37 protein-coding genes and 1 pseudogene are annotated in these 46669 nt (G+C 41.6%); 25 read left to right on the forward strand and 13 right to left on the reverse strand.

Translation table 11 applies throughout. The features are described from left to right. Positions 1–68 precede the first annotated feature (68 nt). The 3 genes from HWQ44_RS06960 to HWQ44_RS06970 form a co-directional block, all read right to left on the reverse strand. Entirely contained in the window at positions 69–1124 is a 1056-nt protein-coding gene (locus tag HWQ44_RS06960; protein ID WP_292716717.1) for a 3-deoxy-7-phosphoheptulonate synthase, read from the reverse strand. Positions 1125–1321: 197 nt separating this feature from the next. Beyond that, the gene (locus HWQ44_RS06965) at positions 1322–2980 is read right to left on the reverse strand and encodes an alpha-amylase family glycosyl hydrolase (protein WP_292716720.1); all 1659 of its coding nucleotides are present in this window, start codon (positions 2978–2980) and stop codon (positions 1322–1324) included. A gap of 357 nt (positions 2981–3337) precedes the next feature. Continuing rightward, positions 3338–3715, reverse strand: a complete 378-nt coding sequence (locus HWQ44_RS06970) for a DUF1823 family protein (protein ID WP_292716724.1) — start codon at positions 3713–3715, stop codon at positions 3338–3340. 418 nt (positions 3716–4133) lie between these two features. Here HWQ44_RS06970 and HWQ44_RS06975 point away from each other — a divergent pair, with 418 nt between their 5' ends. The 4 genes from HWQ44_RS06975 (at position 4134) to HWQ44_RS06990 (ending at position 7984) form a co-directional block, all read left to right on the forward strand. Next, positions 4134–4436, forward strand: coding sequence for an acylphosphatase (locus tag HWQ44_RS06975; RefSeq protein ID WP_292716726.1), 303 nt, complete (start codon positions 4134–4136; stop codon positions 4434–4436). A gap of 268 nt (positions 4437–4704) precedes the next feature. Then, positions 4705–5748, forward strand: a complete 1044-nt coding sequence (speB, locus tag HWQ44_RS06980; protein WP_292716729.1) for an agmatinase SpeB — start codon at positions 4705–4707, stop codon at positions 5746–5748. Positions 5749–5965: 217 nt separating this feature from the next. Beyond that, a complete protein-coding gene (locus tag HWQ44_RS06985; protein ID WP_292716732.1) occupies positions 5966–6907 on the forward strand; it encodes a M48 family peptidase in 942 nt (313 codons plus the stop codon). Between the two features lie 870 nt (positions 6908–7777). After that, a complete protein-coding gene (locus tag HWQ44_RS06990; protein ID WP_292716735.1) occupies positions 7778–7984 on the forward strand; it encodes a hypothetical protein in 207 nt (68 codons plus the stop codon). 499 nt (positions 7985–8483) lie between these two features. On the opposite strand, the gene HWQ44_RS06995 is transcribed toward HWQ44_RS06990, so the two are convergent. Then, positions 8484–8633: a hypothetical protein gene (locus tag HWQ44_RS06995; protein WP_292716738.1), complete on the reverse strand. Its 150-nt coding sequence runs from the start codon at positions 8631–8633 to the stop codon at positions 8484–8486. A 152-nt stretch (positions 8634–8785) separates the two neighbouring features. Between HWQ44_RS06995 and HWQ44_RS07000 the strand changes: the two genes are divergently transcribed. From HWQ44_RS07000 to HWQ44_RS07020, 6 genes are all read left to right on the forward strand, one after another. Then, on the forward strand, positions 8786–10105 hold the full coding sequence (locus tag HWQ44_RS07000; protein ID WP_292716740.1) for an MFS transporter: 1320 nt from the start codon (positions 8786–8788) through the stop codon (positions 10103–10105). A 612-nt stretch (positions 10106–10717) separates the two neighbouring features. Beyond that, on the forward strand, positions 10718–12559 hold the full coding sequence (locus HWQ44_RS07005) for a vanadium-dependent haloperoxidase (RefSeq protein ID WP_292716743.1): 1842 nt from the start codon (positions 10718–10720) through the stop codon (positions 12557–12559). A 106-nt stretch (positions 12560–12665) separates the two neighbouring features. After that, a complete protein-coding gene (locus HWQ44_RS07010; RefSeq protein WP_292716745.1) occupies positions 12666–13706 on the forward strand; it encodes a hypothetical protein in 1041 nt (346 codons plus the stop codon). A gap of 104 nt (positions 13707–13810) precedes the next feature. Then, positions 13811–14146 (forward strand): hypothetical protein, encoded by a 336-nt coding sequence (locus tag HWQ44_RS33505; protein WP_366931368.1) that lies wholly within the window; start codon positions 13811–13813, stop codon positions 14144–14146. 84 nt (positions 14147–14230) lie between these two features. After that, positions 14231–15187 (forward strand): tetratricopeptide repeat protein, encoded by a 957-nt coding sequence (locus tag HWQ44_RS07015; RefSeq protein ID WP_366931369.1) that lies wholly within the window; start codon positions 14231–14233, stop codon positions 15185–15187. 19 nt (positions 15188–15206) lie between these two features. Next, a complete protein-coding gene (locus HWQ44_RS07020; protein ID WP_292716748.1) occupies positions 15207–16187 on the forward strand; it encodes an aldo/keto reductase in 981 nt (326 codons plus the stop codon). A 148-nt stretch (positions 16188–16335) separates the two neighbouring features. Here the strand turns inward: HWQ44_RS07020 and HWQ44_RS07025 are convergent, their stop codons facing one another. From HWQ44_RS07025 to HWQ44_RS07035, 3 genes are all read right to left on the reverse strand, one after another. After that, positions 16336–19929 (reverse strand): DUF4912 domain-containing protein, encoded by a 3594-nt coding sequence (locus tag HWQ44_RS07025; protein ID WP_292716751.1) that lies wholly within the window; start codon positions 19927–19929, stop codon positions 16336–16338. Then, complete coding sequence (locus HWQ44_RS07030) at positions 19877–19999, reverse strand: hypothetical protein (protein WP_292716754.1); 123 nt, start codon at positions 19997–19999, stop codon at positions 19877–19879. Before HWQ44_RS07030 ends, HWQ44_RS07025 begins: the two co-directional genes overlap by 53 nt. 454 nt (positions 20000–20453) lie before the next feature. Then, positions 20454–21560 (reverse strand): precorrin-8X methylmutase, encoded by a 1107-nt coding sequence (locus HWQ44_RS07035; protein ID WP_292716756.1) that lies wholly within the window; start codon positions 21558–21560, stop codon positions 20454–20456. Positions 21561–22239: 679 nt separating this feature from the next. Between HWQ44_RS07035 and HWQ44_RS07040 the strand changes: the two genes are divergently transcribed. The 11 genes and pseudogenes from HWQ44_RS07040 to HWQ44_RS07090 all read left to right on the forward strand — a co-directional run bounded on the left by HWQ44_RS07040 (position 22240) and on the right by HWQ44_RS07090 (position 35847). After that, on the forward strand, positions 22240–22428 hold the full coding sequence (locus HWQ44_RS07040) for a hypothetical protein (RefSeq protein ID WP_292716759.1): 189 nt from the start codon (positions 22240–22242) through the stop codon (positions 22426–22428). Positions 22429–23164: 736 nt separating this feature from the next. Then, positions 23165–23452, forward strand: coding sequence for a hypothetical protein (locus HWQ44_RS07045; RefSeq protein ID WP_292716761.1), 288 nt, complete (start codon positions 23165–23167; stop codon positions 23450–23452). 511 nt (positions 23453–23963) lie between these two features. Then, on the forward strand, positions 23964–24230 hold the full coding sequence (locus HWQ44_RS07050; RefSeq protein ID WP_292716763.1) for a hypothetical protein: 267 nt from the start codon (positions 23964–23966) through the stop codon (positions 24228–24230). A gap of 61 nt (positions 24231–24291) precedes the next feature. Further along, the gene (locus HWQ44_RS07055) at positions 24292–24561 is read left to right on the forward strand and encodes a hypothetical protein (RefSeq protein WP_292716765.1); all 270 of its coding nucleotides are present in this window, start codon (positions 24292–24294) and stop codon (positions 24559–24561) included. Between the two features lie 58 nt (positions 24562–24619). Further along, a complete protein-coding gene (locus tag HWQ44_RS07060) occupies positions 24620–24892 on the forward strand; it encodes a hypothetical protein (RefSeq protein WP_292716768.1) in 273 nt (90 codons plus the stop codon). 510 nt (positions 24893–25402) lie between these two features. Next, the gene (locus HWQ44_RS07065; protein ID WP_292716769.1) at positions 25403–25645 is read left to right on the forward strand and encodes a hypothetical protein; all 243 of its coding nucleotides are present in this window, start codon (positions 25403–25405) and stop codon (positions 25643–25645) included. A 521-nt stretch (positions 25646–26166) separates the two neighbouring features. Next, positions 26167–27606: an NHLP bacteriocin system secretion protein gene (locus HWQ44_RS07070; RefSeq protein WP_292716772.1), complete on the forward strand. Its 1440-nt coding sequence runs from the start codon at positions 26167–26169 to the stop codon at positions 27604–27606. A gap of 155 nt (positions 27607–27761) precedes the next feature. Further along, positions 27762–28115, forward strand: coding sequence for a hypothetical protein (locus HWQ44_RS07075; RefSeq protein ID WP_292716775.1), 354 nt, complete (start codon positions 27762–27764; stop codon positions 28113–28115). A 142-nt stretch (positions 28116–28257) separates the two neighbouring features. Beyond that, positions 28258–30519, forward strand: a pseudogene (locus tag HWQ44_RS07080) (NHLP family bacteriocin export ABC transporter peptidase/permease/ATPase subunit); the annotation flags it as partial. A gap of 114 nt (positions 30520–30633) precedes the next feature. Then, complete coding sequence (locus tag HWQ44_RS07085; RefSeq protein WP_292716803.1) at positions 30634–33567, forward strand: NHLP bacteriocin export ABC transporter permease/ATPase subunit; 2934 nt, start codon at positions 30634–30636, stop codon at positions 33565–33567. 372 nt (positions 33568–33939) lie between these two features. Continuing rightward, on the forward strand, positions 33940–35847 hold the full coding sequence (locus HWQ44_RS07090; protein WP_292716777.1) for a heavy metal translocating P-type ATPase: 1908 nt from the start codon (positions 33940–33942) through the stop codon (positions 35845–35847). A 91-nt stretch (positions 35848–35938) separates the two neighbouring features. Here HWQ44_RS07090 and HWQ44_RS07095 read toward each other — a convergent pair whose 3' ends face one another. Continuing rightward, positions 35939–36505, reverse strand: a complete 567-nt coding sequence (locus HWQ44_RS07095) for a PadR family transcriptional regulator (RefSeq protein ID WP_292716780.1) — start codon at positions 36503–36505, stop codon at positions 35939–35941. A 268-nt stretch (positions 36506–36773) separates the two neighbouring features. Between HWQ44_RS07095 and HWQ44_RS07100 the strand changes: the two genes are divergently transcribed. The 3 genes from HWQ44_RS07100 (at position 36774) to HWQ44_RS07110 (ending at position 39835) form a co-directional block, all read left to right on the forward strand. Continuing rightward, positions 36774–37187 carry a hypothetical protein gene (locus HWQ44_RS07100; RefSeq protein ID WP_292716783.1) on the forward strand — a complete coding sequence of 138 codons (414 nt, stop codon included), beginning with the start codon at positions 36774–36776 and terminating at the stop codon, positions 37185–37187. Positions 37188–37401: 214 nt separating this feature from the next. Then, positions 37402–38376 carry a DNA polymerase III subunit delta' gene (locus HWQ44_RS07105; protein ID WP_292716786.1) on the forward strand — a complete coding sequence of 325 codons (975 nt, stop codon included), beginning with the start codon at positions 37402–37404 and terminating at the stop codon, positions 38374–38376. A gap of 265 nt (positions 38377–38641) precedes the next feature. Beyond that, the gene (locus tag HWQ44_RS07110) at positions 38642–39835 is read left to right on the forward strand and encodes a Coenzyme F420 hydrogenase/dehydrogenase, beta subunit C-terminal domain (protein ID WP_292716789.1); all 1194 of its coding nucleotides are present in this window, start codon (positions 38642–38644) and stop codon (positions 39833–39835) included. A 347-nt stretch (positions 39836–40182) separates the two neighbouring features. Here the strand turns inward: HWQ44_RS07110 and HWQ44_RS07115 are convergent, their stop codons facing one another. Both HWQ44_RS07115 and HWQ44_RS07120 read right to left on the reverse strand, forming a co-directional pair. Beyond that, complete coding sequence (locus tag HWQ44_RS07115) at positions 40183–40581, reverse strand: TIGR02588 family protein (protein WP_292716791.1); 399 nt, start codon at positions 40579–40581, stop codon at positions 40183–40185. Next, complete coding sequence (locus tag HWQ44_RS07120) at positions 40578–41465, reverse strand: TIGR02587 family membrane protein (protein WP_292716793.1); 888 nt, start codon at positions 41463–41465, stop codon at positions 40578–40580. The genes HWQ44_RS07115 and HWQ44_RS07120 overlap by 4 nt, the downstream gene beginning before the upstream one ends. Positions 41466–41769: 304 nt before the next feature. Here HWQ44_RS07120 and HWQ44_RS07125 point away from each other — a divergent pair, with 304 nt between their 5' ends. Continuing rightward, entirely contained in the window at positions 41770–41952 is a 183-nt protein-coding gene (locus HWQ44_RS07125) for a CsbD family protein (RefSeq protein WP_292716795.1), read from the forward strand. Between the two features lie 180 nt (positions 41953–42132). On the opposite strand, the gene HWQ44_RS07130 is transcribed toward HWQ44_RS07125, so the two are convergent. From HWQ44_RS07130 to HWQ44_RS07140, 3 genes are all read right to left on the reverse strand, one after another. Continuing rightward, positions 42133–42405 carry a GlsB/YeaQ/YmgE family stress response membrane protein gene (locus HWQ44_RS07130; RefSeq protein WP_292716806.1) on the reverse strand — a complete coding sequence of 91 codons (273 nt, stop codon included), beginning with the start codon at positions 42403–42405 and terminating at the stop codon, positions 42133–42135. Between the two features lie 365 nt (positions 42406–42770). Further along, positions 42771–44507, reverse strand: coding sequence for a DNA mismatch repair endonuclease MutL (mutL, locus tag HWQ44_RS07135; protein WP_292716797.1), 1737 nt, complete (start codon positions 44505–44507; stop codon positions 42771–42773). Positions 44508–45365: 858 nt separating this feature from the next. Next, positions 45366–46415, reverse strand: coding sequence for an adenosine deaminase (locus HWQ44_RS07140; RefSeq protein WP_292716800.1), 1050 nt, complete (start codon positions 46413–46415; stop codon positions 45366–45368). Between the last annotated feature and the right edge of the window lie 254 nt (positions 46416–46669).

Below are 46669 nucleotides of genomic sequence, written 5' to 3' on the forward strand. Positions count from 1 at the left end.
ATTGCTATATCAGGCAAGTCCTATTGTCAATAGGCTTTGAGACGCGCTAACCCTGTATCACTTAGTCTTTATTTAAGTTTTTCGTGAGCAGCCAAAATAATTTTTTCGGTTTCTTCCCAACCAATACATTTATCAGTTACAGAAATACCATATTTTAATTCTTCTCTACCAGTAATTGGCTGACTACCTTCGTGCAAATGTGATTCCAGCATCATGCCAACTATTGATGTATTACCATCCACTATTTGCTGAATAATATTTTCTAAGACAGCACCTTGTAATTTGTAATCTTTATTAGTATTGCCGTGGCTACAGTCGATAACAATTCTGGGTGGTAAATTTGCCTGTTTTAATTTCTCTTCTACCAGTTTGACATTTGCTAGATCAAAATTGGGTTGACTACCACCCCTTAAAATTACGTGACCGTAACCATTACCTTTAGTTTTAAATACGCTGACCTGTCCATTTTGATTAATTCCCAGAAAATTATGCGGGTTTCCAGCTGATTGGAGAGCATTCAAAGCTACTTGAATATTGCCGTCAGTACCATTTTTAAAACCCACAGGCATCGAAAGTCCACTTGCCATTTCGCGGTGAGTTTGTGATTCGGTTGTGCGCGCTCCAATGGCAGACCATGTAATCAGTTCACTAATGTATTGAGGGATGATTGGATCTAGTGCTTCTGTACCAGCAGGTAATCCCAACTCTGTAATTTTTAATAATAGATCCCGTGCAATTAATAACCCATTCTCTACATGAAAAGAATCATCCATATCTGGATCGTTAATTAACCCTTTCCAGCCTACGGTTGTCCTTGGTTTTTCAAAGTACACTCGCATAATTAGTAGCAAGTTATCCTGGACTCGCTCGGCCAATATTTTCAATCTCTCAGAATATTCGAGCGCTGCTTTTGGGTCGTGGATTGAGCATGGGCCAACTACTATAAATTTTCTGCGATCTTGAAAATCCAGGATATGTTCTATTTCTTGCCTATATGCTAAAACTCTTTGTTCCGCTAATTGTGTTAAAGGTAATTTTGATTTGACTTCATTGGGAGTTAATAAAATGCGATCGTTCTCAATGTTAGCGTTGTCGATATTACTATTAAATAATGTGTTGTGCATGGGATGGTCTGACAATTTTCTATACGCACTTCAACTCAAAAGTGTAACACAAACCCATGAGATTTTAAAATAGCTTATTTTTTACTTGACAAATTTCTAATGAAACTGTACATGAGTAAGATAATAACTGAAAAAGGGGAAATATCTTCCCCCTTTTCTTTGCTATTGGACTACTGAATGAGTCGTAGTGTATATGATTACTGCCATACAAACACTTTGGCTTCGTATGGCCCCAAGTCAGTTATAATGCCATCCTCACCAGCTTCGACATCATAATTGCCTGTCCACTCGTGCCATGTACCAGCGCTAGGAAAGTTAGGAACATGATATTCAGCTAGGAAGTTTTCTGAGAAATTTGCAATTACGACTACACGAGAACCTTCATCATTCCAACGAGTATAAGCTAATACTTTTGCCTCTGCATTTTCGTGGATAAAATCAATATTTTCTGTATAGAGGGCATGATTGCTTTTACGCAGGTTGGTTAAGCCTTTGTATGAATCAAATAAACTACGATTTAAATCATTCCCTAACAGCGTCCAATCGATTTTGGATGATTCAGGTTGTTTAGGCTTATACTCGCCAAATTCTTCTCCCATCCAAATCAAAGGTACGCCAACAGCAGTCATTAGGATGGCTACTCCTAATTTGGCCCGCCTAAAGGCTTCTTCATCAAAAATCTCACGGTTCCCCAATTCAACCATGACATGGTTATGGTCGTGGTTAGTGAGGTAATTTACCACATTGGTTGCACCCATAAAGCCTTGGCGCTTGCAGTCAATCACATCTTTGAGACGCTCTAAATCAAATGTATCACCACAGATATGTTCTAAAATGCAGTGATAAAAACTGTCATGCCAGCAACCATCCATTGGCCCATCTACATTGGTAATACTAGTAGTTTCAGGAATGTGTTCTGCAACATTATAAAAAGGCTTCATGCTAGCAGTTTTTTTAGCTTCCTGAACAATCCAATGCATGAAATCGTAGTTGGCAATTTGCCGCGCTGCATCATAGCGAATACCGTCAAGGTGATATTCCCCAATCCAAAAACGAATTGCCTCACTAATAAATTTCCACGCTGGCTTAATATCTAATTTTTCGTCATAATGTTCGTAATTAAATTCAGGCCCCCAGTTATTATCAGGGTCACGAGGTTCGTGATGATACCAATAATCGTGGTCAATTTGTGTTAAGGGAGCGGATGCTTCTGAGTGGTTATAAATACCATCAAGAATTACGCGAATCCCTTTAGCATGACACTCATCAATCAAATTTTTCAACTCAGTAGTCGAACCATAACTTGATTCTGTTGCAAAGAAGTGGCGGGGATTATAACCCCAGCTATAATCACCAGGATATTCTTTAAGTGGCATCAACTCAATAGCATTGATTCCTAGTTCACACAAATAGTCTAACTTTTCAATGACGTGTTTGTACTTACCTCGTGCATAAGGATCGTCCTCACCACCAGAAAAGTCACCAACGTGCAATTCATAAATTACTAATTCGTGGTCAGCAGGTAAAGGTTTATCATCATGTTGCCAAACATAAGTATCGGTAATCTTTTTCCCATCTTTGACTCGGATAATACCATCATCTTTTCCACTTTGTTCATCTATGTCAGTTGCATAAGGATCTGTAACATCAACCCATTGTTCTGGTTCAAAAAACCATGAATTTGACTGAACGCGGAATTTATATTTATAAACGCCATCTTCTAGTTCAACACTTGTGCGGAAATAACCATCATCACCTCTTTCCATTGGAATTTCTTGCCAATCAGAAAAAGAACCAATTAATGCGGCTCCTTTGTTGTAAGGTGCAAATAAATTAAATTCAATTGGCTTTGCCATAGAAGTTTTTGTAATATTATAGGTTGATAGAGATATTCTCTAATGCTCAATTGAATTTGCAAATAGCTCTAGAGAAATAATTAGATCGTGAATGCTTCTATCTTCAGGAATAATTGATAAACATTTTATTAATTAAAACTATAATTTTTTGAGTATTAGCTTTTTATAGCATTTGTTAACTGACGAAAATACAGATTAAATGTAATGCAAAACATCAGAATAAATTTAATGATTTCAAAAAAAATCTGCATATAGCTACAAAAGTCAAGAAGAGAAGCAAATAGTTTTTTATTAACTTTAATACAGCAGATATTCAGCAAAAAACATCCGGCTTTTGCTGAATATCTGCTAATAGGATTACTCAAGCTTGCCGTTACTTTGTTGCAGATAACTTAATAACCAATTTGCTGCTGTTGCCCTACGAGTTTGTCGAGGCCCAAATTCCCCAATTTTATAACCTTTGAAACCTAATTTTTCTTTTAACATTTGTTTATTTTCAGTAGGAATGGAACGAGTCAACTTAACTGTCGCAGGGCGAGATTCAATGAAATCTGGTGGTTGTGGGTACTCATTCTGCCATTCTGGTGCAACTTGGTTAGTGTCCCATTGTGCAGTTGAAGAGTCATAGCGATAGCCTAAATAATGCCATAGCAACTGATTAACTGTAGCATCATCAAATTTATCTTCAAGAATTGCCCAAATTGTTTCTGTATTGAGTGGTGGCAGGTTAGACATAAACACTTCAAAATTACAAATTGAAAAACTGACTACTGATTAATTAAATTCACAACAATTAGTAGGGAGTAAAAAATACTTTATCACTACCTTGCTACACTCCCAAAGATAGGAATGATTTTATTTTTATCTACACCTGCAATCTGCGGTATCTGCTACAAGCATTAGACAAACTACTAAAGTAGCCCTGGATAAAAAGATTCGCCAACTCAGCAGGAAAATTATGGCAATAGGGGATCTGTTCAGAAATATAGTCGGTGGCAAGCAGAAATTACGTGATGAAGAGTGAGATAATCGCGATCGCTACTATAGACCTCGCAATCATGAAGACCACAATTAATTTCACGAGTTGGAGTTAAAAACAGATTGTGTATACACAAACTAGGTAAACTGGAAATCGTAAAGATTAGACCAGTCTATGCAGAATTCCACAGCACTGCCAAAGATCATCCGCGCCCATGTATTCATTTCTGGCCGAGTCCAAGGAGTGGGTTATCGCTATTCGACTGTGGACACAGCTAGTCAGTTGGGATTAAGCGGTTGGGTGCGGAATCTCCCCGATAATCGAGTAGAAGCAGTCTTTGAAGGGGCGCGAGAGGTTGTAGATAACATGGTTCGCTGGTGTCACTCTGGGCCACCTGCTGCTGTGGTGAAAGATGTTGTGGTTGAGTATGAAGAACCAGAAGGGTTGCGGGGATTTGAAGTTAAGCGGGTTAAGTAAGTTGAACTGAGTGAAACCCAACCTATACATTTTTATTTTTTGGGTTTAACCAAACCTGATATTAAGCTGATATCAGAATCTAGGGTTTGTTTATTTATTTTATATTTACTTTGCGATCGCTAGTACTGAGTATCCTAAATTACCCTAAAAGAAAACTGATGACTTTTATCAGCTAACCGTAGTTTAGCGCCTGTGAAAAATTTTGATTACAATGCAGATGTCCACTAGGCGGCGTGCTGTCTATCCACGTAAATCCAGAAGATATTTGATGAGTAATCAACTACAAGACTACAATCCCAGCGGCATAGGTGAAGTAAATGGCAACCTCTTAGGTTTACCCTGCAATTACGAGTCTGCAAACCTGATTGTCTTTGGTGTACCGTGGGAAGTCACTGTTTCTTATGGTGCTGGCACTGCTAACGGCCCACAGCGAATTCTAGAAGCTTCGACTCAACTGGATTTGTTCGATTTTGATAACCCTAATGGCTGGAAGCAGGGAATTTTCATGGTGGAAATTTCCCAGGATATTTTAGAAAAGAACACATATTACCGCACTTTGGCAGCAAAAATTATTGAGCGATTAGCCCAAGGTAAACAACTCTCAGATACACCAGATTTAACACCTGTTTTGACAGAAATTAATCAGGCTGGTCAACAGATTAATCAATGGTTGTTTGAAAATTGTCAAGAAGCAATTAATAATGGTAAGCGAGTTGCAGTTATTGGTGGAGATCATAGTTCGCCTTTAGGTTATTTCCAAGCATTAGCGGCTAACTACGCAAATTATGGCATTTTGCACATTGATGCCCACGCAGATTTACGCGATGCCTATGAGGGATTTGAGTTTTCCCATGCGTCTATTATGTTTAATGCGATGAAAATACCGCAAATTTCCAAACTAGTGCAGGTAGGTTTGCGTGATATTAGTCATGATGAAGTGCAAATGATTGACCAATCTGATAGTCGCATTATTGCTTATTACGACCCAACCATTAAGCAAAAGCTTTACTCTGGAACAACTTGGATTGATTTATGCCGAGAAATTATCAGTCATTTACCTGAGTATGTTTACATTAGCTTTGATGTAGATGGTCTAGATCCCAAACTCTGTCCGAGTACAGGTACTCCTGTTCCAGGTGGGTTGGAATTAGAGCAAACTTTTTGTCTGTTCCGGGAATTGGTGAATAGTGGGAGAAAAATTATTGGCTTTGATATCTGCGAAGTTGGTGATGCAGAGTGGGATGGTAATGTTGGGGCACGGGTTGTTTACAAGCTGGCAAATTTGATGGATTTATCTCGGCAAAAAATATAAACGATAAAATTTTGCCAGAGTGGCAATGAGACTAAACTCAAGACGATGATAACAGCAACGCCTTCGTCTCTTACCCTCGAATAATTCCTCAAACTGCCGGAAACCAAGGTTGCCAGTAAGTTTATTGCCGTCAAATTTACCAAATAGTTATACCTGAGATCAAATAGTAATATTGAGGTGTGAGAACTTACTTATTCTTTATAGTTATAAAACTTAAATGAACGTTGAGGGTATTCGTCTAAAAAATATCAAAGTGCAACAAAATGCTCTGTTGTATAAAATTTTTAATTTAGCTTCAAATCCTAATTCTGATTCAACTCAAATACAACAACTAAATAAAATTTTAATAACAACAGCAACAACAGTTGAAAAAATATGTTCTAAGCAGCAAGGAACGCCAGCAAATCTAACTCATCTATCCCGTAGAATCTACTCATGGATAAAGTTTCTGACAGATGAACACTATTTACAAATCCACTTGAAAACTACTGGCTATCTATTAGAAAGTGCTAAACAAATCCTGAGTATACGTGGTCAACAGCCACTCCAACTAATGATGGAAATAACTAATTTAGCTGGGCTATATCGGGGTGAAAGGTCTAATAGCGCAGCCAAAATTGTAATTAGTGAAGGATTTATAAATGCACCCAAAGCAGTATTAGAAGCTTTAGTGGAATCTGCTATTTTTGGTAAAAGTCAAAATAATACACGACTTATCAGGACATTTGCAAGTACAGAAGAATACAGCAATGTATTGCTAGAACTGGATTTGATTGCCGAGGTAGTGGCAGAAAATCCACAAGGCAAGTTTTATAACTTGGATGAGTTATTTGATAAAGTTAACCATGAATATTTTGCGGGAAGTCTAGCTAAACCACGCCTAGCATGGAGTCGAATTAACACTTACCGCAAATTGGGACACTACGAGTCAGCTAGAGATAGAGTAGTGATGAGTTTAACCCTTGATCGTGCTAATATACCTGGCTTTGTAGTTGAGTTTGTGTTGTATCACGAATTGCTGCACAAGTACTATGGTGCGAAGTGGGTTCGGGGCAGAAAAATGGTTCACACTAAAGAGTTTCGTGTCAGTGAAAGTCAGTTCAAATCGTACAACGAAGCATCAAAATGGCTAGATAAGTTGGTACTTTTTGTGCATTGAATTAACTTCTTGCACCGAATGAGATAGTTACTTGGTTAGGCAGTTTAATACCTGATTAGTGCAAATGTGATGTTATCGATATTCCATAAAGCAATAATCGAAGTAGAAAGCTGAAACTATTACCCAATCAAGAATTGATATCATGTCTGGATAATTAGTTACGATTAATCTCAGGTTCGGTTAAATACTTATAATATCTGTAGGTTAATTTGAGGAACAAAACCCAACATTTAATTCTTGTTTATGTTGGGTTTCACTGTCGTTCAACCCAACCTACGTTGAGAGATTTTATTACAAGTAATCACTCGAACTCTATATTAAACCAGGAAATAGATATTTTTAATTTCACTACAAAGCGAAATTTTCTTCTCACATTATTGTCAGAACATTGCCGCTGTTACTACATCTGTATCACTTAATTATTAGGATATTCTTAATATTTTATTTATGACAACTGGGCTATGAATTTTTTTTAATAGTCCTGAATTATCATCTTTTTTTTAATTTTATATCTTGATAGATAAGCTATATTTTGGCAATTTACTAATAATTATAGTATTTACTGATTAATTTACTATCAAGCAATTTTGATTATTGATTGCTACTGATTGAGGATACCTTTTGGTGGCTTTTACTTTATAAAATGTCTTGATCCCGTGATTTTATGTATGTTTTTATTCATGAAGTTAAATAAGTTACTTAACGAGCCACAAGTTAGAGATTTTATTAACAAGTAGTATCAAGGGCGAATAGTACCTGTATTTTAAAGATGGCGAAAGAATGAAGGATGACAATTTTGTTATGTTACTTCATCTTTCCTAAGTTAGCAGCTACCAAACTGAAATTGTGACATTACTGGAGAATAAAGCAATGTTTTTTGGACAAGTTGAAAAAGAATTATTTTGTGGAGAAATTTGGTCTATTTGGCAAACAACGAAATTACCAGATCATCTACAGTTATTAGTGGAACAAGAACTAGGAAAACGTGATATTTGGGAATTGCAGACCCAAAAGCCTGATGATAAGCCTATTCATCTAAATCTTGATCGGGAGTCCAGTCATTCAACAAGTATTTAATTAAGAGAGGCAGTTCTTGCGTAGGGCAGTAATCCCTCCTGCCCTACGCAAGAACTGCCGCGATGCCTACTGCGGTAAACTATGCGCTTAGAGTAAGGGTTTAAGTCTTCTATCAAAATCTTCTCTGTGAGACGCTGCGCGAACGATTTAGTGGCTTGGAATTAGATGGGGTTGAGAGCAACAGTTTAATTGAGCATCAATCACCCAAACCCTTTGCTGCTTTGCGGTAGGGATTGTGGGTTGACGAAGGCAGGAGGCAGATCGCGCTTTTAGCGTCTTCCCTTGGGAGAAGGCAGAAGGTTCCGCTCAGATGGGGATTCAACCCCACCGAAGCGGGGGCCACGTAAAGTTAGTTGTGAGCGATTCAAACCCTTGCTCCGTCTGGTGGCGGCAGGAGGCTGTATTCCTCCTGCCTTTCCTGTTGATTTGTAAGAATTGTGGGTATTCGACCAGACATGGTATGATATGTAGTCTAGTAATGGGTCAGTTATTTTTTGATCTAATAGTAAGCACACAAACTTTCTGTATTACTAACATTAAGCATTGCTAACGCTCTCGCAGGGCTGGTGATATGCAAGTCTGCTGAAACTTCATCAAAAAAATTAGTAACAAAGGATGAAGACTTTTGATCTCTAGTGGTTCCTGTCATTAGTTTTGATGGGTTGTGAAAGTCCGTAGTCAGGACTTTTTAGTTGAAATTGAGCGATAAATTGCTCATTACGAACCACTAGTTACATATTTTCAAGTGAAGTCTATTTTGACAAAACAGGGCTGCAACAATTTTCAAACAGGGAAATACTCATGCTACCAAGTAATAGAGAGAACTTCCAAAAAGATAAACTAAAGTTTGTTTATTTTGAACTCCCATCTGCGCTTAAATCTCTAAATTTTTCTTGTTTTGTTATCGGAGAAAGCTTATCTTTCTTTGGGTCTTGGATGACTCAAATTGCTTTGGTTTGGCTAGTTTATCAATTAACTAATTCGGCTGTATTGGTAGGTGTCGCTGGATTTACAAATCAAGCTACGGGCTTGATTATTACTCCTTTGGTAGGAGTCTTACTGGATCGGTGGAACTTACGATATGTCTTATTAACTACTCAGCTAGTATCTATTCTGCTATCATCTACCCTAACTTTTCTAACTCTTAGCGATAACATCAATGTTGCATGGATTATTGCCATTGGTACGATTCAGGGGACGGTGAAAGCTTTCGATTTGCCAGCACGTCAGGTAATTATTCCCAGACTTCTGGATAAGAAGTCAGATACTTATAGTGCGATTGCTTCCCATTCATTCTTGATTAATACAGCGAAGTTTGTTAGTCCTATGATTGGGGGTTTACTGATTGCTAGGTCTGGTGCTGCTTCCTGCTTTTTAGTAGATAGTATGAGTTATCTACCATTTATATCTGCAATCTTAACTGTGAAAGTAAACCCAGTTATAAATAATTCATCCACTCAAAAATCTCAAATTTGGAACAATCTCAAAGAAGGATTTGTTTATGCATACGAATTCTTGCCAATTAAATATTTATTGTTATTACAAATAATTATCTGTTTTATGGGAATGACTCACGTAAATCTAGTGCCCATTTTTGCCCAAGAGGTTTTGAAAGGTAATGCAGAAACTATGGGATTTTTAATGACAGCTTCGGCTCTTGGTTCGATTGTTTCAGGTATTTATCTCATTTCCAGAAAAAATGTCATAGGACTGGGGAAGATAATAGCAAGCTCTGCTGCAACTTTAGGTTTAGGTTTAATAGTTTTTTCCCAGTCAACCAATCTAGAGATTTGTTTAGTATTCATGTTTATCATAGGGATGAATAATACTCTGACTCTGGCTTCAATTAATAACTTTATGCAATCGATTCTTCTTGAGGAAGATAAAAGAGGTAGAGTAACTAGTATATTTACAACTGGTTTCTTAGGAATACTGCCTTTCGGTAATTTATTTTTTGGAGCATTGGCAGGTTACTTTGGTGTTACCAGTGCTTTACTATTTGGTGGTATTTGTTGCATATTAGGAGCATATTTCTTTAGTAGACAACTGCCCCGAATCGGAAAGATAGTACATCCAATTTATGCCCAGTTGGGCTTACTTTCACAGTCAAATAAAGGCTAAAGGATCAAGGATCTATCAAATGTGGTGTGTAGCTTTTATTTTATGTTGTCTAGAAGCGATCGCCTAATTCTCTCAACTCGATCTTTCACCAAAACCCACTGTGTAGCGTTTCATCGTCGGTAGCACAGAATACGCGCTGTGTACCTCTGACTCCGGGGCTTTCGCACTCTTGCTAAGTTTATTGTAAAAACCTCTTGATTTTCATCACCGTTTGTGGGAAAGTCTGATTTAACATCTAAAATACGGTAAATCGATAAACTTACAGGTCTTTAACGGTCTAACTGGAAGAAAGTACAGCTAATATAGCGACACTTGAATCCTGGCAACAAGCTATCGGACTAATTAAGACTACGGAAGTGTAATTAGCCATGCGAGCAAAGCTTGAATATTAGCATTAAATACCTACATAACTGTCAGGAGAATAATCTCCAGTGCAAGTTACCTTTTACTAGAAAAACCCCAGATTTTATCATAAATTCAGTGAGATTGCCTTCTTTCTTTGGAGGTGGGTATTCCGTGTGTGGCTCAAAGTGATTCTAGCTTTTAGCTACTCATGTATTTACTCATGCCTGGATTTTTGAATTATTTTTTGCCAGTGGAGAACAACTTAAAATGCAAGCAGATCCCAACCAATACCAAGATTCTGAAAAAAATGCTCAGGCTGATAGTGAAATAAGAAAAACTAAGCAATTTCAAACTAACACAGGTAGTAGAAGATTATTCCTCGGTCGTGCCAGCAGACGCTCATTTCTCGGTCGCGCCGGCTTATTTAGTGCAGCTAGTGTTGTTGCAGGGGTTTTTAGCTCATCCTTTTCCTTGAAGAAAGGAGAAAATATTGTCCAGGCCCAGGAAGCTGCTGTCAAGCCAAACTATAGCGACTTACGTGAGAAAGCCTTTCAAGTCCGTACAACAGCAGCCAAGGTTAATCGGGAAATTCCCATTCCTCCCCATCCCACCAACGGAGATGAGGCGAAGTATGCCAACAAAATTGCCACGGATACACGAGGATTGCCCCATAATCAACTGGGCGAAGTCGATCTGAAGGCTTATCAATCTTTTATTAATGCGCTGAAATCTGGCGATCCCAACGAGTATGAAAAGATCATCCTGGGCGGCAAACGGAAGCTGGTACAACCGCTCACCCCATTAGCAATTAGCTTGAGTGGGGTGAATACTTGCCAATTGGCGATTCCAGTACCACCCACCCTGGATAGTGCAGAACAGGGGGCTGAATTCCTGGAAATTGCTTGGCAACAACTCTTGCAGGATGTACCTTTTAGCGAATTCCGCAATGATACAACTAACCCGCTGATTTTGGCGGCTGTTAAGGATCTGAATCGGTTATCAGCATTTAAAGGGCCTAAACAAAACGGCCGGGTTACACCCGAACTGCTGTTTCGAGGCACTGCGATTTACGTTGATGCCTCTGGTCGAACGATCTACCACACATTACCAGGGGTAGATGTGGGCCCTTATGTCTCCCAGTTTTTACTGCGTCCAATACCCGCAGGAACACATAGTTATGCTCAACTTAACCGTGTTCCTCTAGCTATTCCCGAAAACAGTTTCCAAACTAACTATGACGAGTGGTTGCTAGTACAAAATGGTGGCGATCCTGGTCGAACGATTAAGTTTGACTCAACCCGTCGCTACTTTATCAACGGGCGCGACCAGTCAGAGATTGCCCACACACCACCGCCAGTCTATGGAAATGCAGCTCTAATTCTACTCGCCAAGCCAGTCAGTGATAATCCCCTAGCTGGCGGTGTTGGTTCACCTTACAATGCCGGTAATCCTTACAACAAGTCAAAGACACAATCTGGTGGTTCTGGAACATTTGGCCCAGGATATTCACAATCTCTGATCGGTTGGGTTAGTCCACATGCAATTAGAGCGGCTTATTGGCAAAAGTATTACGTACATCGTCGTCTGCGAGCCGAGGCTTATGGTGGATTAGTTCACAACAACAAGGTGAATAAAACCAACTATCCGATTCACTCTGAAGTTTTCAAGTCAGAAGCACTCGATCGCTTCTTCAGCAAAAATAAATCCTATTTGCTACCACAAGCCTTCCCCGAAGGGGCACCGTTACACTCTTCTTATCCAGGGGGCGCTTCGGTGTCAGCAGGTGCTAGTGTCACAATCTTGAAGGCGCTATTTGATGAGAATTATGTGATTCCGAATCCGGTAGTGCCCGATCCCAAAGATCCGAGCAAGTTGATTCCATATCAAGGGCCACCACTGACAGTTGGCGGCGAATTGAACAAACTGGCGGCGAATATTGGCTTAGGTCGTGATAGTGCGGGGATTCACTGGCGCACGGATGCAGCAGCTTCGTTGGCTCTGGGCGAAGCGATCGCTATTGGTATTCTCAAAGACGAGAAGCTAACGTTCCGCGAAAACTTTGAAGGTTTCACATTCACCAAATTTGATGGTACAAAAGTCACAATTTAAAGCTTTCACTGTTTAGAAAGGCAGACTTAGAGATGCGTTAAGAGCGAAAGTGCTATTTCGTGTCTCTACAACTTGTTTGCATCCTATTGAGTTGAAGAATTACCCAATGCCTACTTTTGAGAAATTTTACTCGCGATGCCTGCGGCGGGCTGCGCCTACGCGGTTATTGAGCATAGTAGTCGCGATCGCCCTCTTGATCTCTACAACACAAGTATTCAACGCCAAGAATACAGCATCAGCACAAGACGCATCGCCGGACATAGTACTAGCTAAGAAAATCGCCAAAGAAATCATGGCGGCTTGTCCCGTTGTCTCTGATGCTAAAAATTTAGCTGCCTTCAACTCATGCGCTGACAAACTCGCGAAGTTAACAATCCTCCGCGACACGATGAACGTACCCTTCTTGTGGGGCGCTCAAAATAAAGTTGGTAACTATAATCTCAAAGATCATCAAAAAACTGAATTTGATCCCTTGGTCTGGCGACGCACTTACCTTTCTACCTTTATGTTTAAAGGTGAACCCAAGGTTGAACAGATAAACAATCTGATTGTCATCCACCTGCCGACTCAGTTTCGGAATCAGCTTGATATTGGAGATTTTCCTTATCCGTTCTGGCATTCATCGAAAAAGTGGGATTCTTATCAGCAAACTACTGAATTACTTTTCTTTCTAGAACAAAAGAAGCTCATCGGTTCGCTACGTTCAGCTGTAGTTGATCCAAAGCGTCCAAAAATAAATCATGCATGGGATGGTAAATGGGTTTGGAATGACGCTAGGGGTAAGAAGCAGCCTTATGTGACACTATATACACATTTATTTTCTTCATCGAACCCACACGTTGCTAAAGTTGATGCTGCTTATCGAGCATTGGAGGTCAAGCTAAGGGAAAATTCTTGTGTTGTTTGCCACAGTCCAGACAACGCAGCCAAGCAGAATCCTATATTAATACTGAATTATCCGAATCAGGCTCTCACCTTACGACATGAAACGGTGCGCCAAATCAAAGAAAAACGGATGCCTCCTCCGGCTGGTATTGCTAACGAGCAAGAGCGACAACAGCTAATTGAACTCGCCCAGACATTTGCCCAAGCAGGCGATCTGGCTCTGGCTTACGAAGGTGAAAAAATAACTTCTGGAAAAAACTAATATCAATCATTGTTAAGCTCCGGCAACACGATTAAGATACAGTAGTTTATAGCCTAGCTTTTGCAAAGTAATGCTTGTAGCAGTGCAATGCTCTGGGAAAATCAATGGTAAAAGATTTATCTGGACTCGAAATTACTACCGATTCATCAGCTGCGGTAGATGCTATCAATAGCTTTGTCGATCAATTATTGGGTGTTGGTAACGATGCCCAAGTTATTCTTAAAGCAGTTGAGGCAGATCCAGCGTGTGCGATCGCCAACGCTCAAACTGCCGCCTTTTATCTGTTTGCTGGTGGCTCTGTTGCCTTAACCGAGGCGAAATCTTATCTTAATGTGGCGAAAGCAAACTTAAAAAGAGCGAGCGATCGCGAAAAACTTTACGTTGCGGCAATTGAAGCATGGGCAAACCGAGACATTGCTCAAGCGATCGCTTCATGGTGAGCGATCGCCATTACCTTTCCCTGCGATTTAGCTTCGGTACATCTGGCCCAATACCACTATCGAAATTCCGGTAACAGTCAGGGAATGCTACTGATTGCCGAAAAAGTTTTCGCCGCCAATGGTGACAACCCTTATATGTATGGGATGCTGGCCTTTGGGCTAGAAGAGTGCCATCGAATAGCCGAAGCAGAAGAATATGGGCGACAAGCGATCGCTCTGAAACGAGATAACCGTTGGGCACACCACGCCGTTGCTCATGTATTAGAAACTCAAGGACGCCTAGAAGAAGGAATTAGCTTAATGGAGAGTCTTAGCGATACTTGGGAATATGGTAGCTCGGCTTTTTATGGACACCTTTGGTGGCATACATCCCTTTACTACCTGGATATTGAAAATTTTGCCAAAGTACTAGAAATATATGACACGCGCATTTGGGGACGTGCCAAAAAAGACAATGGACGCGAACAGATTAATGCGATCGCCTTGTTGCTACGGCTGGAGTTACGCGGTGTAGATATCGGTTCGCGCTGGCAGGAAATTGCTGCTTACCTGCAACCACGAATACACGAACATACCCTCGCCTTTTTGGATTTGCAATATATCTATGCATTGGTACGGGGCGGTAAAGATGACTGGGCGGCAGAGATGTTAGAGAGTATGCAAACTCATGGAGAGAACGTCTTACCCTATGCGCGGCCAACTTGGGTAGAGGTAGGAGTACCAGCGGCTAGAGGGATGATTGCTCATGCTCGTGGGGATTGGAAAAGTGCGATCGCGGAACTAGAGCCAGTATTACCCGATTTACACTCCACAGGTGGATCTCATGCTCAACGAGATTTATTTGAGCAAATTTATCTTGATGCACTGATTCGCGATCGGCAGTATCACAAAACCTTGAATGTCCTGGAAAAGCGCAATGCATCTCGGAGCAACATTCCCGTGATTCAGCGGGAATTGGCTAATACCTACAGCCAGCTAGGACGCAGCGATGAAGCACATCAAGCCTCTCAACTTGCATTGGAACTATCACAACGTTATTAAAAAAAGTAGAGCAAACAGGATGACGACATACGTAAATCTCGGAAAAAGTGGATTAAAAGTATCACGCTTGGCTCTGGGTACTATGACCTATGGTTCTCGGAAATGGCGAGAATGGGTACTAGAAGAAGAAGAAAGTCGCCCGTTTATTAAATTGGCTTTAGAGTTGGGGATAAACTTCTTTGATACCGCCGATGTTTACTCCTTAGGTGTCAGTGAAGAAATTCTGGGACGGGCACTCAAGGATTTTGCCAAAAGAGATCAAGTTGTCATTGCTACCAAAGTCTTCAATAAAATCGGTGATGGCCCCAATGATCGGGGGCTGTCTCGTAAGCATATTTTTGATGGCATTGATGCCTCATTACGGCGTTTACAAACAGATTACGTCGATTTGTATCAAATTCACCGCTGGGACTACGAGACACCAATTGAGGAAACCCTAGAGGCGCTACATGATGTAGTCAAATCAGGTAAGGTTCGTTACTTAGGAATCTCAAGTGTTTATGCGTGGCAGTTCGCCAAAGCCCTTTACACGGCTGACAAACACGGCTGGACTCGCTTTATATCTATTCAAAATCACTACAACTTGGTTTATCGAGAAGAAGAGAGAGAGGTGATACCTTTATCTCTAGATCAAGGGATTGGGATCATTCCTTGGAGTCCCCTAGCGCGTGGTTTCCTGGCTGGAAATCGCAGCAAACAAGACTATGGTGAAAGCGTGCGAGCAAAAACCGACGAATTCGCTCACAATCTCTACTATCAAGATTCAGATTTCCAAATAGTCGATCGCGTCGTCGAATTAGCTCAAAAACGCGGCGTGAAACCAACACAAATTGCCTTAGCTTGGTTATTGCATCAACCGGGCGTAACGGCTCCGATAGTTGGTGCTAGCAAGATAGAGCATCTCAAAGAAGCAGTTGAGGCTTTGGATTTGAAGCTTTCTGATGATGAGCGTAAATTCCTGGAAGAACCTTATACACCTCATCCCATTTTAGGACATTAGTATCTAGGGTAGAAGGGACTGGGGACTGGGGACTGGGGACTGGAGACTGGTTTTCTCCAGCAAGAACTGCCTTCCTCGATAAAATCCCCTCTCCCCATTTCCCCCTAAAAGGGGAGAACCGGGTTAGAGGGGATAACTCAGGGTAATGTTAGCTTTCGGAAGTTTCCTGGGAGAACTTCTTATGGATAGTTCTTGTGGATTCCCCATCAGCAGCTACCGTTATGAGATAGTCCATTAAACCATCTGAAAAAGGAAGACGTAAGTGGAAAGTACCATCGGGTTTGATTTTGATGGTATGACCACCAATATTTACGTTTGTATTTGGTTCGGTTGCTCCGTGAATAATCAACTCAGCATCTGCCACAAACCAAAAATCTCCGTGGGGACGACTGAAGACCCGAACGTTAGGGGAACGGGCTATGAGTAACCAGGGTAGTTTACCGCCGTAGGCATGACTATCAGCGATATAGCCAATTTCAACTATGTAGTCGCGATCGCTCACGGGAATAGCCACAAAGCGATCGCGTGCTACCTCTTCACATTCATATTGCTGTACAAGCTGCGGACTTTGATAACTCAAGTCAATGCCAGTTACATCGTAGAGTCGCACTACCAGTTGTGAAGCACCCTGTTGTTGCAGCGCTTCGGACTGAGTTTTGGAAATGTGCCAAGAGACATAAGCCCATTTGGGAGTGCGGGGTGTGAGGACAATACTGCTCTCTTCTTCAGGGATCTCTTCTTCAGGGATTTCTGCTTCTACATTTGCCCAGCCAATAGCTGTTTCGCTTGTTAAGGCGACATTTTCAACTGGAGAAACTGTAGAATCTGTTGTGGGATCTGGATTAACAGGACTGAAGACACGAACGATCGCCGAATGGGCGATGAATAACCAGTGATCGCCATCAGCGACATAGCCAATTTCTGCTATGTAGTCGCGATCGCTGATGGGAATTTCCACAAAGCGATCGTGTGCTGTCTCTTCACATTCGTACTGCTGGACAAACTGAGGACTTTGATAACTCAGGTCTATGCCAGTCACATCGTATAGCCGCACTACCAATTGAGAGCCGCCCTGTTGTTGCAGTTCTGCTTTCTTGGTTTCGGAAATCTCCCAAGAGACTTCAGCCCATTGCCAAGTGCGGGGTGTGAGCAAAATACTGCTCTCTTCTTCACCGATCTCTTTTTGGGCATCTACCAAGTCAATATCTGTTTCATCCGCGTTCGCCACAGGATCAACTATGGGATCTGGATTAACAGGACTGAAGACACGAACAATCCCTGAACGGGCAATAAATAACCAGCGGTCGCCATCAGCAGCATAGCCAATTTCAGCTATGTAGTCGCGATCGGTGACGGGAATATCCACCAGCCCATCGTCTGCTGTCTCTTCACATTCATACTGCTTTAGAAGGTGAGGAATTTGATAACTCAGGTCAATGCCAGTCACATCGTAGAGCCGCACTACCAATTGATAGCCGCCCTGTTGCCGCAGTGCTGCTTTCTTGGCTTCGGAAATCTCCCAAGAGACATGAGCCGATGTATAAGTATGTGGTGTAAGCACAATACTGCTCTGTTCATCTACATCTACCAAACCAATAGCTGTTTCGGCTGCGATTGGCTCATGATCAACTGTAGTATCAGTTTCTCTTTGGGGATTTGATGCCCAAGTGCTAGCCCAGGCTCCCATCCCTGCACCTGCTGCTAAAGCCCCAATGGCGGCAAAATCTGTAGAGTCAGTTTCAGCAACACCTTCCCCAATAGTCGGCTCTGCTGGAGATTCTTCCTCTAGCAAATTGACAGGGGGTTCGGCTGCATCTGCTACCACGTTCAACAAATCGTCTGGCAATTCTGGCAAATCGAGCAGTGAAGATGTTTGTGCCGTTGATGGTTCCACATCGGCTGCCACTTCTTCAGACTCTGGTAAGGGCAATTCATCTACTGAGTCTGTATCTTCAGTTGAGGTAATACTATCTAGCCAGTTCAATTCTGCCTGAAGTTCCTCATCCATCTGATCTTCATCAATTGCTGTGTCCCAATATCCAAAATCAGATGTGACTTCTGGCACATCTGGTAATTCTGGGAGTGGGGCTGTCACGTCAGATGAAGGCAGTTGCACATCAGATGCCTCTTCTGGAATATTATTAGCCAGGTGAGGGTATGAAGTATTGACTACAGCTGCTGGGGCTTCTATATCCCATGCAACTTCATCAGACTCAGGATGATTTGTCTCTGGATAATTATTTAGCTCAATTGTCTCATCAATGGCGTCTGTTTCTGTTTCCTTGTTGGTAAAGGCAGACCAGGTAGCCGCGCCGATGCCCGTTGCTAGAGCCGCACCACCGGTTAAAGCGGCGGCTCCCAAGTTGTTATTTTCTGACGATCCATTAGCTACGCTCGATGTGCCTTCATAGAGGTTAGAGGTACCATTAGTTGTCTCTTTTACTAAATTTGATGTTCCCTGAGTAGCATTCTGGGTCAGGTCAGATTGTGTTTGAGCATAGATGTTGAAAGGAGTGCGATCGGGGTTTTCTTGCTCTTGGAAGTGCGATACTGCCTGCTCCTCAGGCATCGCTCCATTCAGGGAGGAAACTGTGCTGGCATCTAGCACCGTCGTTTCTGTATCTTCTGTGCTGGGTGGATGAGGATTTGATTCTGGTAAGTTGTCTGTTTTCTCAGTAGATAATGGGCGTTTTCCTAGAGTCCACCATAGTAACCCTCCAGCTACAGCCAGAAAAAATACTGGTAGCAGCAACCAAATTGGTGTTTCTTTGTTTACAATGGGGCTATTTTGTGCAGGAGCAGCCACAAAGGGCTGTTCGCCAAATGCAGAAGTAGTCGCATTAGGGGAAGGCGTAGCAACTGGTGTCGTCTGGGCACTGGGAGAAGGCGTAACAGCAGGTTGTAATACGCTGGTTGCGATCGCTTCTGCTTCAGCAGTTCTACCTTGTTCTATAGCCCGCTGTCCTGGAGGTGCTAGGGTATAGCCGAGAAAATCAACTATGGTTAAGCTGGGATTTTTTTTGTAAACGTAAACTAAAGGTTGCGAGAAGGGATATCTAGCATCATCTGGCAAAGCTTGATGTAATTGCAGAACTCGCACACCTTTCAACTTGGATACCTGATTAGCTAGCACGTAGCTGATACCGTCTTTGCCCAGTTGTTTGATGATTTCTGCGGTATTATCCTCAGTTACTTGGGTCGCATTAGACCCTGTAGCAAAGTCAGCAGTTTTGAAGGCTGGATAAGTACGAAAAGTATCGCGAGTTTCACTCGTGTTAGGGTGATCGATTAACCGAATCTTCCCTGAAGTCCCTCCCAATTGTGACCAATTTGTAATTTGTCCCCGGAAAATCCGGGCAAATTGCTTACTGGTCAAACTTCCTTTGAAAGGACTATCTGCACCAACCACGATCGCAATCTTCTCACGGCGCAAGCGAACTTGCTCTAGTCCTTGGGCTTTTTCTGCTGGCGTTAACCCACGCCCCATTGCTACGATGTCGACTTTGCCATCTAGCAAATCTTTCAGTGCCGTATTAGTGCCGTTAGCAGCAACTTCAACCTTTGTGCCGGCAAACTGTTTTTCAAAACTTTCTTTCAGGCTTTGGTTAATTGCACCCAAGCTACTGGAACCGTCAATCCGCACTGTTGATCCATTCTGCACTGTTTGTGGCAGTGGAAAAGTGGTAGCTTCAGGTGTAGATTGTGCCAGCATCGGTGCTGATACCACCAGAGTTGCTGCCATCGGGGTTGTAGCTAAAGCAACCCATAATACCAGCCTGAGTATCGAAGTATCTTTTTTTTCTTGTTGCCACATATGCCCCTTAATTAAAGTAAAAAATAGAAAGCCTGCCAGTCCTAAATCGCGATCTTTTTTAGAGATTATGGAGGAGACGGGCTAATTATACATCTGAGTTATCTTTAGTTCTAATTACTTCCAAGCACTTATACTTATTTATACTTCGCTGTAGCTTGTATAGCATGATAATTTATACTCTAATTGCCAAAGTCTGTTTACTATAAATTCTTCTAAGTTATATTGCAACTTATACCAAGTTGGTAGCTTATGGCCACAATTATGAATTATTGAATTACTAAAACTGGTAAAGTGTAGCAAATTCAATATTATTTAACAATATTATTTTCAGTAGTGCTGAGTTTGAGTGCTGAGTTATGAGTGCTGAGTGCTGAGTAAAAATTCCAGTTTCTAGAACATTTTCATACAAGGCTTTTGAAACTCGTTTCATTAAGACTGGCTTAAGTGAATACTTATTTGAGATAACAATGACAATCTGGCTTATCAATCAGTGACTCCACCAAGGCATTTAGAGCAGTTGCAGCTAAAGCACCACCTCCCAAAGTCCCTTCAACTGTAATATAAGGTATCCCTTGTTGCATCAGTTGTCGCTTGGCTGCGGGAGCATGGCTAAAGCCAATGGGCATTCCAATTACTAATGCAGGCTGAATTTTCTGGTTGCTAACCGCTTCACAAGCTTCCAGAAGTACTGAGGGAGCATAACCAACTACCAGCACACAACCATTACTTACTTGCTGCAATTTTGATCGCCATTCTCGATGTTGCCAAAAGGCCAGTTCTGCTTCTGTGGCGGTGGTAATATGGGGGTTATCAATCAAGGTTTCGGTGCGGCATCCCAAGTGCAGTAATCGGGTTTGATCTAAAGCAGCAGCAACCGTTTGGGTATCGACAACAATTTGACAGCTTGAAGATAGGGCTTCTCGACTAGCTGCGATCGCATCTCGACTCAATTTGATAAAGGACACCAAACTGACATCGCCACAAGCCAAAACCAATTGAGAAATTAAATGCTGTTCAATTTCCGAACGCTGAGACAAATCAGGTAGTAAGCGTTGTAGCGATTCGGTAAAAGCTTCTGAATGAGTATGAATTTCAGCATCCAAGCCACTCCAGAGATTTTCCAATCCTCCCAATCCAGCTTGAGTTTCGACATCGAGTAACTTCAGTTGTGCCAAAACTTCCGCTTGGATAATTTGACAATGGCGATCGCGCCCCAATAATCCTTCTAATGCTGATGCAGTTTGCCGCAGTTGAGAAATTTGTTGCATCACCGCGCGATATTGCTGCTGGAGTTGTCCCATGAGGTTAACGGTTGTATCGGCTTCTGGTTCCACTTCCAAAATATTACGGATATGGTTTAGCTGAAAACCTTGCTGCTTGAGTGCGACAATCCGTTGCAACCGGAGGACATCTTTTTTGGTATAGAGACGGTAATTGCTGCGCGATCGCACTGGTTGCGGTAACAGTCCCAATTGATGGTAATGGCGCACCATTCGCGGAGTCAAACCGCCGCCAACTGCATCGGTGAGTTCTTTGATAGTTAAGCAACCAGCGTTCATGATTTACTCCAACAACGGCAAAATTCTTTTTTCTTGAGAGCGTAACCGCACTTTTCACCCATCTAAGCAGACCAGTTTGGAGGGGACAAGTCCACTTTTTTACATAGTTATGGACAGTATTCGTATAAATACTGCGTAGGTTTTGCCTAAAAAAGCACTCCGGGGTAGGTTGGGTTGAGGAACGAAACCCAACATTTTGCGGGGTTGTTGGGTAACGCATTGCCTCAATCCAACCTACGAATATTCAAAACCTACGCAGTATTGGCATTCGTATGGCCTCTCTATTCGCTAGTTACCATCGCGAATATTTTCCCCTTCCTTTTATCTTCTCGCCAAATAGTGATGCTCTCCTGTGTAAGTAACTTGTACAGAACTTTGTCTGTAGATTTATGGTCTTACACAAAAACTCAAAAACTCAAAATATATTAACTAAATGATCAATATTTTATATAAAACATCTTCCTTTGGTATGATATTTGTGTGATTTTATTAGGTATTTGACATCGTGAAAACATTAGTAAGAAAAGTAGGAAAAGTAGGAAAAGTAAGAAAAGTGGGTTAAGTAGTAAAAGTAGGAAAAGTGGGATCTTTTGTATAAACTGTTGACAAGCTTTTAGATAAATTGATATTTATAAGTACATCCAAGGCACAAATGCCTACGTACTTTCCGGAGAAAATTATGACTAACGTTAATGGTTTGACACAACTCACCAATCAAGAAGCTATTTTGGAAGAAATTAACGAGGAAGAATTAGAGGGAGTAGTGGGAGGAGCAGGATTGCTTTCAAGTTTAGTCTTCCCACTGCTTAATTTCGTTGCCACTACGGTCGTAGCTGTCGAGGATTTATTAGTTCCACCAGCTGCCTAGTAATTGAACTGCTCAATTCGACGAAGTAAAGTGTAAGAAGTGTAATTTCTAAGATATTAGGTGAATTTGAGCCAACCAATATCATAATCTTAAGGTGATTATTGAGAGCTAAATAAAGGTAGGGAACCAGCTATCATAAAAAGATTAGCCCGTAAAGGCTGTAATTTTTATGAAAGTTTGTTGATTGAAGAGAGTACTACAAATTCATCTTCGTTTTTGTTCAACCAATACCTAGTATAACTCCAATTATACACTCCTGATTGTTTAGTAAAATAGCCAGAAGTCAGAATATTCTGACTTCTGAATTTTCTCATGCCACTTCTGTATTCACAAAGAACCTATTTGTACCAGAAGTTTTAATTGAGATTGAAGATTTGAGATTTTAGTGGTTCAGTGCCGTAATAAAGATGCGTGATACTGCAAACATCAACAGGCGTTTGGCAAGTATCGAATGAATATTTTCACCACAGCCTTTATTGAGAGTTTACTTTCGTCGGATGGCAAAGACTAGCCGACAATCTTTTCTCATTAAAATTGTAGTTTTAAGTTTGTATATCGAACAAACATTAATAATGCAACTATAGAAATTTAGAGAAGTAAAAACTAAAAAATTATAAAAATAAGTTATTTGTAAAAAGTAAGAGATTCTTTATAATCTGTTGACAAATTATTAAATAAACTGTTATTTGTAAATACATCTTAGACACAAAATGTCTGCATACTTCTGGAGGAATTTATGGCTAATGTCAATCAAGTGAGTTTTAAATCTACCTGTAATCACAAAGTTATTGTAGAGGAATTGATAGACAGTGAATTAAAAGAAATAGTAGGAGGAACTATTGTTGTGGATTCTTCATCACAGATAACTGTAAGTTCAACTGATGGAAATGATGCTATTATTCAAGACTCCAGTCAGGAAGTTGTAAATTTGAAGAATAAGCAAAGAACACGCAGAAAAAGAATATTTACGCTTGTAAATGGAGTGAGAGAAATAATAGATTCAACAGTGACTTCAGCTATTTAGCATTCACAATAACACAAATTAAACTCACGATTTATGTACCCAATTGAAGGTACGTATCCCCAACTTCTAAAGAAGTTGGGGATATTATTTATGAATAATTTGATATGTTACCTGTTGCCTATTTCGCAAGGATTTGTAATACCTATAGTAACTTTTAAAAAACTTGATTTTTAGATATAGCTTATACTTATCCTAGCTTTATTGATTTGAATTAATGCCAATATTTGATAATTCTTAAAAGACTAATCTTTGAAAACATTTTTATGAACTTTATCATTTCTTTATATAAATTTCTTTCAAGAACCTGTATTATTTAAACATGGTGAAATTGCAAAACAAACCAAAAACAAATGTAGTTATGCACATTAGATTAGTGTGTTTTAACAGCAAGTTTGATAATAAAAATCATCAGATGTTTATTATTTAAAGCATCTAACTATTTTTATTATTTGGTTAAGTAGAACAAAGATTTCACTGTTCCAAAACCATTTTGTACAAAGAAGGAAAATTTATGTCAGTTGTAACACTTGAACAACAAACAGTCGCAGTTATGACCGAGTTAGCTGATGAAGAAATCAGTGGAATTGTTGGAGGAGGATACAAATCAATTTTCAAGCCCGAAACTAAGATCAAGTCTGAAGCCGAAGGTAAAAATGTAATATCAACCATTCAAGTTGGTAACGCATATGCAACTGGTGGTGGAGATGCTGTTGTTAAGCAAGATTCATACAGCGAGATTAATAACAGCAAAAACAAAGTGAGAATTTTTGGCTATTAATAAGTTATCTCTCTAGTCCGCTCTGCTTTGACTTATCACATTAACAAAGGAAGGAAAATTTATGTCAGTTGTAACACTTGAACAACAAACAGTCGCAGTTATGACCGAGTTAGCTGATGAAGAAATCAGTGGAATTGTTGGAGGAGGATACAAATCAATTTTCAAGCCCGAAACTAAGATCAAGTCTGAAGCCGAAGGTAAAAACGTAATCTCAACCATTCAAGTTGGTAACGCATATGCAACTGGTGGAGGAAATGCCATTGTTAAGCAAAGTTCGTATGGCGAGATTAATAACAGCAAAAACGATGTGAAAATTTGGGGTGGTTACTAGGTTATCTCTCTAGTACGCTCTACCTTGAGTTATAACCTCAACAAAGGAAGGAAAATTTATGTCAGTTGTAACACTTGAACAACAAACACTCGTAGTTATGACCGAATTAGCTGATGAAGAAATCAGTGAAATCGTTGGAGGAACCTACGAAAGTCTAGCTTTCAAGAGCAGGACTAAGGTTGATGTTAAAGTCAAAGGTGGAAACGTAATAACATCGGTTCAAGTTGGTAACGCACTTGCAACTGGTGGAGGAAAGGCTGTTGTTGAGCAAAACTCATATAACGAGATTAATAACAGCAAAAACAATGTGAAAACTTGGGGTGGTTACTAGGTTATCTCTCTAGTACACTCTGCCTTGAGTTATCACCTCAACAAAAGTCACTTTAACAGTTTGTATTGCCAAAAAATTTTCCATCATGATTTGTATTATCACTACAAATCAAAACATCACTAAGCTATTAAGTATGCAAGTTACACATTATTTCGTTAAGTCATTTATAAATCAGTAGTCCTTCGCCAATTGCTACGAACAACTGACAAAGGACTACAGATGACCTTTACGAATAAGTGTACAGACATCTTATAACGTAGTGGTCTGACTATTTCTGGCATTACAACTTACGACAACATTACACAAACATTGGCGGGTGTAAGCCGGATAATGTGAAAGGCCAAAGATAAGCGACCAATCATTATTATTCCCTACTTCTTACCTACCCGTCAATGTTTTCGTATCAAGATTACAGAATCGTTACTTTAACGGAAGTTACTGTAATTTTTGGTTAAGTGACTGAAAAAATTTTGCTAGACCATACTCGTTTTGTAGACGGAAGGATTTGTTATGTCTAACATCACTCTTGAACAAGAAGAGCTTGCAGTTATTACAGAGTTGGATGACGAAAAAACGGTTGCCCTCGTAGGAGGAATTTCTTGGAAACCACCACTAAAATGGCCGAAACCACCAAGACCTGAGCAACCGGAATCTTACCCACCTAAAGGCTATGGTGCTTTGATAAACCTAAAGATTGATCTTGATGTTGATCTTGATCTTAATCTTGGCAAGCTTCTTGGTGGCCTGTTGTAAATTGCACATTTTTCGTTAAGGCTATCATTAATTCAGTGTTTAGATGTCAGTTAATATCTGACATCTGAACAAAGGATAGAAAGCGACGCTTACGGCTAAGTAGACTTTTCACGAGTTCTGTAAACTCTGTTTGATACTAGGGTGTAAAGGTGTACAAGGGATTGATTATTTACGTTTAAGTAAAAGTGTTTTCCCTAAACCTTTACACCCTTTTTTAAATGCTGTAAAAAGTTGGCTGGATTTCTACTGAATTTATAAGTAAAGGCTTCTTCGCTGAGAATTAAATTCATGTATGAAAGATCAAAGATTTAACAATGTTTAATTTTTAATTTTCCGACTTCTCATAAGATGATATGATAGTTTAACTTCTATTTCTGAGCATTAATACTGTCAAATAAGCAAACAATTGTATTGCTTATTTGATATTTAGGCTTGCAACTGCCAGTGATTGCAGCAGCAGTATTGTACTCACTCAAAACTGTTTTTTGTTTTCATTCCCATAGAGATTGGGACGGTGTTCGGTGATTAATCAAAAAAACGACCTGTTCCGCAAAGAAGCTTTAGAGCGTGCTTCTTCGCCTGAAGAACTAGATCAAATTATGCAGGTAGTCAGCCCGAAAAAGTGGCTACCTCTAGTTGCTGTTGGTTCGTTGGTGGCAACGGGGCTGACTTGGAGTTTTTTAGGTCGAATCCCAATTACGGTGACGGGTACTGGAATCATAGTCTATCCCAGTACAATTACCTCATTCCAGTCACCGATCGCAGGTAAATTGCGAACAATCAACGTCCGAGTTGGCGACTATGTAAATAGAGGAGATGTGCTGGCGACGCTAGACCAAAGCGAACTGATGAAACAGCTACAACTAGTCCGCTCTAAATTAGGGCAACTACAAACAGAAGATCGTGCTGTGAGCTTAGTCCAAGTACAACGGCAAAATGCAGACAAAGAAGCGATTAAACAACAACGCCAATCTTTGCAGCAAAACCTCCAGGCGGTACAGAAACTCACCCCAATTTTAAGAGAGAAAGGGCTAAATTCGATTCAACGCGATCGCGCCAACCAAACCCAAAGCTTACAAGCACTGCGGGATCTCTTACCTACCTTCAAACAGAGATTGACCAACCGCCAGCAGCTATTGCAGGAGGGAGCAATTTCTGGCGATACAGTTTTACAGTCACAGCAAGACTACTTAAATGCTGTGACACAAATTAATGAAGCCGAATCACAAATCAAACAACTCGATGTCAAAGAAGCAGATGCCCAACGACAATACTTAGAGAATTTGAACTCAATTAAAGATTTGCAAGCGCAGTTAAAGCAACTAGATAGTAAAGAAGCGACAGCCGCGCAACAAGACTTAGAAACTGTAACCAACCGCAAAAAAGAAATTCAGGAAGTCCAGCGGAATATTGTGCAATTAGCACTGCAACTATCGAGCAACAGCTTAGTCAAGAGCAGTTACTCTGGACGAATTTTAGAAATCTCCGCAAGTCCTGGACAGGTTGTTTTACAGGGTACACCCATAGGAGCGATCGCTGCACAAAAGCGATCGGCTCAACCTGTGAGTGTGGCATTTTTTCCCGTTGGTGATGGTAAGCAAATTCAGCCAGGGATGAAGTTACAAGTTACACCTAGTACAGTGCAACGCGAACGCTTTGGTGGCATCATCGGTGCTGTCACAGATGTGTCAGCTTTTCCCGTGACTAAAGAAGGTGCATTAAGTGTAGTAGGCAATTCCGAATTTGTGGAAGCTTTGATGTCACAAGGGCCACAGATGCTAATTACTGCGCGACTGCAACCAGACAATTCGACCTTTAGCAATTACAAATGGTCTTCTTCCCAAGGGCCACAGATGAAAGTCACTTCTGGAACGACTACCTCAGTCCAAGTCACTGTGGAAGAACGCGCCCCGATTACTTTTGTTCTACCGATTCTAAGATCCTGGAGTGGCATTTCGTGATATTGGCAATGAGAGGAATGAGGAAGAAATTATTAAAAATTTTACCCATCGAATCAATCTTGACGCTGTACTAGAGTGCGGAAATTACTTAAATAAGAATGCATTTTGGCGTACTGAGAAAACAATGTATCTAATTATCTGCGGAAAACACTAAAATGAATACGCGATCTACTGAAATGAGAAGGCATTCAGGCATTTTGCTTGCGGAAAACACCAAAATGAATAAACGATCTCTTGAAATGAGAAAGCAATATGTCTTTTTGCTTGCTGAATCTACTGAAATGAGTCCGCGATTTACTGAAATGAGAAAGCATTTAGGCAAAATGAGAAAGCAATATGCCTTTTTGCTTGCTGAATCTACTGAAATGAGAAAGCATTTAAGCAAAATGAGAAAGCAATATACCTTTTTGCTTATTAATTTGGCTTACAGCTATTTTCAGGTAAATAGACCACGTGGTAGGGGCACAGCATTGCTGTGCCCTTACGACAGATGTGGTTCAAATACATAAAAACTGCTGTAATCAATACAATCAAGACTTCCGAAGGGAACAGTAGTGTAATACAGCAATTTTAGTCATGTTGAAAAATAGCTAAAAATTTATGTTTAAACGCTTAAATTAAGCCAAAGTCCAAGTTTTAAAAAATATTTTTATGTTCTGGCGAAATCTGCAAAATATATTAGGGCGCTTGCGTAAAAACAAGCGGTGTCATACTCCTACTCTGCTGCAAATGGAGGTAGTAGAATGCGGCGCTGCTGCTTTGGGAATTATTCTCGGTTATTACAATCGCATTGTCCCATTGACAGAACTAAGACAAGCGTGTGGTGTCTCGCGGGATGGAGTTAGTGCCTTAAATATCTTGAAGGCTGCCAGAAATTATCGACTCAGCGCTAAAAGCTTTAAAACCAACTTAGCTGGCTTATTGCAGTTAAAATTTCCCTACATTGTATTTTGGAACTTTAACCATTTTTTAGTAGTAGAAGGAATCGGCAAACAGCGAGTTTATCTCAATGACCCTGCTACTGGACGGCGCATCGTCTCCTTAGAAGAATTCAGCGGCGCATACACGGGTGTGGTGCTAGTTTTAGAGCCTAGTTCCGAGTTCCAGCAAGGAGGACGCAAGCCCAGCACAATCTTAGCTTTGTGGTCGCGGTTGCGAGGCTCCATTGGCGCATTACTTTACTGCGTGCTGGCAGGATTTTTGTTAGTAATTCCGGGACTGGCGCTACCTGCATTCTCCCAGGTATTTGTAGACAACGTATTGATTGAGCATCGGTATGAGTGGTTGCGTCCCCTAATTTTAGGCATGATCTTTACAGCCGGACTCAGTGGATTTTTGACGCTGCTACAGTTGCAGTTTTTGCGTCAAATGAAAATTAAATTGTCCGTGGGCATGGAGAGTAAATTTCTCTGGCACATTTTACGCCTACCCATGAGTTTTTACGATCAGCGGTATGCTGGGGAAATCAGTAGCCGTATGCAACTCAACGACAGCATCGCTAATATGCTTTCTGGTGAATTAGCGACTACAGCGATCGCAACAGTATCAGTATTTATATATGTAGTGGTGATGCTGCAATATGATGTTGTACTAACTTTAATTGCGATCGCCTTTGTCATTATCAACCTTGCCGCTTTACAGTGGGTAAGAGGGCGGCGCATAGATGCCAATATCAAACTCATCCAAGAAGAGGGAAAAGTTCGCGGCGTAGAAATTTCTGGTCTTCAGAGTATGGAGACGCTAAAAGCATCTGGATTAGAGTCAGATTTCTTCTCCCGTTGGGCGGGTCACTATGCCAAAGCCATTAACACCCAGCAGGAATTAGAGGAAACAAACCAGACAATAGGTATTTTACCATCTTTTCTGTCAGCGATCGCTTCGATGCTGCTTTTAGCTGTAGGCGGTTTGCGAGTCATGGATGGAGCCTTGAGCATCGGCATGTTAATAGCCTTTCTCGGCATGATGCAAAGGTTTTTTGCCCCAGTAAGTAATCTCATCAGCCTGGGGAGCCAACTCCAAGAGATGGAAGGTAATCTGACTCGCCTTGATGATGTCTTATGTAACCCTATTGACCGGCAGTTGCAGCAGGGAGGCAGGGAGGCAGGGGAGCAGGGGAGCAGGGGAGCAGGGAAGAAAGAGGACAATTGCAATCTTTCCCCTCTGCCCCTCTGCCCCTCTGCCCCCTTGCCCAAACTCCAGGGGTATGTTGAATTACGCAATGTGACATTTGGCTATAGCCAAATTGCCCCGCCGTTAATTGAAAATTTTAATCTTTTGCTCAAGCCAGGGCAGCGAGTTGCCTTGGTGGGTGGGAGTGGTTCTGGTAAGTCTACTGTTGCCAAACTTTTATGTGGACTTTACGAACCGTGGCAGGGAGAAATTCGATTCGACGGCAAATCTAGAGAGCAAATTTCTCGCCAGGTACTAGCCAATTCTATTTCTGTTGTAGAGCAAGAGATTTTGTTATTTGCTGGCAGCGTCAGAGACAACTTGACGCTTTGGGATACTACCATACCTGACAGTCATCTTGTCCGAGCTTGTCAAGACGCAGCGCTTCACGATGTAATCCTTTCACTGCCTGGAGGCTATCATGCTGACCTTTTGGAAGGTGCTACTAATTTGAGTGGTGGTCAGCGACAGCGGCTAGAAATTGCCCGTGCTTTGGTGAATAATCCCAGTATCCTAATCATGGATGAGGCCACCAGCGCCCTGGATGCCGAAACAGAAAAGACCGTCAGTCGTAATCTGCGGTTGCGCGGTTGCACTTGCATCATCGTGGCGCATCGACTCTCAACTATCCGAGATTGTGATGAAATTATTGTCCTCGATCGCGGCAAGATAGTCCAACGGGGAAGCCATGAAGAATTGCAGCAAGTTGAAGGGCCGTATTTACAATTAATTCGCAGTGAGGGAGCAGGGGAGCAGGGGAGCAGGGGAGCAGGGGAGGCAGGGGAGGCAGGGGAGGCAGGGGAAGAAAATACTTCCTTGTCTTTGTCTTCCTTGTTTCTCTCATCTCCCTCATCCCTCTTGTCCTTCGCAAATCTCAAAGGACAACACTATCGTTTTCAATGCAATGAATCGCTACTGCTAAATGACCCAGAGACAATTTGGCTGGTAAAATCTGGTTATTTGGCGCTATTTGCGATCGCAGTCAATGATGGCATTCCAGAAGGCACTCGTCGCTATTTATTTAGTAGCACAGCCGGACAGGCGATGTTTGCGATTGCACCAAGTTTAGCGGGTAAGCAGCAAGAGGTTTTAGCAGTGTCGCTGGAGGAGACAGAAATTCTCAAAGTATCCAGAGCAGACTTTAACCAGTTGTTTGCTGACGCTAATAAAGAAGTAGTGTTTTTGATAGAACGCTGGATTGATCAATTAAGTTTGGTAATTGCTGGTATCACTACGCCAACGACACCAACATCGCTGCCAAAAATCCGCCAGTTCTCCTTAGTCGAAGACCAAATCTTCCAGCCACATCAAATATCGTGGGTGCAAATTCTCCAAGGACGTGCTAAATGGATGGGGTTTGCAGAATTGCCGTTAACTCCTGCCTCTGGAATATTGCCTTTAGCTGCAAATATGTGGTTACAAGCAAATAACACTGTGGAGTTGAAAAGTGTTAACACCGCAGAAATCGCAGATATCAATTCCCTGTTAGGTGGTTTGTCCCAACTACAAACCTACTTCCTCCACTGCATTAATCTCCTACAACGCCAGGAGATGGATGCAGAATTACTAAGATTTCAAGCCAGAGAACGTCTTGAAAGCCAAGTGATGCAAGAGACGTTAGCAGAATTAGCATCTGTATTGCCACAGCCAAAGTCAGACGGGCTAAATAATAGTTTAGGATTCAGTAGTAATCTTGATGCAACTGACCCAAATCAAGCCTTACTAATTGCTGCTGGTGCTGTGGGACGAGCATTAGGAATTAAAATTTGTCCGCCAGCTGCCTCAGAAGATTCTAATCGAGTCCAAGATCCTGTAGAAGCGATCGCTCGTGCTTCGCGTATCCGCGTGCGGCGGATTCAGTTGCGGGACAATTGGTGGCAAAAGGATTGCGGGGCGATGTTGGCATTTACGCTTGCCGATAAACAACCAGTGGCACTATTACCAGTGTCTGATACACGTTACAAACTCTACGTTCCTGGGGAACAAAGGACTATCTCTGTCGATGCACGCATAGCAGCAGTCCTAGCTAAGACTGCCTACGCATTCTATCGACCTTTACCTGATAAAAAGCTGAAAACTTTTGATTTACTTCAGTTTGCTCTCCAAGGACATTACAAGGAACTAATTATAGTTTTAGTAATGGGAATTACCATCAGTCTGTTAGGAATGCTAACACCTCAAGCTACGGCTATCCTGATCGATAAAGCGATCCCAGATGCTAATCGAGGCTTGTTGAGCCAAATTGCTGTTGGTTTAGTGGCTGCTGCCTTTGGTGGAACGCTGTTTCAATTAGCCCTTGGGTTTGCCACAATTAGGCTGGAAACTTTTGCCGATTCCTCCACCCAAGCCGCAGTGTGGGATCGATTATTAAACTTGAAGGTTTCCTTTTTTCGCTCTTTCTCAGTTGGTGACTTGGATTCTAGAGTCACGGCTATTACTCAAATTCGCCAGCGACTGGGTAACACAGTCTTAAAAACAATTTTCTCCAGTTTGTTCTCACTACTAAATTTGGGATTGTTATTTTACTACAATGTTTCCTTAGCTCTCATAGCTTGTGCAGTGGCACTGGTAAATATTGCCGTCACTATCATCTCTGGTACTCTGATTGTCCGTAAAGTTCGCCCATTACTAGAGTTACAAGGACAAATTTTTGGCGTGATGGTGCAGTTAATTAATGGAGTTGCCAAACTCCGAGTCGCCAAAGCTGAAGCCCGCGCTTTTGCCTACTGGGGTAAACAGTATACACATCAACTGAAATTAATGCTGAGTACCCAAGGCATTGAAGACAGCCTCGCGGTGATCAATCAAGTATTACCTGTGTTAACCACTGCTGCTCTCTTCTGGTTTGCTACTAGCTTAATTGGGCAATCCCAAACTCCTGGAGGAGGTGGTTTATCCACTGGCACTTTCTTAGCATTCAACGTTGCTTTTGGCACGTTTATTAATGGAGCCACTAGCTTAAGCAGCACAGTTGTGGAAGTTTTGCAAGTCTTACCCTTGTGGCAACGGGCCCAACCAATTTTGCAAGCTGAACCAGAAATTAGTTCTGCTCAAGCAGATCCGGGTAGGCTATCGGGTAAATTAGTTGTAGACCGGGTAACTTTCCGCTATCGCGATGATGGCCCCTTGACGTTGGATAATGTCAACATTCGGGCTGAACCAGGAGAATTTATTGCCATTGTTGGGCCTTCTGGCAGCGGTAAATCAACTTTATTAAGGTTACTTTTGGGGTTTGAATTCCCGAAATCTGGCACGATTTACTACGACGGACAAGACTTAGCTTCTTTGGATGTCCATGCTGTACGCCGTCAATTGGGTGTGGTACTGCAAAATAGTCGGTTGATGTCAGCCTCTATTTTCGAGAATATTGCCAGTGGTGCTTTGGTGACGATGGACGAAGCTTGGTCAGCAGCCCAGATGGCAGGTTTTGCAGATGATGTTGCAGCAATGCCCATGCAGATGCATACAATCGTCAGTGAGGGAGGTAGTAATCTTTCTGGTGGACAACGACAACGGCTGTTGATTGCTAGAGCGTTGGTGTTGAAACCCCGGATTTTGCTATTCGATGAGGCGACTAGCGCTTTAGATAACAGAACCCAGGCAATTGTTAGTGAAAGTTTACAACAGCTAAAGGTAACTAGGGTTGCGATCGCTCATCGCCTCAGTACTATTCAAAACGCTGATCGAATTTACGTACTTGCAAATGGCAAAGTAGTGCAGCAGGGTAGTTTCGTTGAACTAGGAAATCAATCAGGGCTATTTGCACAACTCATGATGCAACAGTTGCTTTAACTGAGTATTGGGAAAATTTCTTCAGATTAAAAAGTGATAAAAACCAATCAATCTGGAGAAATCGTTCTATTTACCCACATTCCGCTTTTAAAAAACCCTCCAATAATACATTTAGACCGCAGGGGGCAGGGGGAGGCAGGGGAGGCAGGGGAGCAGGGGAGCAGGGGAGGCAGGGGAGTAGGGGAGGCGGGGAGAAAGAGGTTTTCCTGACTTTTGCACGGATGCGGTAATCATAAGTAATTAACCGGACTTGATATCACACAGATAAAAATTTAACTCTGCGTACCTCTGCTTTTCAAAATCATTATAAACCTTGACATTAACATTAATGTCAAGGTTTAGCGTGAGAGAGTCCTTGTAAATTCACCTCTCATGCTCTACCCCCAACGTTTGGGCCAATTCACCAGAGAACACGCAGATACCGTAGCTGCACTTTTGTGTGGATTCCTATTATTTCTCGGATGGTTCGCCTTGCATCTCGGTTGGTTGGGGTTGGCATTCCTGCTGCTACCTGCTGCTTATATAATTGGTGGTTACGAAAGTGCGCGGGAGGGATTGACTACCCTCTTCAAAGAAAAGGAACTTGATGTAGATTTGCTGATGATTGTCGCTGCCATTGGTGCTGCTAGCCTCGGCTTATGGCGAAGAGAATATCATCTAATTATTGATGGGGCAATTTTGATTCTGATCTTTGCCATCAGTGGCGCATTAGAAGGCTATGCAATGGCGCGAACTGAGCGGAGTATCCGCAGTTTAATGAGCTTGACGCCAGATACAGCAAGGGTTTTACATCAGGGAAGGGAAGAGGAAATTCCTATCAATCAGCTAAAAGTGGGTGATGAGATTGTCGTCAAACCTGGAGAGCTAATTCCCACTGATGGGATAATTTTATCTGGTTACAGCACCCTCAATCAAGCTGCAATTACAGGCGAGTCTTTACCTGTAGAGAAAACAGTGGGCGCAGAAGTATTTGCTGGTACACTCAACGGCTATGGTGCATTGCAAATTAAAGTACACAAACCAGCCCAAAGTAGTTTAATCCAGCGGGTGATTCGTTTGGTAGAACAGGCGCAGACAGAAGCACCACCTTCGCAAGAATTTATCGATCGCTTTGAGAAAGGATATGCCAAAGTTATTGTAGTCGCTGGGATATTACTGGCAACTTTACCGCCATTCCTCTGGGGTTGGGATTGGGAAACAACGATTTATCGCGCTCTTACCTTCCTTGTGGTGGCTTCTCCCTGTGCGCTGATGGCTGCAATTATGCCCACCCTGCTGTCGGGAATTGCCAATGGTGCAAGACAGGGGATTTTGTTTAAGAATGGGGCGCAGTTGGAGAAGATTGGCAAAGTCCGAGCGATCGCATTTGATAAAACTGGTACTCTCACAACCGGACAGGTGCAGGTATTCCAAATAATTTCCGTTAGTGAATACACTACAGATGATGTATTAAAAACTGCTGCTAGTGTAGAATCATCTTCCGAACATCCCATCGGGAAGGCAATTGTACAGGCGGCTAGGGATTTAAATTGGGTTGGTGCAATCGAAGTGCAAGCCTTACCTGGACAGGGAATTGTTGGAATTGCTCAAGAACAACAGGTAATTGTTGGGAATGCCATTTTTGTGCAGCAGTATGTGACAAATTTACCTGAAGAATTGCAAGAACTAGTTAAATCTTGGGAGCAAGAGGGTAAAACTGTGGTTTGGGTAGCACGGGGAGCAGAGGTGATGGGTGTAATTGCGATCGCAGATGAAGTAAGATCGCAAGCAGCCGCAACCATTAACCGGTTAAAGAAACTGGGAGTTGAACAAATTGTCATGTTAACCGGGGATAATCAGGAAACTGCTCACAGTGTCGCCAAAGCAGTCGGAATTGATCGGGTTTATGCTCAACTTCTACCAGAAGATAAGCTAGATGTTATCCGCCGTCTACAGCAACAATATCAAATGGTTGCAATGGTGGGTGATGGAATTAATGATGCACCAGCCTTAGCCCAAGCATCTGTAGGTATAGCGATGGGAGTGTCTGGTAGTGATGTGGCATTGGAAACCGCAGATATAGTACTGATGGCAGACAGGTTAGAAAAAATTGCTGTAGCGATACATTTGGGCAGGCGATCGCAACTCATCGTAAAGCAAAATATAGTCGTAGCGTTGGGTTTCATTATATTGCTTATACTAGGCAACTTTTTGGGAAATATTAACTTACCCATCGGCGTTATTGGCCATGAAGGTTCTACAGTGTTAGTTACCCTCAGTGGACTAAGATTACTGAAATAAGACAGGACGAAAATAGTAGAGCAGGGTAATAACCGCATAATTCTTAATTACGAATTACGAATTATCACAAGAGCTTTAGTGCTGGAAAGCGTCAAAGAATCTGGTAATGTGATGGATATGGCTTTTGCTGACTGATAAGTGCGATCGCGATCTTCAACCAATCAATGTAAGTCTGTTCTCTTCGGATCACCAACTCCAGCACGAGCCTTTGCATTACCTGCTCACGGTTAGCAGATTCATCACCCAGTGATGGCAAATCGATGGTTTCACATTCAGTAAGCTTTTTGCTTCGAGCCGCCAATTGTTGCTCCAGTAGGTGAATGATGGTTTCATTCGACAACTGATCTGCAAAATGTAACTGGACTAGCATTGGTTCTCGTACAGTCGGTAAAGGCTGATGAATCCCCAGCCATCGGGCGAATTCGGCTTTTCCTGGCTCCGTCACACTGTAGACTTTGCGGTTGGGGCGATCGTGCTGAATCTCAATCGTGCAGTTAATCCAGCCTTGCTCAACTAGCTTATCGAGAGTTCTGTAAATTTGTGCCTGGTCTGCTGGCCACAAATGGGCAATGCATTGATCAAAGCAGCTGGTTTTGAGGTCGTAACCAGTCATTTCTTGCTGCTGAAGAAGACCTAGAATTACATTGGCTAGCGACATGAAGACGGTTTTCCCATAATTGATATTTTCTCGATTGGTTCTACACTATGTACTTCTTATAAGTTTATGCTAATATATGATTAATCCAATATAAGATATAACAGTTAAAAAAACATGTTGATTATAATGCTTCTTAGCAAGGAAACCAAATACATAAAAAACTTCACTCACAAGAGCATCGGGCATGGAGAACAATTACCAATGCCCAATGCTTAGAAATTATTTAAGCGATTGAAGACTATTATTTGTAACGAGAGGATGGGTAACATTGACTTCTAACACACTTACACTCAGAATACGTCAACATCAATATCTGCGTGATTTACGAAACAAATTACTCGACCTTCACAAGATGTTGCTGGAGACAGAACGCATTGCCTACGAGCAGGTTAGTGGAAGAGTATCAAGCGGAGAACTTCTTCAACTCGTCATTGCTCATGAACAATTTGCTTGGCTACATCGCATTTCTGAAGTAGTTGTGCAAGTTGATGAAATGCTCGAAGCAGATGAACCAATATTGCTAGACAATTTCCAAAAGTTGATTGCTGATGTCCGCACGCTGATTGTACCCTTAGAAACCGGCAATACCTTCGAGAGAAAGTATTACAACGCTCTCCAGAACGAACCTGGTGCTGTGTTGGCACATGCGGAGATATCCAGATTTCTCACGTCTAAGGTTTAAGGGTAAAGAATTTCCATCAAAGCTACCATTATTTACCCAAGGAGTGTTGAGTAAAAGAGTAAGAATCATACTCAGCCAACAAAATGAAACCCAACAAAATCAAGGATTAAAGGTAGGTTGGGGAGCCACTGCGTTGGGCGGCTATGCCGACTTGTAGCACGTGGCGTTTGAGGAACAAAACCCAACCTACCTTTAACGACTAATGCAATGACTAATGACTAATGACCCATTTGCGCCAGTTGTAGCACAACAGCAAGCCATAGAATTACTTACTCAGGCTGTCAGACAAAACCGGGTTCCTCCAGCCTACCTATTTGTGGGGCCAGATGGTGTAGGCAGGAGTTTAGCAGCCAGGTGTTTTGTGGAATTGCTATTTTCTAGTGGGATGGGAGTTACTGCGTCTTTACAAAACCGTCTGCGTCAAGGCAATCATCCAGCCTTATTGTGGGTGCAACCAACGTACCAACACCAAGGACAACGATTAACAGCAGCAGAAGCAGTCGAGAAAGGACTGAAGCGTAAAGCACCACCTGTAATTCGACTAGAGCAAATTCGAGAAATTACCGAGTTTCTAAGTCGTCCACCCTTGGAAGCGCCGAGGAATGTGGTGGTGCTGGAGGAAGCCCAAACAATGGCTGAAGCCGCAGCCAATGCTTTACTTAAAACCTTGGAAGAACCGGGACAGGCGACGTTAATTTTAATTGTACCTACACCTGAGTCTGTATTGCCGACTTTGGTATCACGCTGTCAACGCATTCCTTTTTATCGCTTAGATACACAGTCTTTGGCTATTGTACTTACACAAACAGGTCATCAAGAAATTTTGCAAAGTCAGGCAGTTTTGAGCATAGCAGCTGGTAGTGCGGGAAGTGCGATCGCATCTTATGAGCAATTACAAGCTATTCCTGATGAATTACTTGAAGACTTGAAAAAAGCGCCTAAATCCTACCGTAACGCCTTGGAGTTAGCCAAAAAAATTGATAAAGATTTAGATACAGAAGCACAATTGTGGTTAGTTGATTATCTTCAGCAATTTTACTGGCAGCAGTGGCATCAACCTAGTATAATTAACCAACTAGAACAATCTCGAAAATACTTGCTTTCTTATGCTCAACCCCGGCTAGTTTGGGAATGTCTGCTTATATCTGTGTATCAAAAATCAAATTCTATTTATCCTACTCATCGCTGAGTGCGATTGTATTTCTATAGTTCCTCATAAAAGTCTCAGTACAATATTTAATTAATTCGTAGCGAAATAAATTAAGTAAAACTCTGCGTTCCTACCCTGCGGCAAGGCATTCGCGTAGCGTCTCGTAGAGAAGCGCCTATGCATTTACTTTGCGTCCCTCTGCGTTTCAAAATCTTACAATGTCTTGTTCATCCTCTATCGTCAAGTTTATAGCGAGTGAAGGTATTGTAATAAAAGCGATTCCTGGATAAAACAAAAAATTTATATGACCTCAGTTTCTCCTCACAAAAAAGCCAGAGCCTTAAAACCTACCAGCCGCCGCCCTGCGAAAGAACTGTGTAGCGAGTGTGGACTATGCGATACATACTATATTCATTATGTCAAGGAAGCCTGCGCTTTTATTAATCAGCAAATAGGCGAACTTGAAGAAGAAACCCATACGCGATCGCGCCATCTGGAAAACCCTGATGAACTTTACTTTGGTGTTCATCAAGACATGATAGCGGCACGAAAACAACAACCCATCGAAGGCGCACAATGGTCGGGTATTGTTAGCAGCATTGCTATTGAAATGCTCAATCGTGGCTTAGTTGAAGGTGTCGTCTGCGTGCAAAACACCAAAGAAGACCGCTTTCAACCCATGCCCATCATCGCCCGGACTCCAGAAGAAATACTAGCAGCGCGGGTAAATAAACCAACACTTTCCCCGAACCTTTCTGTGTTGGAACAGGTGGAAAAATCGGGGATGAAGCGACTGTTGGTAATTGGTGTTGGTTGCCAAATTCAGGCATTACGAGCCGTAGAAAAACAACTTGGTTTAGAAAAACTGTATGTTTTGGGTACGCCCTGCGTAGATAATGTTAACCGCGCCGGACTGCAAAAATTCTTAGAAACCACCAGCAGATCCCCTGAGACAGTTGTGCATTATGAATTCATGCAAGACTTTCGGGTTCACTTCAAACATGAAGATGGCTCATCAGAAACAGTGCCTTTCTTTGGCTTGAAGACCAACCAACTCAAAGATGTCTTTGCCCCATCTTGTATGAGTTGCTTTGATTACGTCAACTCCCTAGCCGATTTAGTCGTTGGCTACATGGGCGCACCCTTCGGCTGGCAGTGGATTGTAGTTAGAAATGACACTGGTAAGGAAATGCTGGATTTGGTAAAAGACCAGTTAGATACTCAACCAGTGATGTCTAAAGGCAACCGCAAAGAAGCCGTACAGCAAAGTATTCCCGCTTACGATAAAGGCGTTACCCTGCCAATGTGGGCAGCAAAACTGATGGGTGTGGTGATCGAAAAAATCGGCCCCAAGGGTTTAGAATATGCGCGATTTTCCATTGATTCTCACTTTACTCGGAATTATTTGTATGTGAAGCGAAATCATCCAGAGAAATTAGAAGCGCACGTTCCAGAGTTTGCCAAGCGTATTGTGGGGCAATATAAGTTACCAGAATAGAGGGCATTGGGCATTGGGCATTGGTTATTCTTCTTGTCTTCCGATTCCCGATTCCCAATTTCAGTAAACCAAAAAGTTTTTTAGGATTCTTACCTAGACATTTCAGCTAAATTCAAGGCTCAACAAAACTCACAAAACAACGTTTTGTTGAGCCTTGAACATCATTATTCATGTTCCTAGATTACATCTTTTGCTTACTTTTTGCTTAAGTTGACACCAATGGGCACTGCCGTGCCCCTACAACTCGCGATATAATTTTGTACGGCATCTGAATGGGAACCGCTATATTCTCTGCAACATATATACATATATTCTTAGTTCGTGTTTATCTGCATTTTAAATCTTCCCTACGGCAATTTATAGCTACCAATACGCAGATTTAACTGACCTTGGCGCGGGTTTTTGCTAAATATAAATGCCCCTTCTTCACTTTCCCCACTAGATAAAAAGTCGATCTGTTGCTCTCCTGTTTCTGTAACTTTGCCGTCAATCAGTAACTCAGCCATAATCTGAACCGACTCAGCTGTATCTCCTCCACTATTCACAACTTCAAAAGGAACATAAAATTGGCCATCAATTTCCCGAATTTTTTCTTTTTTAGTAACAGAAAGAATGGGAGGTTGATTTTTTTCGTTTAGCCAAGTGTAGCCCACTAGACTTACAATAATTGCTAGGATTAGTGAGGCGACGCTGAATGTTACCCACTCAGCTATTGAACGCTTTGGTTGTTGTTCTGTTTGATTCATATTGCTAACCTTCCGGCTGCACCGCCAATAGTTGCAGGTAACCCCAGTATTAAAGTGTGATCTAACCACATTGTCCAGGGGTCACTAAAACTTAACTTTTGAAAGAACCACAGCATAAAAGCGCCTGCTAGCAGTGATACTAGGTAGGACACAAGAGTTTCGCTTGATGGTCGTTGGAAAATTCCCTTTTGCTCTTTGCGCTTTTGCTGGTCAGAAAAGCCTGCCTGAAATACAATGCCATAAGAAATCAGCAAAGATGTGGCGATCATTGCTAACTGCCAAGGTGGCGAGGCGGCGGCTGCAAGCATGGGAATTTCATCTGTCGGAGCAATGTTAAATGCAATTACAGTTGCACCAATTAGAGTTGCACCCAAATCGGCGAAGGTGGCGTGTAACTCATCCCCTTTGTTCTTGGTTGTGCTGTTTACCCCATCGGTAGTTTGTCCTTCTGCATTGCTGTTTTCAGTATCTCCCAAAAGCTGGTTGGCTAATGCTACACCGAGAGCGAAGGGTACACTTTCAAAGATGATTTTACCTAAAGATTCCTTGAGGGAAGTTTCTGGTGTCAATTCTCGCAATAGTAACAGCACAAAGGTAGAGCAAGCTAGTCCGATGGCGATCGCTTCTACAGTATCCATTAAAGTTTGATAAGCTAGCCAGCTATATCTGCGTTTGCGAAAGCCTTCTATCTGATTGAGCAAGTAAACCACAACAAACATCAATGCGATCGCCATCATCATCAGTTGTGGTTTTGCCAGCGATCCAATCCACCAAACCTCCATTGTGTACAGCAAGGGTATGCCAAATAAAAAACCTCCACAAGCACCGCGAATGATGTCATTAATCTCACTCATCCAGACATTTTTTTGACGTTTTGTTGGCACTCCTTTACTTTCCTTTTATTTAAAATTTGCTTTGACTTATACTAATTCTCTATGAAGATGCATATAGCTGTCCTTAATCATTCGTGAAAAGTTAAATCCCCAACTTCTCAAAGAAGTCGGGGATCTGGACACCACAAATTTACTCTTATCTTCATATTTTTTAAGTTAGTGTTACGTTGCACCCCGGATCTATCTTAAGATATATATTTTAACAAATTATTCTATCGGTTGATGGATGTAAAAAACAATATACTGTTGTTAGTTTATGTAGTATATGAATCAACTACAAGCTGGAAATAAAAACATGAGTGCCGAAAAAAGAGTAGAAGCTACTGCAAAAAATATTGAAGGAAAAATTCAAGAGGTAGTGGGTGAAATAACTGGGAATCCACAAGATAAAGCTGAAGGACAAGCAAAGCAAGCTGAAGCCCAAGTTGCTCACACTGTAGAAAACATTAAAGACGAAATTAAGAAAGCTGTAGACTAATTGAGTTTTCCCAGTGCAAATAGCATTACTAGCGATGATTCATTACTAATAGTCTTACATTAATTACTCCACTAACTTTTAGAAAGTGGAGTTTTTGTTGTATTGGTGCAAAATCGGAAATGGTTAATTACTAACAACTTGGCTCTCAACATGATTCTTCTACAATTCAATTCAATTCAACTAATAACTGGTACGCCCAGCCAATAAGTTCCATAAAAAGATAGCAATTATTGCGCCAATGATAGCAACAATTACACCAGGGATACTGAGGGTTGCAGCAGCTAATTGAAATCTTCCTGTTTCTAAAAGAGTAACTAAAATTCCCCCGATTACAGCACCTACGATACCTAAAACCATAGTTGAAGCAATTCCACCACCTTGACGACCAGGATAAATAGCTTTCGCTATAGCTCCAGCAATCAAACCCAGGATTATCCAAGCAATAATGTTCAGCATAATTTCATCCATCAGAAAACTTCATAACTAGCTTAGAAATTACAATATTGTTTTCCTTCTACCCGAAGATATAGGTATTAAACTTCAATAAAATTTAACAACAGTTACAAATCTTTGAGATGTAGGCTGGTAAATGCTTTTGCTGTTTGTTAGGCTGCTATGAGTGCCTAACAAAGGCTTGATTTGTATAAATTACAAATTCGGGACGCGGATTAACTGCTAATTATTGAATTTTTAAATCGATTCGTTCTCTAATATCAGTTGAGAGTTTTTTAAGTTGTTTTGAAAAACCCTGAGTCAATTCAATTTGATAGGTCACAATTTAAATTCTTGCTTTTATTGCTCCCAAGATACTGAAAATATCAAATCCCATGACTTTTACCAATTACCCAATTACGCCGGAAAAACCGGGCTAAAGCTGATTCTTCTAAGGATAGATAAATTGGGCGTCCGTGGGGACAGGTGCGGGGGTTGCGAGTGCGTTGCCAATTGTCTAAAAGTATCTGCATTTCTTGTTGATTCATTGGTGTACCATTACGAATGGCACTACGACAGGCAACAGCTACTTGGGCTGTTTGTAAATCGCCTCCCCAACTAAGTTCTAAAATTGCTTCTGCACAGTCGTCTCGCTGCTGCAAGGGTGCGGGGATGTTACGGACTGCCCAAAGTTGTTCGCCAAAGGGTTCTATTTCTAAACCGATGCGTTGCAGTTGAGATATTTGTGCTGACGATAATTGATAAAGAATTATTGGTGGTTCGATAGGGACAAGTTGCCAATCATCGCATAATTGCTCATACAAAACTCGCTCATGGGCAATGTGCTGTTCTACTAACCACATTCCCCCAGGATGTTCTGCCACAATATAGGTATTGCTAACTTGAGCGACAGCTTTTAAGGAGTTAGGAGAGACGCGATTAATCGCATCTGTACAAGGGTTAGAATCTTTGTGATTTTCGTTGGAATTTTGAGGATTGAAATTATAGCCACCTTTAGCTTCTGCGGCTTTGAGTAATTTACTAACTCGTGTTGTGTGAACCGCTTCTTTGAGATTGGTAGAAGAGATGCTGAGTGCTTGGTTAATTGCCAGGGTAATTTGCTCTTGCCAATAAATGATTTCGTTAAGGTAAATTTCTGTTTTTGCTGGATTGCGATTCCAGTTAATTTGATCGGGGGAAATGGCAAGATGTAAGAAACAAATTGGATAGCGATCGCGTGGTAATGTTCTATGAAATGCTGATAATATCGTTTGCTCTAGTTCCGGTGTCTTCACCATCCTGCCGTTAATGGCGACACGTACCCAATCTGGACGATGACGATGACAGCGATCGGGTAATCCTACCACTAAATTTAGTGCTGAATGGGGAGAGACGCGATGAATCGCGTCTTCTGTATAGGAGTTTAGTGGGTTGGGTATTTCGAGTTTTACTTCTTGCAAGTCACCTTGTCGTACTTGCGGTAAAATCTGCGGTAGCAACTGCCCAGTTGTAGCAGCAGGACAGATGGTGAACCATTGACGATCATTTTGCCAAATTTGCCAGGTGACGTGGGGATGACAGAGGGCGATTTGGTGAATTGTGGCTTGCACGGCTTTCATTTGCTGTGCTGTTGTGGGTAATCCCTGACGACGAGATGAGCAATTACCGAAAAGATGAGAAACTGTAACTACTGTACCAGGTGCGATCGCAGTTACTTCAACTTGTACAACTTTCCCGCCATCGCCATAAATCATCCGCCATCCTAATTTTCCACCCACAGGACGACTCAAAATTTCTAAATCTGCCAGAGTCGTCAAACTGTGCAACGCCTCACCACGAAACCCCAAACTGTTAATTTTCCATAAATCGGCACTAGAGCGAATTTTACTAGTGCTGTGGGCTGTAGCTGCTTGTTGCAAATCATCTAGGTTCATTCCACAACCATTATCTGCCACACGAATTCGCCATTGCTGGGGCCACAGAGAAACCACAATTCGCGTTGCACCTGCGTCTAGGGAATTTTCTACCAATTCCCGCACGACAGAAGCTAAAGAGTCGATTACCTCTCCAGCTGTAATGAGATATACAACTTCTGTTGGTAGAGCTTGAATAGTAGATGCCATAAATTATAGTTTATAGCTTCTGGAGTCCCCTCTCGAAGAGCGGGCAGGGGATTGGGAGTGGAGTTCTTGTCTCACAAGGGCCGAAAACCGCTATATCACTTTACCTTGCTTTTGACCTTAACCGAAAAGTCTTGACTTGAGTTCTATCTATCTCAATTATCGCTCTGGCGTAGACGCTAGAGATCGCCTTTAGCTGCCAAACTTTCAAACGGCTGACTTGACACTATTTCCGGCAATTACTGAATGAGCGGCAGGGACATCCAAAGAAAGACTTAATCAGTGATTTAATTGCGTAGCGAAGTACACCCGTAGGGGCACGGCACTGCCCATTGGTGTCAACTTAAGCTAGAAATAGCGTACTGATTGGATGTTGTTCACCCGCTAGGGAATATAATTCCCTGACTAATTGCTCAAGTCTACTGAAGTAGACTGAAAATTTTCGCGCTATTTAGTCCTCTTCAGAGGACTTTAGTTATGAGACAGGGATTTACAATCCCTGGCGGACGTGCGGTTTCACGTTAAGTTGATACCAATGGGCACTGCCGCCCCTACAACTCGCGATATAGAATGAGAACCACAATACATTGTTGGCTGACTAATTATCTACACCAATAACCCTTAACCCAAGCGTATTGCTATATAAGACTTAAGTAAAAATCCTTTCTCAGCAAAGAAGGAACCACAAATGTACGCCGATAATTTATCTGTGTACATCTGTGGTTTAATTTCTAAAACATTAATTTTTGCAAGATATCTATTGTGCATTAAAACTTTTTCTGATGCTGTAGAAAAAGTTAGTAATTGCAACATTAATTAACATTAAATTACCTGACTTTATGAATATCTTTAGGCAATTCGTTAATTAGTATCTCTCATGGACAAAATTTTAGATGGTTCAGGTTTCAGTAAACCGTTCAACAGTGATGCTGGAGGTTGACTGTAAGGCCAAGCAAAAGCATGACGGAAAGCTGCATCTTGACAAGCTTGTAGTTGTGCAAAATTAATAATGTCGTAAGTCAAGAGATTCTCATACTCAAACGGTAGACGCACATTGTGCAATCCGGCATTATCAGTACAGATAGCGATATCAACCCCAGCATCAAGACAACGGTCAAAAACTAATTTGAGTTGACGTATATCTTGCAAAGTTCCAGTTTTCAGGTAAGTTGTCGGACAAACCTCCAAACATTGTCCGCGTTTAGCCACATCATTAAGTAACTCTGGATATAGTAGGGGAATTTGAATGCCGTGACCAATCCGCATCAAATATGGTAATAGTTCTGGGTAACAACCGGCGGTGGTTTCATATAGATGTCCGGTGGTGTTAACGCCCAGCGATCGCGCATAATCATATAAGCTAATCCATTCTTCTAAGCGATCGGCGTAATAACTATCACCCCCTGCTACATCTACTGCACAGACATACTGCTTATTTTGCGCCGCCAAATCAACAATCGCCTTGTTCACCTCATAAGGTAGGCGCGTGTGCATACAGAGAATTTGGCTAGTAACAATCGGATATTCTGGCTGGTGGCTGGCAAGTCCTACTACTTGCACAATTTCTGCCATCTTGTCAATTCTTTCGGATTGACTCAGATGTTCAGGTGTCCGTAAATAGGGAGTGTAGCGCAGTTCCAGATAAGCCAAATTTTCAAAAATGTAAGCACCCCGCACCAAGCGATAGATAAAGTAAGGCAAAGTGTCCACAGTTTGTACACTTTCTACCAGGGTGTGTAATTCTAGATACTCATCTAGGGTGTTGCGTGGACGGGTATAAAAATCTTCAAATTCTGAATAGTCAGCAAAGCGGGAAATTAACTCCGAAGAATGTCGCTCGAAATATCGCCATAAAACTCGTGGTACCACCGAGCCGCCTAAATGTCTATGTAATTCAGCGTATAAAGCCATAGTGGTATTTTTAGGTAAAAATTTCAATAATTGTAACAAAAACATAGAAAGAAAAAATCTGTACTCGAAAAAATTTAGCTCCAGAGAAGTTGAAGCAGAGGTTTCCCACCATCTGGATTTTCCAATAGAGGCTCCGACCTAGAGGCTGCGCGAAGGTTGAGATTTTATCCTTGTTTTCCGAAAATCCAGCGTTTACGTTTATAGAACCCATTTGACATCTAAGAAGGTGCAGCAAGCCTCTTAACCATCAACCG

This window comes from Nostoc sp. JL34 (assembly GCF_017114945.1).
Lineage (GTDB): Bacteria > Cyanobacteriota > Cyanobacteriia > Cyanobacteriales > Nostocaceae > Nostoc.

Excerpts from the sequence above, each read along its gene's own strand:
- HWQ44_RS06960 (WP_292716717.1), bottom strand. The coding sequence starts at position 1,124 with ATGCACAACACATTATTTAATAGTAATATCGACAACGCTAACATTGAG.
- HWQ44_RS06965 (WP_292716720.1), bottom strand. The coding sequence starts at position 2,980 with ATGGCAAAGCCAATTGAATTTAATTTATTTGCACCTTACAACAAAGGA.
- HWQ44_RS06970 (WP_292716724.1), bottom strand. The coding sequence starts at position 3,715 with ATGTCTAACCTGCCACCACTCAATACAGAAACAATTTGGGCAATTCTT.
- HWQ44_RS06975 (WP_292716726.1), top strand. The coding sequence starts at position 4,134 with ATGCAGAATTCCACAGCACTGCCAAAGATCATCCGCGCCCATGTATTC.
- speB (WP_292716729.1), top strand. The coding sequence starts at position 4,705 with ATGAGTAATCAACTACAAGACTACAATCCCAGCGGCATAGGTGAAGTA.
- HWQ44_RS06985 (WP_292716732.1), top strand. The coding sequence starts at position 5,966 with ATGAACGTTGAGGGTATTCGTCTAAAAAATATCAAAGTGCAACAAAAT.
- HWQ44_RS06990 (WP_292716735.1), top strand. The coding sequence starts at position 7,778 with ATGTTTTTTGGACAAGTTGAAAAAGAATTATTTTGTGGAGAAATTTGG.
- HWQ44_RS06995 (WP_292716738.1), bottom strand. The coding sequence starts at position 8,633 with ATGACAGGAACCACTAGAGATCAAAAGTCTTCATCCTTTGTTACTAAT.
- HWQ44_RS07000 (WP_292716740.1), top strand. The coding sequence starts at position 8,786 with ATGCTACCAAGTAATAGAGAGAACTTCCAAAAAGATAAACTAAAGTTT.
- HWQ44_RS07005 (WP_292716743.1), top strand. The coding sequence starts at position 10,718 with ATGCAAGCAGATCCCAACCAATACCAAGATTCTGAAAAAAATGCTCAG.
- HWQ44_RS07010 (WP_292716745.1), top strand. The coding sequence starts at position 12,666 with ATGCCTACTTTTGAGAAATTTTACTCGCGATGCCTGCGGCGGGCTGCG.
- HWQ44_RS33505 (WP_366931368.1), top strand. The coding sequence starts at position 13,811 with ATGGTAAAAGATTTATCTGGACTCGAAATTACTACCGATTCATCAGCT.
- HWQ44_RS07015 (WP_366931369.1), top strand. The coding sequence starts at position 14,231 with ATGCTACTGATTGCCGAAAAAGTTTTCGCCGCCAATGGTGACAACCCT.
- HWQ44_RS07020 (WP_292716748.1), top strand. The coding sequence starts at position 15,207 with ATGACGACATACGTAAATCTCGGAAAAAGTGGATTAAAAGTATCACGC.
- HWQ44_RS07025 (WP_292716751.1), bottom strand. The coding sequence starts at position 19,929 with ATGGCAGCAACTCTGGTGGTATCAGCACCGATGCTGGCACAATCTACA.
- HWQ44_RS07035 (WP_292716756.1), bottom strand. The coding sequence starts at position 21,560 with ATGAACGCTGGTTGCTTAACTATCAAAGAACTCACCGATGCAGTTGGC.
- HWQ44_RS07040 (WP_292716759.1), top strand. The coding sequence starts at position 22,240 with ATGACTAACGTTAATGGTTTGACACAACTCACCAATCAAGAAGCTATT.
- HWQ44_RS07045 (WP_292716761.1), top strand. The coding sequence starts at position 23,165 with ATGGCTAATGTCAATCAAGTGAGTTTTAAATCTACCTGTAATCACAAA.
- HWQ44_RS07050 (WP_292716763.1), top strand. The coding sequence starts at position 23,964 with ATGTCAGTTGTAACACTTGAACAACAAACAGTCGCAGTTATGACCGAG.
- HWQ44_RS07055 (WP_292716765.1), top strand. The coding sequence starts at position 24,292 with ATGTCAGTTGTAACACTTGAACAACAAACAGTCGCAGTTATGACCGAG.
- HWQ44_RS07060 (WP_292716768.1), top strand. The coding sequence starts at position 24,620 with ATGTCAGTTGTAACACTTGAACAACAAACACTCGTAGTTATGACCGAA.
- HWQ44_RS07065 (WP_292716769.1), top strand. The coding sequence starts at position 25,403 with ATGTCTAACATCACTCTTGAACAAGAAGAGCTTGCAGTTATTACAGAG.
- HWQ44_RS07075 (WP_292716775.1), top strand. The coding sequence starts at position 27,762 with ATGAATACGCGATCTACTGAAATGAGAAGGCATTCAGGCATTTTGCTT.
- HWQ44_RS07090 (WP_292716777.1), top strand. The coding sequence starts at position 33,940 with ATGCTCTACCCCCAACGTTTGGGCCAATTCACCAGAGAACACGCAGAT.
- HWQ44_RS07095 (WP_292716780.1), bottom strand. The coding sequence starts at position 36,505 with ATGTCGCTAGCCAATGTAATTCTAGGTCTTCTTCAGCAGCAAGAAATG.
- HWQ44_RS07105 (WP_292716786.1), top strand. The coding sequence starts at position 37,402 with ATGACTAATGACCCATTTGCGCCAGTTGTAGCACAACAGCAAGCCATA.
- HWQ44_RS07110 (WP_292716789.1), top strand. The coding sequence starts at position 38,642 with ATGACCTCAGTTTCTCCTCACAAAAAAGCCAGAGCCTTAAAACCTACC.
- HWQ44_RS07115 (WP_292716791.1), bottom strand. The coding sequence starts at position 40,581 with ATGAATCAAACAGAACAACAACCAAAGCGTTCAATAGCTGAGTGGGTA.
- HWQ44_RS07125 (WP_292716795.1), top strand. The coding sequence starts at position 41,770 with ATGAGTGCCGAAAAAAGAGTAGAAGCTACTGCAAAAAATATTGAAGGA.
- mutL (WP_292716797.1), bottom strand. The coding sequence starts at position 44,507 with ATGGCATCTACTATTCAAGCTCTACCAACAGAAGTTGTATATCTCATT.
- HWQ44_RS07140 (WP_292716800.1), bottom strand. The coding sequence starts at position 46,415 with ATGGCTTTATACGCTGAATTACATAGACATTTAGGCGGCTCGGTGGTA.